The 57,671-nt window shown below is 67.9% G+C and carries 42 protein-coding genes (2 of these 42 running past the window's edge); 25 read left to right on the top strand and 17 right to left on the bottom strand.

Annotation, left to right across the window (positions count from 1 at the left end; translation table 11 throughout):
* The 3 genes from NVU01S_RS01430 to NVU01S_RS43070 form a co-directional block, all read left to right on the top strand.
* A protein-coding gene (locus NVU01S_RS01430; RefSeq protein ID WP_063048033.1) for an IQM protein middle domain-containing protein crosses the window boundary here: on the top strand, positions 1–12,766 show its 3' portion. It extends 34,298 nt beyond the left edge of the window; the window shows 12,766 of its 47,064 coding nt (coding positions 34,299–47,064); its start codon lies beyond the left edge, outside the window; the stop codon is at positions 12,764–12,766.
* Between the two features lie 85 nt (positions 12,767–12,851).
* Positions 12,852–13,643, top strand: coding sequence for a hypothetical protein (locus NVU01S_RS01425; protein ID WP_052280714.1), 792 nt, complete (start codon positions 12,852–12,854; stop codon positions 13,641–13,643).
* Positions 13,640–13,804: a hypothetical protein gene (locus NVU01S_RS43070; protein ID WP_156522218.1), complete on the top strand. Its 165-nt coding sequence runs from the start codon at positions 13,640–13,642 to the stop codon at positions 13,802–13,804. Before NVU01S_RS01425 ends, NVU01S_RS43070 begins: the two co-directional genes overlap by 4 nt.
* A gap of 13 nt (positions 13,805–13,817) precedes the next feature.
* Here the strand turns inward: NVU01S_RS43070 and NVU01S_RS01420 are convergent, their stop codons facing one another.
* Positions 13,818–14,726, bottom strand: coding sequence for a helix-turn-helix transcriptional regulator (locus NVU01S_RS01420; protein ID WP_043672307.1), 909 nt, complete (start codon positions 14,724–14,726; stop codon positions 13,818–13,820).
* A 293-nt stretch (positions 14,727–15,019) separates the two neighbouring features.
* On the opposite strand from NVU01S_RS01420, the gene NVU01S_RS01415 reads away from it, so the two are divergent.
* Entirely contained in the window at positions 15,020–16,186 is a 1,167-nt protein-coding gene (locus NVU01S_RS01415) for a glycosyltransferase 87 family protein (protein WP_043672310.1), read from the top strand.
* Positions 16,187–16,217: 31 nt separating this feature from the next.
* Here the strand turns inward: NVU01S_RS01415 and car are convergent, their stop codons facing one another.
* Positions 16,218–19,718, bottom strand: a complete 3,501-nt coding sequence (car, locus tag NVU01S_RS01410) for a carboxylic acid reductase (protein ID WP_043672312.1) — start codon at positions 19,716–19,718, stop codon at positions 16,218–16,220.
* A 238-nt stretch (positions 19,719–19,956) separates the two neighbouring features.
* On the opposite strand from car, the gene NVU01S_RS01405 reads away from it, so the two are divergent.
* From NVU01S_RS01405 to cyp51, 4 genes are all read left to right on the top strand, one after another.
* Positions 19,957–21,408 carry an MFS transporter gene (locus NVU01S_RS01405; protein WP_244467295.1) on the top strand — a complete coding sequence of 484 codons (1,452 nt, stop codon included), beginning with the start codon at positions 19,957–19,959 and terminating at the stop codon, positions 21,406–21,408.
* Between the two features lie 185 nt (positions 21,409–21,593).
* The gene (locus NVU01S_RS01400) at positions 21,594–22,643 is read left to right on the top strand and encodes an LLM class flavin-dependent oxidoreductase (protein WP_043672314.1); all 1,050 of its coding nucleotides are present in this window, start codon (positions 21,594–21,596) and stop codon (positions 22,641–22,643) included.
* 15 nt (positions 22,644–22,658) lie between these two features.
* Positions 22,659–24,023, top strand: a complete 1,365-nt coding sequence (locus NVU01S_RS01395; protein WP_043672317.1) for an NtaA/DmoA family FMN-dependent monooxygenase — start codon at positions 22,659–22,661, stop codon at positions 24,021–24,023.
* A gap of 88 nt (positions 24,024–24,111) precedes the next feature.
* Positions 24,112–25,464: a lanosterol 14-alpha demethylase gene (gene cyp51, locus NVU01S_RS01390; protein ID WP_043672320.1), complete on the top strand. Its 1,353-nt coding sequence runs from the start codon at positions 24,112–24,114 to the stop codon at positions 25,462–25,464.
* A 70-nt stretch (positions 25,465–25,534) separates the two neighbouring features.
* Here the strand turns inward: cyp51 and NVU01S_RS01385 are convergent, their stop codons facing one another.
* From NVU01S_RS01385 to NVU01S_RS01345, 9 genes are all read right to left on the bottom strand, one after another.
* Complete coding sequence (locus NVU01S_RS01385; RefSeq protein WP_043672322.1) at positions 25,535–26,020, bottom strand: glutathione peroxidase; 486 nt, start codon at positions 26,018–26,020, stop codon at positions 25,535–25,537.
* Entirely contained in the window at positions 26,017–27,243 is a 1,227-nt protein-coding gene (locus NVU01S_RS01380) for a cytochrome P450 (protein WP_043672325.1), read from the bottom strand. The genes NVU01S_RS01385 and NVU01S_RS01380 overlap by 4 nt, the downstream gene beginning before the upstream one ends.
* 84 nt (positions 27,244–27,327) lie before the next feature.
* The gene (locus NVU01S_RS01375; protein WP_052280715.1) at positions 27,328–28,920 is read right to left on the bottom strand and encodes a succinic semialdehyde dehydrogenase; all 1,593 of its coding nucleotides are present in this window, start codon (positions 28,918–28,920) and stop codon (positions 27,328–27,330) included.
* Between the two features lie 110 nt (positions 28,921–29,030).
* Positions 29,031–30,635: an acyl-CoA synthetase gene (locus NVU01S_RS01370; RefSeq protein ID WP_043672327.1), complete on the bottom strand. Its 1,605-nt coding sequence runs from the start codon at positions 30,633–30,635 to the stop codon at positions 29,031–29,033.
* A 6-nt stretch (positions 30,636–30,641) separates the two neighbouring features.
* Positions 30,642–31,904, bottom strand: a complete 1,263-nt coding sequence (locus tag NVU01S_RS01365) for a hypothetical protein (protein WP_043672463.1) — start codon at positions 31,902–31,904, stop codon at positions 30,642–30,644.
* A 5-nt stretch (positions 31,905–31,909) separates the two neighbouring features.
* Positions 31,910–32,458, bottom strand: a complete 549-nt coding sequence (locus tag NVU01S_RS01360; protein WP_043672329.1) for a Cif family virulence factor — start codon at positions 32,456–32,458, stop codon at positions 31,910–31,912.
* Complete coding sequence (locus NVU01S_RS01355; protein WP_043672331.1) at positions 32,458–32,664, bottom strand: ferredoxin; 207 nt, start codon at positions 32,662–32,664, stop codon at positions 32,458–32,460. Before NVU01S_RS01355 ends, NVU01S_RS01360 begins: the two co-directional genes overlap by 1 nt.
* The gene (locus NVU01S_RS01350) at positions 32,661–33,455 is read right to left on the bottom strand and encodes an SDR family oxidoreductase (protein ID WP_043672334.1); all 795 of its coding nucleotides are present in this window, start codon (positions 33,453–33,455) and stop codon (positions 32,661–32,663) included. The genes NVU01S_RS01355 and NVU01S_RS01350 overlap by 4 nt, the downstream gene beginning before the upstream one ends.
* Positions 33,455–34,657, bottom strand: a complete 1,203-nt coding sequence (locus tag NVU01S_RS01345) for a cytochrome P450 (protein WP_043672336.1) — start codon at positions 34,655–34,657, stop codon at positions 33,455–33,457. The genes NVU01S_RS01350 and NVU01S_RS01345 overlap by 1 nt, the downstream gene beginning before the upstream one ends.
* 300 nt (positions 34,658–34,957) lie before the next feature.
* On the opposite strand from NVU01S_RS01345, the gene NVU01S_RS01340 reads away from it, so the two are divergent.
* From NVU01S_RS01340 to NVU01S_RS01310, 7 genes are all read left to right on the top strand, one after another.
* The gene (locus NVU01S_RS01340) at positions 34,958–36,427 is read left to right on the top strand and encodes an aldehyde dehydrogenase (protein WP_043672339.1); all 1,470 of its coding nucleotides are present in this window, start codon (positions 34,958–34,960) and stop codon (positions 36,425–36,427) included.
* Positions 36,428–36,439: 12 nt separating this feature from the next.
* The gene (locus NVU01S_RS01335; protein ID WP_042255678.1) at positions 36,440–37,189 is read left to right on the top strand and encodes an SDR family oxidoreductase; all 750 of its coding nucleotides are present in this window, start codon (positions 36,440–36,442) and stop codon (positions 37,187–37,189) included.
* Positions 37,186–38,061: an NAD(P)-dependent oxidoreductase gene (locus NVU01S_RS01330; protein WP_043672342.1), complete on the top strand. Its 876-nt coding sequence runs from the start codon at positions 37,186–37,188 to the stop codon at positions 38,059–38,061. Before NVU01S_RS01335 ends, NVU01S_RS01330 begins: the two co-directional genes overlap by 4 nt.
* On the top strand, positions 38,058–38,462 hold the full coding sequence (locus NVU01S_RS01325; protein WP_043672345.1) for a carboxymuconolactone decarboxylase family protein: 405 nt from the start codon (positions 38,058–38,060) through the stop codon (positions 38,460–38,462). The genes NVU01S_RS01330 and NVU01S_RS01325 overlap by 4 nt, the downstream gene beginning before the upstream one ends.
* An 11-nt stretch (positions 38,463–38,473) precedes the next feature.
* Positions 38,474–39,943 carry an FAD-dependent oxidoreductase gene (locus tag NVU01S_RS01320; RefSeq protein ID WP_043672466.1) on the top strand — a complete coding sequence of 490 codons (1,470 nt, stop codon included), beginning with the start codon at positions 38,474–38,476 and terminating at the stop codon, positions 39,941–39,943.
* Between the two features lie 24 nt (positions 39,944–39,967).
* Complete coding sequence (locus tag NVU01S_RS01315) at positions 39,968–40,546, top strand: TetR/AcrR family transcriptional regulator (RefSeq protein ID WP_042255675.1); 579 nt, start codon at positions 39,968–39,970, stop codon at positions 40,544–40,546.
* A gap of 128 nt (positions 40,547–40,674) precedes the next feature.
* The gene (locus NVU01S_RS01310) at positions 40,675–42,261 is read left to right on the top strand and encodes a GMC family oxidoreductase (protein ID WP_043672348.1); all 1,587 of its coding nucleotides are present in this window, start codon (positions 40,675–40,677) and stop codon (positions 42,259–42,261) included.
* An 8-nt stretch (positions 42,262–42,269) separates the two neighbouring features.
* On the opposite strand, the gene NVU01S_RS01305 is transcribed toward NVU01S_RS01310, so the two are convergent.
* Positions 42,270–42,617 (bottom strand): DoxX family protein, encoded by a 348-nt coding sequence (locus NVU01S_RS01305; protein ID WP_043672350.1) that lies wholly within the window; start codon positions 42,615–42,617, stop codon positions 42,270–42,272.
* Between the two features lie 89 nt (positions 42,618–42,706).
* Here NVU01S_RS01305 and NVU01S_RS01300 point away from each other — a divergent pair, with 89 nt between their 5' ends.
* Together NVU01S_RS01300 and NVU01S_RS01295 are read left to right on the top strand one after the other, a co-directional pair.
* On the top strand, positions 42,707–43,621 hold the full coding sequence (locus NVU01S_RS01300) for a sigma-70 family RNA polymerase sigma factor (RefSeq protein ID WP_043672353.1): 915 nt from the start codon (positions 42,707–42,709) through the stop codon (positions 43,619–43,621).
* A 95-nt stretch (positions 43,622–43,716) separates the two neighbouring features.
* The gene (locus NVU01S_RS01295) at positions 43,717–44,937 is read left to right on the top strand and encodes a PucR family transcriptional regulator (protein WP_041562733.1); all 1,221 of its coding nucleotides are present in this window, start codon (positions 43,717–43,719) and stop codon (positions 44,935–44,937) included.
* Positions 44,938–44,946: 9 nt separating this feature from the next.
* Here the strand turns inward: NVU01S_RS01295 and NVU01S_RS01290 are convergent, their stop codons facing one another.
* Complete coding sequence (locus NVU01S_RS01290) at positions 44,947–45,480, bottom strand: hypothetical protein (RefSeq protein WP_052280716.1); 534 nt, start codon at positions 45,478–45,480, stop codon at positions 44,947–44,949.
* Positions 45,481–46,025: 545 nt separating this feature from the next.
* On the opposite strand from NVU01S_RS01290, the gene NVU01S_RS01285 reads away from it, so the two are divergent.
* The 6 genes from NVU01S_RS01285 to NVU01S_RS01260 all read left to right on the top strand — a co-directional run bounded on the left by NVU01S_RS01285 (position 46,026) and on the right by NVU01S_RS01260 (position 52,747).
* Positions 46,026–50,144: an FtsK/SpoIIIE domain-containing protein gene (locus NVU01S_RS01285; RefSeq protein ID WP_043672356.1), complete on the top strand. Its 4,119-nt coding sequence runs from the start codon at positions 46,026–46,028 to the stop codon at positions 50,142–50,144.
* Complete coding sequence (locus tag NVU01S_RS01280) at positions 50,137–51,042, top strand: ParB N-terminal domain-containing protein (RefSeq protein ID WP_043672360.1); 906 nt, start codon at positions 50,137–50,139, stop codon at positions 51,040–51,042. The genes NVU01S_RS01285 and NVU01S_RS01280 overlap by 8 nt, the downstream gene beginning before the upstream one ends.
* Positions 51,039–51,260 (top strand): hypothetical protein, encoded by a 222-nt coding sequence (locus NVU01S_RS01275; protein WP_042255668.1) that lies wholly within the window; start codon positions 51,039–51,041, stop codon positions 51,258–51,260. The genes NVU01S_RS01280 and NVU01S_RS01275 overlap by 4 nt, the downstream gene beginning before the upstream one ends.
* A 20-nt stretch (positions 51,261–51,280) precedes the next feature.
* The gene (locus NVU01S_RS01270) at positions 51,281–51,544 is read left to right on the top strand and encodes a BAR domain-containing protein (RefSeq protein ID WP_014984831.1); all 264 of its coding nucleotides are present in this window, start codon (positions 51,281–51,283) and stop codon (positions 51,542–51,544) included.
* A 3-nt stretch (positions 51,545–51,547) separates the two neighbouring features.
* On the top strand, positions 51,548–52,093 hold the full coding sequence (locus NVU01S_RS01265; RefSeq protein WP_043672364.1) for a hypothetical protein: 546 nt from the start codon (positions 51,548–51,550) through the stop codon (positions 52,091–52,093).
* Positions 52,094–52,309: 216 nt separating this feature from the next.
* The gene (locus NVU01S_RS01260) at positions 52,310–52,747 is read left to right on the top strand and encodes a hypothetical protein (protein ID WP_156161619.1); all 438 of its coding nucleotides are present in this window, start codon (positions 52,310–52,312) and stop codon (positions 52,745–52,747) included.
* A 12-nt stretch (positions 52,748–52,759) separates the two neighbouring features.
* Here the strand turns inward: NVU01S_RS01260 and NVU01S_RS01255 are convergent, their stop codons facing one another.
* A complete protein-coding gene (locus NVU01S_RS01255) occupies positions 52,760–53,038 on the bottom strand; it encodes a LuxR C-terminal-related transcriptional regulator (RefSeq protein WP_043672368.1) in 279 nt (92 codons plus the stop codon).
* A gap of 285 nt (positions 53,039–53,323) precedes the next feature.
* On the opposite strand from NVU01S_RS01255, the gene NVU01S_RS01250 reads away from it, so the two are divergent.
* Positions 53,324–54,532 (top strand): TetR/AcrR family transcriptional regulator, encoded by a 1,209-nt coding sequence (locus NVU01S_RS01250; RefSeq protein ID WP_244467296.1) that lies wholly within the window; start codon positions 53,324–53,326, stop codon positions 54,530–54,532.
* On the opposite strand, the gene NVU01S_RS01245 is transcribed toward NVU01S_RS01250, so the two are convergent.
* Positions 54,495–55,865 carry an alpha/beta hydrolase family protein gene (locus NVU01S_RS01245; protein WP_052280717.1) on the bottom strand — a complete coding sequence of 457 codons (1,371 nt, stop codon included), beginning with the start codon at positions 55,863–55,865 and terminating at the stop codon, positions 54,495–54,497. The two genes, NVU01S_RS01250 and NVU01S_RS01245, sit on opposite strands and share 38 nt — an antisense overlap.
* A 74-nt stretch (positions 55,866–55,939) precedes the next feature.
* On the opposite strand from NVU01S_RS01245, the gene NVU01S_RS01240 reads away from it, so the two are divergent.
* A complete protein-coding gene (locus NVU01S_RS01240; protein WP_043672372.1) occupies positions 55,940–56,401 on the top strand; it encodes a nuclear transport factor 2 family protein in 462 nt (153 codons plus the stop codon).
* Between the two features lie 20 nt (positions 56,402–56,421).
* Here the strand turns inward: NVU01S_RS01240 and NVU01S_RS01235 are convergent, their stop codons facing one another.
* Positions 56,422–57,504 (bottom strand): ThiF family adenylyltransferase, encoded by a 1,083-nt coding sequence (locus tag NVU01S_RS01235; RefSeq protein ID WP_043672374.1) that lies wholly within the window; start codon positions 57,502–57,504, stop codon positions 56,422–56,424.
* Positions 57,501–57,671, bottom strand: partial view of a phenylacetate--CoA ligase family protein gene (locus NVU01S_RS01230; protein ID WP_052280718.1) — the final stretch only. Its footprint extends 1,266 nt past the window's final position; 171 of the gene's 1,437 nt are visible here — the last part of the coding sequence; its start codon lies beyond the right edge, outside the window; it ends in the stop codon at positions 57,501–57,503. Before NVU01S_RS01230 ends, NVU01S_RS01235 begins: the two co-directional genes overlap by 4 nt.

The following is a 57,671-nucleotide window of genomic DNA, read 5'->3' as shown; positions in this document are numbered from 1 at the left end:
GCAAGAGACCGAGCACCGACTGATTTTGACCGTGCACCCCGGGGTCGACGGCTTGGTGTTCGGCGACGCCGCGCAGCCACGGCTCCTGTTGAAGCCCGATACGCCGTTGCGCATCACCGGCGTACGGCCGCACGGCGACGGATACCGGATCGAAGCCGAAGTAGGCTCCAGCGCAACCGGTTCCGCGCCCGAACGCCGGTCGACGGACACCGACGACACAGACCACATCGAGGACGGCACCCGCGAGTTCGACACCGACAGTATCGTTTCGGCAGATTCCGACGCCTCGGCAGCGTGGCCCGGCCCGATCCGCGAAACGCGAACTTTCGACGGCGATACCGCCGACGAAGGCCGTATCGATGACGACGGGGTGCGCGTATTCGATACGGACACAGCGGGTGACCGGTTCGGAACGAACCATCTCCGGGCCCTTTCGTGGGACGAACATGCCGAATCCGCGCGCAAAGCGCTTGTCGCCCATGGCCAGAACTCGGTGCTCAACAACATTGTGCGGAGCATGTCGGATATCGACCTCGACCAGCTCTGCGCGCGAATCGAACACAATCTCGCCCTCTATCGCGCGATCGTCGCGGAGTACGGCACCGAATTCGCCTTCGGAGCGCTGCGCACCACCCGCGACGAACTGGCGGGCCGAGCCGGCCTCGACGAACGTCAAACGAAGCTGCTGGGCGCTCTCACCGAGATCCTGGGCAGTGAAAACCCGTTCCGCCGTTGGCAAGACATCACCGCCGATGCCTACATCCGCCAGGACGCCTCCGGTCTCTATCGCCGTACCTACGGTGCCGAGTTCGGCCCCGAGGTCGTTCGAGAGCACAGAGATTCGCTCGACCGGGCGACCGGCCGCCCGCTGCCCTCGACCGAACCGTTCCGCGTCCTGCGCACGCTCGAAAGCGTCGATTTCCTGCTTGCCCAGGACGGCGCACCGCTGAACGGGCGCAATGTCGCCCTCGCGGTCGGTGTTTCGCACCGAGACCCCGGTTACCTGTCGACGTCACTGACCGCCAACCCGATCCAGGTGTCGCGGTTCAACAGCAATTTCGTCCTCGAACTCGAGGTGCCGCCAGGGGCTCGCGGCATCTATGTCGGCAGCGACGGCGGTCTCCGGCAGAACGAACTGCTGTTCGCCCGCAATACCCGCTACCGGATCACCGGGATCGGCCCGACCATCCACGGCGTCACCATCCTGCGCGGTCGCATCGAGCCCGACGAAACAGCCGCCCGCCACCCGGACTGCGCGCCGCTGGCTTTGCGCTACGTCGCCGACCAGAACCCCCGTGCGCCGATCACCGCGCCGGCGCAGCACTCCGTCGGGCTCGACGGGATGAGCGCCGAACAGTTCAACCGCCATGCCGGAGGCGAACTGCGCACCTTCACCAGCCATGCCGAGATCGAGGACGAACTCCGGCAACTCGGCGCGGGAGCGTTAGCCCTCGTCGTCGACGCCTATCACGGTCCGGTGGACGAGCACGGAATCGGCGCGCACACAGTGGTTTTCGAGAACGACCAGATGATTGTCCACGGGTACGACCCGATCACCGAGGACTACTACCCGATCGACCGCCACCCGACCGCCAACGTTCGCGCGATCACCGCCATCGTCTACCGCCCGGACGGAACCGTGTACACCGCCGATCGGGAAGCCGACGGCGCGGCAGTCCTCGGCGAGACCCGCATCGGCGCGCCGGACCGAGGTGCGGTGGCTGCCGACAATCGTGCGACGGAGCCGATGGCTCCCACAGAGAAGCGCAACCACTTCGACATAGCAGCCTTCCTCGGAAGTTTCGGCGGCGCGGCTTATTCACCCGGCACGAAGCTGAGTTTCCACGCCACCAACCGCACCATGCACGCCGAGTTCGGTGCCACCGGAGTCACCGTGTCCTGGACGGGCACCCGCGCGACGCCTGCACCATCCGAGCATCCCCTCGGCGAATTCTGGCATCTGCTCCGGACCGGTTACGAGCCGCTGGGATTCACTGCGGTGTGGGTGGCTCAGCCGCCGTTCCACGCCGCCGCCACCGCTCGGATACTCAGCACCCCCGAATTGCGAAATGTGCTGACCGCCAACGGTTTCGACACCGAGACCGAGATATATTTCCAGGACGGTGCCGACCATCGTGTCGCGGTGGTGCGGCGAGACGGGAACCTCGCGGTACGTGATCCGCACACCGCGGGCGATCTGCCACCCGACCCGCGGGCGATCATCAGCCGAGCGGAATTCCTGCGCCGACTCGGCGAGCGCGGAACACCGCATGTCCGGGTCGCTGTTTCGACGCCACTGGAGTGGCATCGCGTACCGTCCATCGGGCCCGACAACCTTTATCCGACACTGGCGCGGATTCTCACAGTAGATGCCGAAGTGATACGGCAAAAGACCGAGCGGAGGATGGCAGCGGCGAACATCGGCTCCGCACTCGAGGCGGCAGCCCAGGAATACGCCCTCAATATCGTCTTCGAACGTCCGGGCGAACCTCGCATCACCCTCGTGAACAGTCCGCAGCTGCCGAAATTCTTCCTGCGCCAGACCCTTACCAGCTACGAAATCGGCATCACCGCCACCGGCCATTACGCCACCGTCGTCACACCGGACCTCGCCGCCGCACAGGTCGGCGTGCCGCGCGAGCAGATCCCGGCACCGCGGACCACGATGCTGGCCGGCGGGCCGGAACCACCGCTGGAAGGCGCGGCGGTGCGCCGGAACTACATCCCGGAACGGGGGCCGGTCTCCGCGCGAGCCCCGGAGCCCGCAGTAGTCAAGAAATCCCGGCGGAAGCGGACGACCTGGATCCGGCACCGCACCGTCCCCGCCGCCAAACTCGCAGGACGCAACGTTCAGTCCGCGCATCTGCCTCGGCCGACCTTCACCGACCCCACACCGGTGCACTACATGGACGAGGTGGAGCGCGAAGCCCACCGGCTCTACGTGGACAAAACCGGCCGACTCCGGCACGCCCGCGACGGGTCGCTGTTCCAAGCGGAACGGAACGAGGATTACCTCGGCGATCGCAAGTACATCTTCGTCATGGACGAATTCGGCAATCTGTATGCGGGCGAGAAGATCAAAGGCCTGATCCAGCATTCGTCGTTTCTCGGCGGCCGGATCGTCACCGCGGCCGGGGCCATCTCGGCCAAGGACGGCATTGTCACCAGGATCGTGGACAGCAGTGGGCATTACGCGCCCGACGAGCAGACCAACGACTACGCACTGGCGTTCCTGGAAGCACAGGGTCTGCGCTTCTCCGATGATTTCCAGCGAGTCTATTATTCGAACAACGATCAGTTCCTGCTGCGAGCGCCGGTGGTCCAAGAACGCGTCCGCGCGGCCGCACTCGCGCGGGTACAGCGCATCCTGAACGAGGGGCCGACTTTCACCGCACCCTTCAAGGTCTATCGCGCGGAAACAACGCAGAGGTACCTCTCCTGGCGTGATTTCCCACCCGGAACGACAATCGCTTTCCAGGACGCGCTTTTCGACACCACGGCCACGGTCACCGAGGACCTGACCTTCCGAGTGTTCGCCCGCAGTATCGATGGTTCGCAACCCGACCGTGCGCACGAACTGGACGGCGAGGCGTTGCGGGAGCTGGTGTTCCGGCTCGACGTGGGGTCCGTCCGGGTCGAGCGACCGGAAGTTCCGGTCTACACCTATTACGGCGAGGACCTGCTGCACCGAATGGCGCAGGGCGAAGCAGACTTCCACGCCGACAACACCATCCCGACGCCTGGTGATCAGCGAGCGCCACCGTCCCACCATGACCGACCAGTGGTGGACCGGACGATGCCGTCCCGCTGGGAGCCGGTACAGGTCCCCGGTGATCCAGGATTCGCCGCGATCGCGCAACTATTCGGGATATCCGAGGTCGCTCGAGTCCGCAGGCGCATCCTCGATCACCTCCGCGAAGAAGCGACGATCGAGCACGAACGCCGCGAGGAGGTCGACGACAGCCGGGTGGCCGGCGACATCGACGACACGGAGTGGGGGGACGAGCTGCGGGACCGGCACGAATTCGACCGCTGGCGTTCGACCGCGTACTGGGACCTGGTCGATCCCACCGCGGTGTGGCAGACACCGGATTTCGATGCCGGAGATCGCCTGCTCCGGCTGGTGGCGGCCGCCTACGAGGTGAACGTCGTCAGCGTGCACCCGGACGGTCAGGTGCGCGAAATCATCCATTCCGCCGACCGGTTGACGGTGTTCCTGCGTCGCACCGCGGCGGGGCATTTCGAGATCGGTGCCACCGCGACCGGCACACCGTTGGTGGAATGGCCGCAGCAGCGAGTGTGGGACGCACTCGCCACGCCCGACGGACGGGTGCCCAGGAACCAGATCCCCGAACCCCTGCGGCTCGAATTGACCAAGCCGCACATTCCACTGCTCTCCGCCGCCGTGCCCAGCAAATTCTCCGAGGAGGGGTCCGCGCGACCCGTCCATTACATGGATGCCGACGAATTGGAGTCGCATCGGCTGTTCCTCGGCCCGGACGGCCGACTGCACCGGGCCTCCGACGGGTCGCGGTTCGACACGACCAAGCTCCTCGATTGGCCGGGCTCCAGCCGCATCATGCTGTTCGTGATGGACGAGTTCGGCAACCTCTACGCCGCCGCCACCGAACCGAGCGGCCGAATCCAGCACGCTTCGTTCTTGGGCGAGGGTGCGGTGACCGCCGCAGGCGAAATCGGGGCGGTCGACGGCATGCTCGAGGAGTGGTCCGACAGCGAACGCCAAGGCCCGCCGCACCCTGAGCACAATGATTTCGCGCTGGATTGGCTGCGCCGCCGCGGTCTCGCGTTGGACTCCGGCTTCCGCAGGACGGACGCCGATGCCGGTTCCCGTGATCGGGTCGGCGAGCCTATGCGCCAACGCACCCAACTCACGTACCGCCGGATACTCGCCGACGCCACCGACAAAGCGTTGCACCGCATCGAAAACGCGCCGGCGCAGAGCCCGGCGGCGCGCGCGGTGGCGCAGGTCGCCCGCGAGCAGCTCGCCACCGAACAGCGACAGCTGCGCCGCTGGCAGCAACTGTTCCACGTGCGCCGAATCTCCAAGACCGAGCAGATCAACTCGTTCGCCCATCCCCTACCCGTGGGCGCGAACGATCGTCTCGTGCCGCCCGGGTCGATCGATGCCCTGCGAAACGCCGAAGGGGCCGCCGGCGCACGCGCGGCCTGGTGGGTACAGCACGGACGCGCGTGGTGGGCGGCGCTACAGTTCGCGGACCTGGCACCGGACTATCAGGAGCGCCTGCTCGCCGATTTCCCCGGTCTGCGCAATGGTGACGGAATTCCCGCCGAGGTACGAAACACCCTGAACCGCAGGTACATTCTGCTCGAGAGTGCCCGCCTGAAGCAGGCTGCTGAAGCCGACGTTCAGATGCCCTCCCAGCAACGTCGATCGCACAACCTCGAGACCACACTGGTCGCCTTGCACGGCGCGGAACTCGAAGCCGCCATAGCGGCACAACGATCCGGGGGCGCGGTGGCCGAGGTGCGGTTGCTGTCGTTCCACCAGGACCTGCAAGGCCGCGCCGCCAAGGTGGCCATCGCGTTCGGTCCGGTGGACACCGCGGCGACCATCGACCGGCAGCAAACCGACGATGCCTCCTTCAGGTCACTGCTTCCGGCCGTACCCCGCGTTGTGCGAGTCCACCAGCAAAACGCCGGTACCAGAACGGATCACGCGACAGTTCTCACCCTCGGCCAAGACGAAGGCGGCACCACCGGTCCCCGAACACGCCGCGGCACAACAGCTGTCGCCACCGACGGGTCCGCCACCCTGCCGACGCGTGCTCCGAGCACCGCCACGCACGCGTCCGCCGCCGGAGAGTTCGGCGCTGCACGGTCCGCTGCACTGCGTCACCTGTTCGGCAAGTCCGCGCGGCCCACAACGGGATTCGAGCCCCAAGGTGACGAGACCTACTTCGGCGCACTGCTCGAATCGTTCCGATACGAACTCGACGGGCCCGCTCAGCATCCACAGACCAGCCCCGCGGATGAGCCCAGACCACACGCTGGAACCAGGCCGGTCGGTGGCACCATCCGCACCACGTGGTCGTTCGAGCCCGAGGGGGACGACACCTACTTCGGCGCCGATTTGCTGGCCTCGCTGCAGTCGGACCCGTACGAACGCTACGGCCTGACGCCGCGCACGCGACTCGACACCGGCGATCTGCGACCGCCGACCCTTGCGGAACACCGGGAATACCTCAAAACGCATGAATTTCCGACGATCCCGCTTCCGATCGCTACCAAGCGCATTGTCGATTCCGATGGCAAAGCCGCTCTCGTCCTGGTGAACGGTGACGGCGAGGTCGTCACGCTGTCGGCTTCCGGTCGTGCGGAAGCGGATCTGGTCGTCGCCGCGGATGGGGCTGCTCCTTACTACGACTTGACCATGCCGGACGGCAAGCACGTCACGGTTCCCGAGGCGCTGGCTCATGGTTTCGAATACCAGCCCGGCACTGCTACGACCCGCGGCACGGTGGCCTGGGATACCACCGGCGAAATCCGCATACTCGGTAATGACGGCCACGGCGACGAGGGGGTCATCACAGTGGCCGGCGGAAACGACCTCATCGTTTTTCCGACGTCGGATGGTTCGCGGGTTATCGGAAATCCGGAAAAGCTCATGTGGTGGCTGGCCGAAGTGCCGCACAACGTACTGCCCGAGACGCCGGAACTCGCCGACCGCAGCGCGGAGAAGTTGTTCGGACCATATGGACCGCAACCCCAAGACGCGCAGCAAGGAGAGGCCGGCTATTGCTCATTGATCGCGCCCTTACAGCGGATCGCCCAGCGTGACCCGCAGTTGATCGAAGAGATGCTGCACGACAACGATGACGGCACTGTCTATGTGCGGCTCCGCATAAACGGCCGCATCCATTGGGAACTGGTCAGCAAGGACATCGACGTCACGCCCGGCACCGACATCGGGCACTACGTCTATCATGTGCCCGGACAACCGTTGTGGCCCGCCATCATCGGAAAAGCGTTCGCACAATGCTTCGGCGGGATTCTCGGTTACTACGCGAGTCGCACCTCGGTCATGAGCGCGATGGACGTTCACACCTACCTGGACAAGCGGTACTACCGTTCCGGCGACGGCGCGTTGGCGCAACCCTCGCGCGTTGTGACGGATGCCTTCTACCCGGTCCATCTCGACTCGGAGACGCTCGGGAGCATCATCGGTGGCGACCCTGACTTCACCGCCCTCGCCGCCGAGGTCCTCGATGACCTCGAATCCGCTTGGCGGACAGTGCACGATGAGGCGCGGAATACGATCATGGCGGCTCATCCCGACAACCCAGCCGACGATCCGGACGTCCGTGCCCGCAGTGACGCCGCACGCGCGGCGGCGTGGGACCAGTTCGAACGCACCGAGGATCTGCGGTCGCCCGCGGGTTTCCGCCGTTATCTCGATAGTCGGTTCCCCGGTCGGTGGGAAACCGAGAAAACGGCTCTGGCAAGCTATTTCACCGCGATATATGGCGGACCGGCCGAACGCAGGCTGCTTCCCGCCCGCTACAGATTCGTCGCTGAAACCATCGCCGCCCGCATCGCCTGGGCGCTGCGGCGCGGTGTGGTCACCATCGGCACCTCCCATTTCGGGCAGGGCCGCGAAAACGCGACGGCTGTACCGGGTCTGGAGGGCGGTCACGCATACGGGGTCCTGGACGTCCTGCGCGACGAGCACGGCATACCGACCGGGCTCTTGCTCAGCAATCCCTGGGGATACAACGGTGACTACCCCACCCCTGTGTCGGGTGTCGAGTACCGTTTGCCCCCGACCGGATCCCGCTACACCACCCGCTCCGACGGCACCCGCGTCCGCGAGGATCAGGACGGCGGCCAGGAGCGGTTCTCCAAAGACTCCGGCAGATACTGGCGCGACGCGGACGGCGAGCAGCGCTGGACTTCCAAGGCCGGCATCAAGATGCGCAAACCCGCGGGCAGCACCAGTTGGCAGTATGACTGGAACCGCAAGGATCCGCCCGATGGCACGATTCCCGACTACGGCATCATCGCAGTCGATCTCATACACATACCGAAATTCGACACTCTCGCAATAGGCGGCCCCGCCGCCTACGGCCTCTTCGGGGCCGAAAAACCCACCAGCACAAAGGATGCCGCCCCGGCCCCGACGGACGGGCACGCTGCGTCACCCCCGGCGGGGAGACCCACACGGTTCGGTCCTGGCGGTGTGCCATCGGAATACACCTCGGCACCCGGGCACTTCATATCAGCACCCGTGCCAGGCGATGGATCTTCGCAGCCGTACCGCGAATCGAATCCCGGTGATCGCGGCCGGGATCCGCAGCAGCCACCGAACAGTGACGTCGGAAGGCGTCACGTCGCTGCCGACAAGGAATACTGGATCATTCATGGTATCGCCAAAGGCTATACAGATTGGGATATTCTGGAACATCTCAATCGCAACGGATTTCCCGATCTGAACATCGCGGAAGTCAGCTTCCTCGTTAATTCTTCCTACGCTTCGGCGGGAATCGAGCGCACGGCAAGTGTTGCCCGTGATCCGGGAACGGTACTCGAAGCGCTCATGGCGAGTTTCGGGGGGCAGATCGATCAAGAAACGCTCGACGCGCTTCCGCTGCGGTTGAGTCCACTGGAAAAGGCCGTATTCAAATACATTTACGACCATTCGGACGACGATGCATCCAGCGTGGATTTCTTTGATGAGGTCGGCACAGCTGTCGAGGGTCAACGCATAGACGGTAAAACGCTCGCCCGGGTATCCAAAGACACGGCGAAGACCGCGGGCAGGTCGATACTGACCAGGGCTGGGATTTTCCGGAGTGAGTGGAAGCGCGACAGTCGTGGGCGGCATAACCTGAGGGAGACTGTCGTGGCGCTCGCGCACAGTCTCGGGGGGCGGATCGATGCCGAGACGGTCGCCGCGTTCCGCAGGGCCGGTGGGGCTCGGCAATGGCGGGCACCGCCTGGGCCGCGTCCGGCGCGCGTGGTTGGCGGACGGAATATCGACGGCAGTAGCGTTCATCCCGGTGGTATTGCGGGCTCGCGGCCGGTCGGTCCGGTGGTCTCTGGTTCGGGTTCCGGTGTCGGTGGTCCGATCCGGCCGTCGCCAGGGGGTTGCGGAGTGCGGGCCCTCGAGTATGCCGCCGGGTTGAATCCCGCTGCTGGGATTCGGTCACCGGGGGTGTCGGTCGGGTTGTCCGGTATGACTGGCCCCCAGTTCGAGTTCGGTGCCGGTGCGCGACTGCAACCGTTCAGTACTCTCGTTCCGGCCGTCGGCCGGCTTCGTATGCTCGGTCCTGGTTCGTTGAGTCTTGTGGTGGGTGCGCATTTCGGTGTCGATGCGCGGGGATTCGGTGCCCATGTCATCGTGATGCACAATCGCGGCGGGGCTCTGTGGGTTTACGATCCAGAAACTCGGATCGATCAACCTTTGGAACAGCATGTCTTCGCCGAGGCTCGGGCATGGCTCGTGATCGTGTACGGCCCGGGCAGCGGCCCGCAGCCCATCGCGGGTCATCCCGACGACGGTGCCCTCGTTCTCGGTGACGCTCTAATCGGCGCGCCATTCGGTGCCGCAGCACCCCAACCAGGGATCGGTGCTCCAGATCTCCACACCACCTCGGCCCCCGCTGCGGGCAGCCCCCGCGGACCGATGGATTTCGCGATGGTGCCTCACCAGCCTATCGGCAGCCAGTTGCGTGAATGGGAGGAACTACCGGTCGAGCAGCAGGATGCGGTGCGTACGCACGTTGCGGAATATGATGTGGTGCAACGGGTTCTGGCCGAGCGAGGCGTGGCGGCGGAACAGCTGGAAGATCTGAACGCCGAGGGCCTTCGCGCCGAACTGGACGCGCACTTCCACGACCGGTTCGGGCGGCCATTCGATCTCGACGCGTTCCGGCGACGTGCCCAGATGGTGAGTGCGTTGATAGACAAACCACTATCGATCACGAAGCAGTTGTACATAGTGCACGATCTGGATACTCTCGATCTCCTGCCGTCGGATCCACTTCTTCATTCCGCAGCGATCGGTACCACGGTCCGGCGGCCGGCCCTCACCGTCGGCGCTCTCGCGGATTCGGCGCCCCCACAACAGACTCGGCACCGGCTCGAGCTGACCGTGCGCCCCGGGGCCCGCGGCCTGCTTTTCTCCGATTCCGATGATGCACAGACATTGTTCTCCGCCGTCGCCGGGCAGCCGCAGATCATGCTGTTCGGCGACGCCACCCATCCGAAGATGCTGCTGCCGCACGACTCGCCGCTGCACATCACCGGCATTTACCCGGACGGTGCCGGCTTCCGGGTGCAGGCCGAGGTGGGGCCGGATACGGAGAACCAAGGCCGTATCGACGAAAACGGCGTACGCATATTCGACACCGACGAGGCCGGCGCCAACTTCGGCTCCCACCAACTGCGCCGCTGGGACGACCTGCCGCGCGAGCAGCAGGTCGCGCGCTTGACCGCGGCGCAGGCGCGGCCGGTCGAGCGGCCGTCGGGCGGGGAGCCGGACGTCGAGTTGCTCACTGACACACCGGCGTTGCTGCGTATCGAGGACCCGTCGGAAGTCGGTGCCTACGCCGCGGCGGTGTGGGACGCTCCGTCCCCACAGGCCGCGCTGGCTATGGTCGCACGGTTGGACCCGCGCACGGTGGCGGCGGTGCGCGCCGCGTATCCGGGCAAGGACTTGGTCGCGGACCTTCATACCGGGCTGCCGGACGAAGCCGACAACATCGACCACGTATTCGCCGCTGCGCCGGACGAATCCGCGGCACCGCCGATGGAGCGGGAGCGTGGTGCCTCTGTTGCGGACGGGTCTGCAGCGTATGTCTCGGAGTCCGGCACGTCGGATGTTCGCGGAAACTGTGGGCCATCGGCTCTCCGGTACGCCGCGAACAAGAATCCCGACACACAGATTCGGCCGTCAGAGGTGAGTGTCGGGTTGTCCGGTATGCGTGGTGAGGATTTTGTAGACGCCGCTGCCGCACCGTTGCAACCGGTCGGCTCGCTGGCGCGCGTGGTCGCCGAACTTCGTGTTCTCGGACCTCGCGCTTTGAGTCTTGTCGTCGATGTCTATGGCGATCCGGCTGCTCGCCGCATCGGTGCGCATGCCGTGGTGCTCTACAAGCAGGACGAAGAGCTGTGGGTGCATGATCCGAAGACCGGCGACCACGCTTTGGCGGACCATCCCATCGCGCGTAGTCGTTCGCTGCTTGCGATCGTGTACAACGATGACGGGCTTGTGCGAACTCTGGCGCGTTTCTCGGACGACGGTGTGCGCGTCCTCAACGAGGCGCTGATCGGTGCGCCACCTACCGAGGACGGTATGGTTTACTCGGCGGGCTTCGAATCGGGCAGTTATCCGGAGGCGGACGGGCAAAGCGGGCCGCACGTCGAAGTATTCCACGGCAGCCCTGCGGAGTTTCCGAATAATTTCCGATTCGACGCTGAATTCGGTATATATTCGCCCGGCACTCTCGTTCATATCACCGACGATGCCGGAACTCTGCTGCTCACTGTTACTGGGAACGGCTTGGTCACCGCGAATTATGGAGACGGCGGTAATTCGGGGCAATGGGTGCAAACGTTCGAGGGCGACATTCAAAACGCTGCGGAATATTTGATCGGGTACCTGTCGGAGGTTCCGCCCACGCGAATCGAGATCCATCACCCGACCCCGCTGCCCGCAGCCGCAACAGGGGCGTCCGCCGAGGAGTACGACACGGCTGGGTCCTTTGCCCACAGCGGGGCGCCACCCGGTGGGGACCACACCGAGGTGCCGCCTGCCGGCACTCGCGCCGATCTGGAAAGCTGGGTAGCCCACTGCATCGTCCGGGGTTACACGAATCAGGACATACTGGATCACCTCAAGGAAAACGGATTTCCCGATCTGAGAAAGACACAGGTGGACGCCTGCGTGCAGGCCGCGTACGCATCAGCGCGAGTCGAGTTTCGGCTCGTAAGGGGTACAAGCAAAGGAATGCAGATAGAAATTTTCGCCAGGAATTATCCGGGTTACATCGACCAAGGCAGGCTGGATATCCTACCTCTGCGTGCGAGGCGCCTGGAGCGGGCAGTGTTCGCACATTTTCGGGACCACCCGAACATTGCGACGCCGAATAAAGAATATTATAAAGAAGTTGCCATCGCCCTGACTGGCGCAGAAGTGGACGGCGAAGTCCTCGGGAGCATATCCTCGGATATGGTCGCCATAGCTGTCTTCGAGCTACTGGCGAGAGCTGGGATCCCCAGGTCCCACTGGGTCAAGGATCCTGTACGCGATAATCCGGACCCGAGGGCTACACTCGCCGCGTTGGCGTATCGGCTGCGGGGTCAGGGGCGGCTCGACCGGGTCGCTATCGCCGAGTTCATGACGTCTGGTGGTCCCGCACAGTGGTCGAATCGGATGGGGCGGGCCCGCCCGAATCTCGCGAAGGATATTTTCGAGTACCTTTACGAGAATCGCAATAATCACTTTAATGTCGGATATGAGAATATCAGCGCCCATCTAGCGAACAAGGGCCTCGGGAGCCTGTCCAGGTCGGCGGTGCACAACGCCATTTTCGACATACTGAACAAGATCGACGTGCCTTCCGGAGCCACGGAGTTCGTCGCCGCCGGGTGGCCGGCCGACAGGTTCTTGGAAATCGCTGCCCGGTGGCCTGCTGCCGTCGAGGCGTACCGAGCGTCGCGTGGACAGCCGTCGACTACCGGACGTTTCGACGGCAGTAGCGCGCATCGTGGTGGCAGCGCGTAGCCAGCCCGACCCGACTATGTCCTGCCTCGTATCCCGGAGGCCCTGCGCCGACAAAGGAATCCGCTATCGCTACATCGGAGCAAGCATGACCGGAACCCCGTCCGCCTACAGTCGCTGGACCCGCCGCGCCGTCACCTACGTGCCCGTGCATCGGCAGGGCAGGCTGATCGGCTATCTGTGGGCCTCGGTCGACCATTACGCCGCAGGCTTCGAACGCCATCTCGCCACGGCCGCTGACGATCTGGACTGTCTGCTCGTCTGGGAGCGGCGGCTCGACGACGCGGCCCGGCGCGACCGCACACCGCAGGAGGCGGTCCAGGAGTGGGTCGGTGCACCCGAAGACGCGGTCGCCGGTGCGATTCCCCCCGGCGTCAAACACGACGGCGCATCGGATCTGGCCGAACTGTGGGACCGGCTCAACCCCGACGGGCCACCCCTTGGTGACGGACCGCTCGTCCAGGACGGCGCCTATCCCGACGGCACCCCGGCGGACCGGCGGGACGGCTGGGGACCGTTGCACAGCGTTCCGTTGCGAACGTATGTCGACGACACCGATGCCCGCATCCGCTATCTCCCGGTCCGGATCGACGCCGCCGTGGTCGGCTATCTGTGGGCCGCCGCCACCGGAGAGGCCGGCGGCTACCTGCCACGAGCCGACGCGGGGCGGACCGGACAGATCGCTGCCGGACTGTGGCAATCGCGTTTCAGCGACGCCTATCTCGCCGGGCAACCCGCCACGACCGCACTGGCCCGCTGCCGCGATTTCCCCGCCGATCGGCTCTCCGGGGTCGTCGAGGCCGGCGACACCGAGCGGCAGGCACACGCCCTCGCCGAACTGCAACGCCTGGCCGCGGGAGCCGTCGACGACTCGCTTTGACGGGTTGGTACGACATCCGCAGCACCGGCGTGTATCCGGACGGCGAGAATGTCCGGTTCACCGCCGAAACACGGCCGGTCAGCACCGATTCCGAGCCCGACCGCGCTCAGCTCCGCATCTCGGACGAGCCGCGGGACGGCGATACGGGCGGATCACCGTAGTATCGGCCGGAACTCAGCCGGCCGCGGCGGGGGCATGGTAACGCTCGCGGTGCTCGATCCACGGCCGCTGCTGTTCCTCTTTGCTCATCGCGAGCAGCGCGTGCAGTTGCGCCCACTGGGTTTCGTCGGTCGGTGTGTAGATCTGCACCCACGCGCCCTGCACGGCGGGCAACGACATGCTGGTGATGAACATTTCCAGGTCGCCCACCGCGAGATGCCGGATCTGTTTGATCCGCTTGTTCGGCACCGCGACGTCGTTGCGCGCCCACAGGGTCGCGAAATCGGCGCTCTCGGTGCACATTTCTTCGATGAACTGCTGCCAGCTCGGATCGTCGAGGTTCTTCGCGTACGCCCCGCGCAGGTAGGCGACCATGCGGCGCAGGTCGTCCCAGCTGTGCCGGTAGGTATTGCAGCATTGCGGCGTCATGAACACCCGGCGGGCCACGTTGCGCTCCCCCACCAGGAATCCGGGACACAGTGATTCGTAGGCGGCGTTGTAGGCCAGCAGGTCGTATCGCGCGCTGAGCAGCGCTGCGGGCAGCGGCACCAGATGGTCGAGGATGGTCTGCATCTCTTCGGGCAGTGCGCTGTTCGCGTGTGCGCTCGGCACCGTCGGCACCTCGGCCAGCCGGTACAGGTGGGCCCGCTCGGCGTCGTCGAGGGCCAGCGTGCGCGCGACCGCGTCCAGCACCTGCACACTGACGTTGATCTGCCTGCCCTGTTCGAGCCAGGTGTACCAGGTGACCCCGATGCCGGACAGTTGCGCCACTTCCTCGCGGCGCAGGCCGGGTGTGCGGCGCCGCGGCCCCGGGGGCAGCCCGACCTCGTCCGGCGAGATCTTGGCCCGGCGCGATTTCAGGAACGTTCCCAGCTCCGCGCGACGCGCTTTGCGCACCGCCCGAACATCCAGCACATCGGTCATCGTTCGATCGTGCCCTATGCGGCTAACCGTATCCAGGTGCTGCTGGTACCCGTTTCAGCGGGCCGCGCGCGAGGATTCGAGCCCGCTCGACGACCGATCCACGCCCCGGCATGTCGCCCGAAAAATTGCGGCTACCAGCGGCGATTCACACTGACACCGGCCCCCGACAGTTCGGGTCATGCTCTGCGCGGACTTATTCTGTAAGTTACTCGCTTGTGCGCAAATCCCGGCAGCTGGACTTTCCACGCTCGGGCCCAACGCTTTTCATACTGACCGCAAGCGCGGTCCTAGCGGTGATCCTGCTGTTCACCACGGTCGATCCGTGGCTCGATCGGGCGGGCATCCTGGCCGGTGGGCTCGATGTACATGTGTATAGGGATGGCGCGTGGCGCATCCTGCACGGTCTTCCGCTCTACACGGAACCGACGGTGGCAGGGCTGCTCTATACCTACACGCCCTTCTCCACCCTCGCCTTCATTCCCATCGTGCTGGTGCCGTGGGCGGCGGTCAACTACACCGGCATGGTCTTCAACCTGCTGGTGCTGTTCGGCTGCGTGCTGTTGAGCCTCCGGCTGCTCGGGTACCGCAGCACAGCACGGTCGGCCCTGATCAGCGCACTGCTGGCATTGACCTGCGCGTTCCTCGAACCGGTGCGGACCACGCTGTTCTACGGGCAGATCAATCTGCTGTTGATGCTGCTCGTCCTGTGGGATTTCGCGCGGGCCGATCGCAGCCGGCTGCGCGGTATCGGCGTCGGCCTGGCCGCGGGCATCAAGCTGGTCCCGATCTATTTCATCGCGCAGTTCGTGGTGCTGCGACAGTGGCGCGCGGCCGTGACGGCGGGCGCGGCGTTCGCCGCCACCATCGCCGTTGCCTGGATCGTGCTGCCGACCGATTCGCGCGAGTACTGGACCTCCACCTTCTTCCAGTCCAATCGCATCGCCGACGATATGCATCCGTCCAATCAGTCCGTGCGGGGTGTGATCGCGCATCTGACCCACCATCCGGCACCCATGTGGCTGTGGCTGCTCATCGCCGTCCCACTCGCCCTGGTGAGCCTCGTGCTCGTCGCCGGACTGTACGAGCACGGTGAGCACCTGCTCGCCGTCACGCTCGCCGGGCTCACGGCCTGCGCGGTGTCGCCGTTCTCCTGGGACCATCACTGGGTCTGGTACGTCCCGCTGCTCGTCTATCTGGTGCATCGTGCGCAGACGCGACCGGTCTGGTGGCTGGCCGCGGCCGCGCTCTTCGTCTCGGTGGGCGCGTGGACCTGGGAGTACGACCCGAATTACGTTGTGGTCGGCCTGTTCCTGTTTCCGCCGTGGTGGCCACTGGCCCAGGTGCTGATCAATAGCTTCGTCGTGGTGTACGCCGTCGTGCTGCTCGGCACCGGCCTGCTGCTGCTCCGCCTGCGCCGCACCGGATCCCGGCACACCGACCCGGAGCCCGCCGTCCGGTGAGCGCCGCGCGGCGACCTCCTCGGCCGAGGTCTCAGATCAGGCCGAGGTGGCGCAGGTCGGTGACGTACTTGTCGATCAACTGCGGGGAAAGATGCGGGATGTCCTGATCGGGGCCGATCCGCGCGGACTGCACCGCCGCCTGGAAGTTCTTGGCGGGCAACAGCGAACCGCGCACCGCGCGCAGTGGCCGCCGGTGTGCGTCCAGCAGCGGTAGCAGCGAAGCGTCGCGCTGCTTTTCGGGCAGCGCGCGGATCGCGGTCTCGAAACGCCGGAACCATTCGTCGTAGTCGTCGATCCGCTGCATCGGCACGCCGAAATCGCTGAGCCAGTCGACGAATTCGTCCAGCGAGATGCCGTCGTCGTACGGGTTCCACACGTCGTAGGTATGGAACCCCGAGTCGGCTCGCGCGCCGAGGGTCGTGATCGACTCGGCGACGAAATCGGCGGGCAGGCCGTCGTAGTGGGCGCGCCGGCGCTGCCCGTCGCTGTCGGTCCCATAGAACGAGTACGGTGCGATGCCGGTGAGCACCAGGCTCAGGATGAGCCGGGTGAACACATCGGGGACGTTGAGCTGACCGACGTATGTGCTGTGGGCCAGGATCATGTCCGAGCGGAACACGGCCACCGGCAGACCGCACAGATCATGCGCTTCGCGAAGTAGCACCTCGCCGGCCCATTTGCTGTTGCCGTAGCCGTTCGCGTACCCGGCGTCGATGGTCCGCACCGCGCTCATCTCCCGGATATCGCGCTCCTCGTCGAAGACGGCGGGATCGACCTGAGCGGCCACCGCGACGGTCGACAGGTACGTCACGGGCTTACGGCGCTCGGTGATGGCCAGCCGGATGATCTCGGCGGTGCCGACCACATTCGGCCCGAACAGCTGGCTGTACGGCAGCACATGGTTGACGAGGGCGGCCGGGTGCACGATCAGGTCGACCGTTGCGGCGAGCCGTTGCCAAGTCGCCTCGTCCAGACCGAGATTCGGGTCGCCGATATCGCCCGCGAGCACCTCCAGGTGGTCGGCGGCCAGCTTCCGGTAGCGGTCGAGCAGCTCGGGATCGCCGCTGTCGAACACCGCGTCCAACCGCTTACGCGCGGCGGCCGCGTCGGTGCCGCGCACGATACAGATCAGCGTGCCGCCGGTCTTGTCCAGTCGCTGCAGCCATTCCAGGCACAGGAAGCGGCCGAGATAGCCGTTCGCCCCGGTGAGCAGGACGGTCTGTGCCTGGGCCGGGGCCGCCGGAACCGCTTTCGCGGCAGCGAGAGTGCGCTCGTCGATGAACTTGTCCAGGGTCAGGTCGGCGGCACGAACCTCGGTGCCGGGACCGTGCACCGAGACCAGGCTCGGCCGGCGCGCCCCCGAATGCCGTTCGGCCTCGATGTATTTCGCCAGATCGGCGAGCGAGTTGGCGGGGCTCACGATGACACCCACCGGGACCTCGACGTCGAGCATGTCCTGCAGCAGGGTCGAAAACGACAGTGCGGACAGGGAATCACCGCCGAGATCGGTGAAATGCGCGTCCGGCCGCAACTCCGACGCGGCCAGACCGAGCATCGAACGTGCTGCCCGCGTAACGGTTTCGAGCACCGGCAGCTCGGCCGCGGTGCGCCGCAGCTCGATCAGCTCGTCGTTGCGGTTCGCCTCCATGTCGCGGTACAGCTGCTCCAGTCGCTCGCCATAATGCTCCTTGAGCTTGGGCCGCAACAGTTTCGCGATACCCGAGAGCAGCCCGTTCGCCACGGTGAACGGTTCGGTCTCGACCAGGAACTCACGCGGCAGCTCATAGGATTGCAGCCCAGCTTCTTTCGCGAGCTGCTGCAAGGACTCGGTCAGCGCCGTGTTCAGCGCGTCGGTGACACCGCCGGCCAGCGCGTCCGCGGTGGGCACGATCACCGCGAGCAGGAACGAGCGCTCGCTGTTGCCGTAGATGTAGATCTGCCGGATCAGCGGACTGGTCGCGAACACCGCTTCCAGATGGGCGACCGTGACGAACTCGCCCTGGGCCAGTTTCAGCACATTGTTGCGGCGATCCAGGTAGATCAGCCGATCCGGTTCGAGTTCGGCGACGATGTCCCCGGTCTTGTAGAAACCGTCCTCGTCGAAGATCTCCGCCGTCACCTCGGGACGCCGGTAATAGCCCGGAATCATCCCTTCGGTCTTCAACAGCAACTCACCGCGGGGATGCGGCTGATCTGTCCGGAAGTAGCCCAATTCCGGCACGTCGACGAGCTTGTAATCGATGACCGGCGGACGCTGGACGACATTGTCCTGCAGCACGCCGATACCCGCCTCGGTCGAGCCGTAGCCGTCGTGCAGTTCCAGATCCAGCAGCGACTCCATGAACTCCCGCATCTCGGCCGACAGCGGTGCGCTGCCCGCGATCGCCCCGAGTAAGCGGTCCCCGACCGCGGACAAGCGCAGTTCGGTCTTCAGTTCCTGTTCGAGTTCCGGGCTCGCGTCCGCGGCGGGCGCGCGCCGCGACAGTTCGGCCTGATAGCGCTGGAAGATCATGTCGCACACCCGCGGGACGAAGAACATCTCGGTCGGCCGCACCAGGGCCAGATCCTCGAACAGCGTCGACATATCGCTGCGTGCGGTGAAGTACGCCGTGCCGCCGCGGGCCAGCACACCGCTGAAGGTGGCCCGCCCGGCGACATGACTCATCGGCATGTAGCAGAGCGTGAGGCCGACGCCTTTCGCCCCGTTCAGCCACGTCGTGCGGTTCAACCCCTCGGTGTACATGGCACCCTTCGGCGTGCCGGTACTGCCGGAGGTGTAGATGAGCAGGGCCAGCGGATCCTCGTCCGCGGCGGGAACGAACAGCGGCGCGGCCGGCAGTTCGCCGCCGCGCGCGCGTACCGCGTCGAGCGTTTCGACGACCACCGCACTGCCCGCGTCGCTCAACCGCCTGCGCGCGGACTCCAACGCCGCCCGGTGATCATCGTCCGCGGGGCGGTAGTCGAACACCACCAGCCGTTCCGGCGAGGCGCCCCCGGTCAGCAATTCCACGGCGACGTCGAGGTGGTCGGGTGTCGCGGCCAGCACCCGCGGCGTGGTCTCGGCCAGGATCGCGGCCAGCTGCGGGGCCGCAGCGCCGGACTGCAGCGGCACGGTGACGAGGCCGAGATGGATGTTCGCGAGATCGAGGGTGCCGTAGTCGATGCTGGTGAAGCCGAGCAGAGCGACGAAATCCCCCGCCCGCAAAGGCCTTTCGGGATCTCCATGCCACGCTGCGGCCACCGCGCGGACCCGCGCCCACAGCTCGCGGTAGGTCAGGGTCTCGAATTCCGGGAGCAGCCGGAAAGTGGTGCGACCGCTCTCGGTGACCGGCTCGCTCGCCCGCTGCCCCACCGCGGGGCGGTCCGCATAACGCTCCATCACGGTCGCCATGATCTGCGCCAGGCGCAGGCCCGGCGCCCGGATCGCCTCGACCACCTCCGGGTCCGGCACCGCGGCTTTCACCTGCTCGTCTTCGGCGAACAACTGTGCAATTCGACGCCGTAGCCGATCGCTTCGCGAATCAGTCGCCATGTCGCAAGTCTCCCTCGTTCGCAAGTAGGAAAGCCCTGTATCCGCAAAACACGTTAGCCTATCTAAGTATTCCGCCGAACCCCGTCCACCACCGATAACTCCAGTGGCATTTCCCACAGCGACCGGAATAATGTAGCGAAATTCGGACTATACGGACCGATCGGTTATCCAGGTGTTGCCGATACCAGTGTCAACGGGCTCCTGTTACCCGTGCCGCCGGGACCGCAAGATCGAAACCATGACCCAGATCCTGTCGCCGGATGCGGCAGCGGCACCCGCTGTCGCTTCGCCTCCGGCCGTCCCACCTGCCGCGTACGGTGCGCGGCGCACCCTCGCCATCCTCGCCGTGATCCTGACCGGGCAGTTCATGGCAGTGCTCGACGCCTCCATCGTCAATGTCGCGATTCCGTCCATCCGCAGTTCGCTGCACACCTCCGGCGCCGCGCTGCAATTGATCGTCGCCGGGTATGTCATCGCCTACGCCGTGCTGCTGGTGACCGGGGCCCGCCTCGGCGACCGGTTCAGCCAGCGCCGCATGTTCATCGCCGGGCTGGCGGTGTTCACCCTCGCCTCGCTCGTCTGCGGGCTGGCCTGGAACGAGGTGTCGCTCATCGTCTTCCGGTTCGCGCAGGGCGTGGGCGCGGCGGCGATGGTGCCGCAGATCATGACGCTCATCCAGCGCAACTTCACCGGCAACGCCCGGGCCAAGGCGCTCAGCGTGTACTCCGCGATCATCTCCGGCGGCATGGTCGCCGGCCAGGTGCTCGGCGGGCTCATCGTGAATGCCGATGTGCTGGGCAGTAGTTGGCGCGGCGTGTTCCTGGTGAACGTGCCCATCGGTGTGGTGCTGCTGGTGGTGGCGCCGCGCATCCTGCCCACCGTGACCGAGCGTTTCGACCGCAAGCTCGACCTGGCCGGACTCGGCATGCTCACCGCCGCGGTACTCGCGCTGGTGTTGCCGCTGGTGCTCGGCCGGGAGCTGGACTGGCCGCTGTGGTCCTGGATTTCACTGGGCGCCTGCGTGTTCGGCTTCGCGGCGTTCGTCGGCATCGAGCGGGCCGTCGCGCGCCGCGGCGCGGAACCCCTGTTCTCACACCGGGTGCTCGCCGCGCCGGGTCTGCTGCTGGCCGCCGCGACCTTGTTCGTCATCATGGCGACCTTCGGCGGGTGGATGTTCGTCATGGCCATCCACCTGCAGAGCACACTCGGCTACAGCGCATTGCACGCCGGCCTGCTGTTCATTCCCATGGGCGTGACGTTCGCGATCACCGGTCTCAACTGGGAACGCATCCCGCATCGCTGGCACCCGGCGATGATTCCGGCCGGTCTCGTGCTCGCCGCCGCGAGCATGGTCACGGTGGGCGCGCTGCTGCGCGACGGCGCCGACGTCGGGGCGCTCGTGCTGGTGCTGCTCGGGGTGTGCGGCGTCGGCAACGGGCTCGCGTTCAGCCCGCTGATGACCAAGACCCTGGCGAAAGTCCCGATGCGGCTGGCCGCGGATGCCAGCGGCATCCTGGTGACCAACGTGCAGCTCGGCATCGTAGTCGGCATCGCCACGTTCGGCACCCTGTTCCTCGGGCTGGCCGGTTCCAGCACGCTGTCCGCAGCGCACGCGCTCGGTGGCACCGCGATCGCGGAGGGCGTCACGGTGCTCGTCGCCGCGGCGCTGTCGGTCCGCGCGGCCCGATAGGAGCGGGTGCGAATCCCTGGATCCGCACGGCGGACCCGGGATTCGCGGGATTCGTGCGGTCATCCTTCGAATCAGGGCGAGGCAAACCATCGCGCCCGGCGGGCGGCGGCAGCAAGCTCGAGAGGGCTGCTTCGCCCCGGCCACGGGGCGGCCGCGGAATTCTCGAAGATGGAAGTAGGTGCCGGATGGGCGTTTTCGCGCTCGGCGTGGAACTCGACGGCGAAGGTTTCCATCCCGAGGCGTGGCGGCGCGCCGCGCATACGCCGGATCGGCTGCTCGCCGGCGACACGGTCCGCGAGCGGGTCGCCGTCGCCGAGAACGCGGGCTTCACCTTGGCGACCTTCGCGGATTCCATTCTGCCGCCCACGGATGTCCCGGGCCGGATCGACGCGGTCACCCGCGCGTCGTTCGTGGCGGCGACCACCAGCACGATCGGCCTGGTGCCCACCGTCGCCACCACCTATGCCGAACCGTTCCACACCTCGTCGCAGATCGCCACGCTCGATTACGCCTCCCGCGGCCGGGCGGGCTGGATCGCCGAACGCGTCGACGACCCCCGCGCCGCACGCGCGTGGGGGCGCGCTCAGGTAACCGACGCCGCCGAACTGGCCAGGGAGCAAAAGGATTCCATCGAGGTCGTCCGACGACTCTGGGACTCCTGGGAGGACGACGCGGTGATCCGCGACTACCCGAACGGCCGCTTCCTGGACCGGAACAGGCTGCACTACATCGACTTCCGCGGCGAGACCTTCGCGGTGAAGGGTCCGGCGATCGTGCCGCGACCGCCGCAGGGACAACCGGTCGTCTTCGGCGCGGACGGCGAGGTGGACGTGCGGCTGGTCGCCGCCGATTCCGTCGCGGCCGCGATCGATGCGGCGCAGCGGTCCCGATCGGCGGGCACGCCGCTGACCTTCGCCGAGATCGACGTCACCCTGGACACCCCTACCGCGACGGCCGAGCAGCGCTTCGGCGCGGCACCGTCCAGTTCCCCTGCCCGACTGGCCTTTTCCGGTTCCGCGGCGGCGCTGGTCGATCTGCTCACCCATCTCAGCGGCCACCTGGACGGCGTGCGCCTGCATCCGGCGGTCATCGACGAAGACCTGCCGGTGCTCGCCCGGCAGGTGCTGCCCGCGCTGCTGCGCACGGGTGTCGCGCATCGGCCGGTCCCCGGCTCGACCCTGCGCGCCAATCTCGGACTGGGTCGCCCCGCCAACCGCTACGCCGCGACGAACTAGACAGGAATCAACGAGATGACAGTCCCGCCGCGCCCGGACGCCCAGGTCCACTTCGGGGTGTTCTTCCAGGGCGTCAACCACACCACCATCTGGTCCGATCCGGCAAGCGGTTCCCAGATCGATTTCGAGACCTTCCGCCGAGTCGCGCAGACCGCCGAGCGCGGGCTGTTCGACGCGTTCTTCCTCGGCGAGGGCCTGCGCCTGCGCGAACAGGACGGCCGGATCCTGGAACTCGATATCGCGGGCCGGCCGGACGCGATCGCGCAGCTGGCCGCGCTGGCGGGTGTCACCCGGCATATCGGCTTGGTCGCCACCCAGAACACCACCTACAACGAACCCGCCGATCTCGCGCGACGGCTGAGCGGACTGGACCTGATCTCCGGCGGGCGTGCCGGATGGAACGCGGTCACCACCGACAACGCCTGGACCGGTGAAAACTTCCGGCGCGGCGGCTATCTCGACCACGCACTGCGCTACGAGCGGGCGGGTGAGTTCCTCGCCACCGCCCGGGCGATCTGGGATTCCTGGCGCGACGGCGCGATCGCGACGTCACCGCAGAGTCCCGGCTGGGCGGAAGCGGACGCGGTGCGCCCGGTCGAACGGTCCACCGATCATTTCCGCGTCGCGATCACTCCTACCTTGCCGCGCAGCCCGCAGGGGCATCCCGTCATCTTCCAGGCAGGCGATTCCGCGACCGGGCGGGACTTCGCCACCGCCCACGCCGACGTCATCTTCTCCAGGCACGGCACCCATTTCGACGACGCGCTCGCCTTCGCGAACGATATCCGCGCCCGGCTGCGCGCCGCGGGCAGGCCGGCGGACGACATCAAGATCCTGCCCGGCACCCAGATCGTGCTGGCGGAGAAGGAATCCGAGGTCGAGGAGAAGGTCCGCTGGGTCAAGGCCGGCCAGTACACCGGGCAGACCGCACTGTCGCTGGCCGGTCAGGTGTGGGGCCGGGACCTGTCGCACCTGGACCCGGACGGCCCACTGCCGGAGGAAGATCCGGAGCCACGCCCCATCTCGGAGACCCGCGGCGCGCCCCGGCACGGCCAGGACCCGCAGAGCATCGCGCGCGAATGGCGTGCTCGCGCGGAAGCCGAAAACCTTTCGCTGCGAGCGGTGGTCATCGCGTCCACGGAGCGTTCGGGTTTCGCGGGCACGCCCACCCAGGTGGCCGACGAACTGGCGCACTGGGTCCGGCAGGGCGCCGTCGACGGCTTCAACATCTCGCCCTACCTGGTCCCGGGCGGGCTCGACGAGATCATCGACTGGCTGGTGCCGGAACTGCAGGAACGGGGCGTCTATCGCACCGAATACACGGGTACCACGCTGCGCCACCACCTCGGCCTGCGCGCTCCCCTCACCCGTCGCGGTTGACGCACGGCCTTGTCGACACCCGTCGGGCGTAGTACTGTCCAGACAGGTGTCCATATGATCTGCGGGCCGTGCGCTTCGGAGGGTTCCCATGAGTCTCATTACTCCGCAACGGGTCTCGGGTGGACTGGGCGAACACGGTCATCTCGACGAATTCCGGACCGATCCGATCGGTTTGATGCGGCGGGTGCGCGCCGAGTGCGGCGACGTCGGGGTGTTCGACCTGGCCGGGCGCCGGGTGATCCTGCTGTCGGGGGCACAGGCCAACGAGTTCTTCTTCCGGGCCGGCGACGACGAACTCGACCAGGCCGCGGCCTATCCGTTCATGAAGCCGATCTTCGGCGAAGGCGTCGTGTTCGACGCGCCGCCGGAACGCCGCAAGGAAATGCTGCACAATCAGGCCCTGCGGGGCGAGCAGATGCGCGGGCACGCCGCCACCATCGCACGGGAAGTGTCCCGAATGCTCACGGGCTGGGGCGAATCCGGCGAGATCGACCTGCTCGACTTCTTCGCCGAACTGACCATCTACACCTCCTCGGCGTGCCTGATCGGCCCCAAGTTCCGCGACGAACTCGACGAGCGATTCGCCCGGCTCTACCACGATCTCGAACGCGGCACCGACGCGCTGGCCTACGTGGATCCGTACGCGCCGATCGAGAGTTTCCGGCGGCGCGATGCGGCGCGCGTCGAACTGGTGGCGCTGGTGCAGCAGATCATGGACCGCCGCAACGCGAATCCGCCTGCGGGCAAGGATGATCGCGACATGCTCGACGTGCTGATCTCGATCAGGGACGAACACGGCGCGCCCCGCTTCGGCGCCGGGGAGATCACCGGCATGTTCATCTCGATGATGTTCGCGGGCCACCACACCACCTCGGGCACCGCCGCGTGGACGGTGATCGAGCTGCTGCGTCACCCCGACTGGCTGCGCCGGGTGGTCACCGAACTCGACGAGCTGTACGCCGACGGCGCCGATATCAGTTTCGGTGCGCTGCGCCGTATTCCGCAGCTCGAGGCCGTCGTCAAGGAGGCGTTGCGCCTGCACCCGCCGCTCATCGTGCTGATGCGGGTGGCCCGCGCGGACTTCGACGTGTGCGGGCATCGCATCGCCCCCGGCGATCTGGTGGCCGCCACACCCGCGGTGTCCAACCGCATCGCGGCCGACTTCCCGCAGCCGGACCTGTTCGATCCGGCCCGCTATCTGGATCCCAAGCAGGAGGACATCGTCAATAGGTGGACCTGGATTCCGTTCGGAGCCGGGCGGCATCGCTGTGTCGGCGCGGCGTTCGCGCTCATGCAGCTGAAGGCCATCTTCTCGATCCTGCTGCGGGACTGGGAGTTCGAGATGGCGCAGCCCGCGCACAGCTATCGCAACGACCACAGCAAGATGGTCGTGCAGCTGCTGCAACCTTGCACCGTGCGCTATCGGCGCCGCTCGCGCTGAAACCACCGCCCCCGAACATGATTCGAGGCCCGGTCGCGCGGCGTGCGCAGCCGGGCCTCGAACAATGCACTCAGAGCAAGGATTCGATGCCCGCGACGAGCGCGGGCGCATCCGGGGTGACGGTCGGCCGGAACCGGCCCGCCACCTTGCCGTCCCGATCGATCAGGAACTTCTCGAAGTTCCACTGCACCTCGCCCGCCGCGCCCTCGGCGTCGGCGGTCTGCACCAGCGTCTCGTAGAGCGGGTGCTGCTGCTCGCCTTTCACGTCGGCCTTGGCCAGCAGCGGGAAGTCGACCCCATAGGTGGTCGAGCAGAATTCCTGGATTTCCGCGGCCGTACCGGGCTCCTGACCCATGAACTGATTACACGGCACGCCGACCACGGTGAAACCGCGCGGCGCATAGGTCTGCTGCAACTCGACCAGCCCGGAATACTGCGGGGTCAGCCCGCATTTGGATGCCACGTTGACCAGCAGCACCACCTTGTCCCCGGCCAGTTCGGCCAGTGTGGTCGCCTCGCCGTTCAGCGTCTGCAACGGTACGTCTCGAAGAGTCATTCGTATCGGACCTGCCAATTCTTGATTCCGTTGATCCACCCCGACCGCAACCGTACCGGATCGGCGACCTGGGTGATCTCGGGCATCGCGTCGGCGATGGCGTTGAACATCAGGTCGATTTCCAGCCGGGCCAGGTTGGCGCCCACGCAATAGTGCGCGCCGGTGCCGCCGAAGCCGACATGCGGATTCGGATCCCGCAGCACGTCGAAGGTGAACGGGTCGGTGAACGCCGCCTCGTCGAAGTTGGCCGAGCCGTAGAACAGCCCGAGTCGTTCACCGCGCCGGATCGCCTGGCCACCGATCTCGGTGTCCGCCGTCGCGGTGCGCTGGAACGAGCTGACGGGGGTGGCCCAGCGCACGATCTCGTCGGGTGCGGTACGCGGCCGCTGCTGCCGATACAGCTCCCATTGCTCCGGATTGTCCACAAAAGCTTTCATCCCGTGCGTAATCGCATTACGTGTCGTTTCATTGCCTGCCACCGACAGCAGGATGACGAAGAAGCCGAATTCGTCGGAGCCCAGTCCGGCGCCGTCGACATCGGCGTGCACGAGTTCGGACACGATATCCCCCGCCGGATTCGCCCGCCGCTGCTCGGCCAGGTGCCATGCGTACCCCAGAATTTCGGCGGAGGCGAGCGCGGGATCACCGTAATCGGGGTCGTCGTAGCTGAGCATCTGATTGGACCAGTCGAAGAGTTTGCGCCGGTCGGCCTGCGGCACTCCGAGCAATTCGGCGATGGCCTGCAACGGCAGTTCGCAGGCGACCTGTTCGACGAAGTCGCCGCCGCCGGTTTTCCGCGCCTCGTGCACGATGGCATGCGCGCGTTCGGTCAGCGCCGCGCGCAGGCCCTCGACCGCGCGCGGGGTGAAGCCCTTCGTGATGATCTTGCGGAATTTCGAATGCTTCGGCGGATCCATGTTGATCAGCAGCACACCATTGGCGGCCTGCTGTTCCGAGGTGATGTCGTCGCGTAGCCGGATGATCGAGCCGTTGCGTTCGGAGGAGAACAGCTCCGAATTGCGGGAGATCTCTTTGACGTCGGGCAGGGTGCTCACCACCCAGTAGCCGCCGTCACGGAACCCGCCGGACTGTTCGTCCGGTTGCGAATTCCACCACACCGGCGCCGTCCGGCGCAGCAGCGCGAATTCCTCGACGGGTCTTCGCCGCTCCCACAGCCCGGGATCGGTGAAGTCGAATCCGGCGGGCAACGAAGGCGTCACCATGGGTACCTCCTCAACGGCCGACCGCGCCGCGGCCGAATCCGGGCCCGGCCGAACGCATCTGCCCTCGACCGCGCCGGATCCGGCTCAGCGCAGCCTGGTTCGGCGCATCAGCCGCAGCGACATCAGCGTCGTCTTCACTTGCTTCTCGTAGGGCTGCCCCGCACGCGCGGCGAGCACCTGACGTTTGAGCACCCCGACATTCACCGTGTCGGTGTATTTGAGCAGCCCCTGATCACCGTGCCGGGTGCCGACACCGGACTGCTTGAGCCCGCCCGACGGCGTCGCCTTGGCCGCGTAGGTCGCCACGAAACCGTCGTTGATGTTGATATTGCCCGCTTGCAGTTGCGCGGCGATCCGGTTGGCGCGGGCCAGGTCCCGGCTCCACACGCTGGCGTTCAAGCCGTAGTCGGTGGCATTGGCGAGCCGGATGGCGTCGCGTTCGTCGTCGAACGGGTAGACGCTGACGACCGGACCGAATGTCTCCTGCGTCGCGTGCGCCATCTCGGGCGTGACGCCGGTGAGCACGGTCGCCTCGTAGAACGCCGGGCCGACGTCCGGGCGCGCCTTGCCGCCGACCAGGACGGTCGCGCCCTTCGCGCGGGCTTCCTCGACGTGCGCGGCCACCCGGTCGCGATGCTGGGGCGATACCAGCGAGCCGAATTCGGGTGTGTAGTCGTAGGCGGCGCCGATCTTCGTGTTCAACGCCGCGGCGGCGGCGACCAGGCCGCGCACGAAATCGTCGTACCGGCTGCGGTGCACGTAGATCCGCTCGATATGCATGCAGGCCTGGCCGGAGTTGGCGAACACCGCGAAGGTCGCGCCGGCGATCGCCTCGTCCAGGTTCGCGTCCTCGAGCACCAGCATCGGATTCTTGCCGCCCAGTTCCAGACTGCACCCGATGAGGTTGCGTCCGGCGCGCTCGCCCACCACCCGGCCGGTCGCGGTCGAACCGGTGAACATCACGAAATCCACGGCATCGATCAGGCTCGGCCCGATATCCGGCCCCTCCCCGCAGACCACCTGGACCAGCCCACGCGGCAGTCCCGCCCGCTGCAGCAGCTCCACGCCGAACAGCACGCAGAGCGCGGTCTTGTTGTCCGGCTTGAGGATGACGCCGTTGCCCGCGATCAGCGCGGGCATCGCGTCGGAGAGCGCGATGGCGAAGGGAAAGTTCCACGGCGCGATGACCGCCACCAACCCCTTGGGGCGATGCTCCTCGGTCGAGGTCGTGAGCAGCGGCAGGGCGCCACCGCGCCGCTTCGGCCGCAGCACCCGGCGCGCGGTCTTCAGGTAGTGGCTGATGACCATCGGCACGTCACAGGATTCCTCGACCGCCATCCGGCGGGTCTTGCCGCAGCCGATCTGGATCAGATCGGCGATGGTCTCGACCTCGCTCAGGATCAGTTCGTGCGCCCGCTCGAACACCCGCAGCCGATCCCGCAGCGGCAGCGCGGCCCATTCCCGTTGCGCGGCACGGGCACTCACCCCGGCGACGCGGACATCGTCGGGCGTGGACTGCGGCAGCTCGCCCAGCGCCGCACCGGTGTAGACCTCCGTCATCGGATACGGCGCGGCGGTGCCGTCGGCGGCGATCGCGCCGGTGAGGCGCTCGATCAACGCGGCGGTGATCCGGGCGGGCAACGCCGCCGCCGGGGTATGGGTGGTCTCAGTGGTCATCGGGGCTTCTTCTCCATGACGTGCGTAAGCGCCGCAGTAGTCCGGCCGGGTGCGATCCTCGAATTAGAACACGTTCTTGTCTGGTGCCGTGGCGGTTCGGGGCACACGATTCAGTCCGCCCGATGGTCGGGCGCATGGTCCTCGGTGTGGCGCAACGCCCAGCGGTAGTCGGGTTTGCCGCTCGGCGTCCGGCCGACCATATCGACCAACCAGAGCTGCTTGGGCACCTTGTAGCCCGCCAGATGGCGGCGCACATGCGCGTCCAGCGCCGCGAAATCCAGCGGTCCCGTCACCGACAGCACGGCCGCGACCTGCCGCCCCCAGCGCTGGTGCGGTACACCGACGACCACCGCGTCATAGATCCCGTCGTAGGCTTTCAGCACACCTTCGACCTCTTCGACGAACACCTTCTCCCCACCGGTGTTGACCACCATGTTGCCGCGCCCGAGCAGCGTGACCGTCCCGTCGGGCTCGACCCGCGCCCGGTCGTCGGTGACCACGATCCGCGCGCCGTCGACCGTCTTGAACAGCTTCGCGGACTTCACCGGATCCTTGTAGTAGCCCAGCGGCACCGAGCCGGATTTCGCCAGCCACCCCTGCTCGCCCGGCCGCACCGGTCGCCCGTCGTCGTCGACCACGAGTGAGCCGCGCCCGGTACGCACCCGCGGCCCCTGACCCGGGTTGTCGTCCTTCTGCGCGAAACCGATACCGCCGAAACCGGTTTCGGAGGAGCCGATCGAATCCGTCACAACCAGCGACGGAAACAGCTCCAGCATGGCGTTTTTCACCGGTTGCGAGAGCAACGCCGCGCCGGAACCGACCGCGAGCAGGCTCGACGCGTCGACCGGAGCCGCCCGATACGCGTCGAGCAAGGGCCGAGCCATCGCGTCGCCGGTGATCACCATGACCTGCGGACGGTCCCGGACCACTGTCTGCCACACCCGATTCGGATCGAAACGCGGTTCGAATACCACCGCGTTGCCCGACCACAGCGCCGTGAACGTCGGCATCATGGCAGCCGCGTGGATCAGCGGCGGCAGTACGAGCCACCGGCTCTGCTCCCCCTGCGCCCCGGCCCTGGACTGTGCGTACTCGTCGGCGACCGGGACGCCGGTATAGAAATCGATGCCGCCGCCGAGCACCCGCCACATGTCCTCTTGGCGCCACATCACGCCTTTCGGCAAGCCGGTGGTGCCGCCGGTGTACATCATGAACAGGTCGTCGGCGCTGCGCTCCAAGTCGACCCGGGCGGGTGCGCCCGCGGCCACCGCGTCCGCGTAGTGCACGGCGTCCACGGGCGGGTCGGCGTCCGCGCTACCGTCCGGGACCACGATCCGATGGCGCAGCAAGGGAATCCGGGCCGCCGCGTGCTGCACGGCCTGCGCGTAGCCCGCGTGATAGACCAAGGCCTGCAGGTCCGCGTTCCGGTAGACATAGCGCAGCTCCTCGACGCCGTAGCGGTAGTTGATGTTGATCGGCACGGCCCGGATCTTGAAGCAGGCCAGCAGCGTTTCCATGGTCTCGATACCGTTGTGCATCTGGAAACCGACGTGGGTGCCCCGCCCGATATCCACGGACGTCAGGAATGCGGCCAGCTGATTCGCGCGGGCGTCCAGCTCGGCGAAGGTGCGGCTGCGCCCGCCTTCGAGCAGGGCCACGCGCTCGGGCATCGCGTCGACGGCGTGCTCGAACAGGTCGGCGAAGTTACGGGCCACGGCAATTCACTCTCTCGATACGGGTGACACCACCGTCAGCGGCAGGGGTGTGCCGCGCTCGGCGAAGACGAAAGCCGCGCCGGTGCTGATCCGGGTCACCGCGACCTCGGTCGACTCCCGGAACGGGTGCTCGGCGCGGGAGAACTCGACGACCAGCGCGTCCGCCGTCGAATCGGCCGCGCGCGCGACATATCGAGGGTTCACCCCGCGCGCGATTGCCTCGACGGCCGCGAGGTGCTCGGCGTCGATCAGGGCGGGCCACGCGCCGTCGGACACCGCGGCGCTGGAGCGGGGAAGCACAAGACGCACACCGGATTCGGTGTGCGCGACGCGCACACCGGTGTAGGCCAACGGATTCCAGGCCGGGTGCAGGCGCAACACGGCGGCGAGCGCGGCGTCGTCGTCGCCCAGATCGAGCGCTAGGCGTAGTCGTTCGGCGGTGAGCCCGGCGATCCCCGCGAACTGCTTGCAGCACAGTGCCGTCGCCGCGGCCGGATCGAGCCGGGAGCGCACGGCGATCATGAATCCGAGGGTCAGCAGGTGATGTTGCAGGCACACTTCCTCGGCCAGCCGCACCAGGGCGGACTTCGAGAAGTCGGCGAAGCGCAGATCGCTCAGCAGCGGTCCCGCGTAGTCCGAGCGTCCCTGCTCGTCCGGGTCGATCTCGGCCAGCGCGAGCCGAGCGGCGGCCGAGCCCGCCACCAGCTCCGCGTGCGGCGGTATCGGCGGCGGGGTGTGCGCGGTGTCGATGGTGACCGTCCACGCACACATCGGTTTCCGGTCCGCGGGCCGGCGCGGCGGGCGATGGATCGGTCGCACCCGGGCGTGCGGGTTGGTGGCCAGCGCGGTCGCGTCGAAGGTCGGGTCCTCGATGTCGTGACACATCGCGACCACGAAATCGGGGCCCAGCGGCTCGACGTCCATCAGTGCACCGCAGTGGTCGAGCCAGAACTCCCCGTGCGCGCCGTCCGCGACGCGGAACCGGAAGTCCATGAATTGCGGCGGCGCGCCGATATCCAGTTGCAGCCCTTTGAAGATCGTCGGCACATCGTCGCCGACGAAGCCCAGTGCGCGTTGCATCCGTCGCGTGTAGACGGGGCTGGCCAACTGCCATTCTTCGATGGCGACGGCGGTCATCCCGTCCTTGCCGAAGGCCGCGATGGTGTGTGCCATGCCCGATCGATCGATGAGGTGCCCGCACAGCAGTAACTCGGGCACCAGCACGGCGAGCTGCGCCCGGGTCAGCTGCGCGAAGTTGCTCGCTGTCATCGCATTCACCACAGGGACGCGGGCGCTTCGCCGATGCGATACCAGCCGGGCAGCGGTCCCGCGACCGACCGCTGGATCCGCTGCTGCATGCCCTCGGTGAGCGCGTTGTCGCCGATCATCGCCAGGAACATCTGCGAGACGTTGCCGTAGTCGAAGAAGTCACGCTGCCAAGACCATTGGAAGTCCCCGCCGTAGCGAAACCAGCTGCCGCCGATGCCTTCGGGTGAATAAGGCCGTCCATCGGGCCGTTTCGCCTCCGACACCTGCTTCCAGAAGCCGATGACGGTCCCGCTACGGTCGTCGATGACGAATTCCTGGTACGGATAGGTCCAGCCGTCGAGGCCCTGCATCTCCTGCCCCAGGGCGAGTTCGCGGATCTCGGCCCGGCCGACCGCCATGAATTCCTGTGCGGGGCCGTAGTTCCAACCGTAGGTCGCGTCCTCGGTGTACATCTCGGCCAGCGGCCGCCAATCGCCCAGTTCCTCGCAGCGCCGGTTCTCCAGCAGCCAGCGGCGGACCATCTCGTCCAGCTCCGCCCGATCGAATCCGGCCATCACCGCTCCCCTTTCGTCGATTCGATGGACAGCGCCCGGGTCGGGCAATATCGCACAGCGCGCTCCACCTCGGCGCGATCGGCCGCGGCCAGGTGGTCCGTCAGGATCTCCACCTTGCCGCGTTTGGGCACCCGGAACGCTTCCGGCGCTTCGTCCTGACACACCGCGTGGCCCTGGCACAGATCCAGGTCGGCGACGACTCTCACTGTCGTTCCTCGTCTCTCGGGCGCACCGGAGCTTCCGGCTGCACCTCGACGAGCACCAGGTGCGCGCCGCGCGGCGCCGAGACCACCGCCGTCACTGCCGCGGCGAGATGCTGGGGACGCAGCATGTTCGCGTGCCGGGCGAAACCCCAGTCCTTCCAGGACTCCAGCAACGGGCCGACCACCTCCGGTGTCGAATCCATCCCCATGCCGGTGAGGGTCGGTCCCGGACGCACCAGGGACGCGCGAACCCCCGTGCCTTCCAATTCCATTCGCAGCTGGGTGACCATCGCCTCCAGGCCCGCCTTGGCCGCGCTGTACGCGCCGGTGCGCGGGCGCGGTTCGGGAGCGCAATCCGAGCTGATCACGACGATGTCGCCACGGCGACGCGCCAGCATCCCCGGCAGCATCCGATGTGCCAGCCGGTGCGCACCACCCAGATGCACCTGTACCTGCCGCAGGAACCGCTCCGGATCCATCTCGTGCACCGGCGAGAACTCGATATCGCCCGCACTGGAGACCAGGATCTCGATGGGGCCCAGGGCCTTTTCCGCGGCCTGCACGAATTCGTCGACCGAGGCGGCGTCGGTGACGTCGAGCGGGTGCGCGAACGCCTCCCCGCCCTCGGCCCGGATCTTGTCCGCCAGTTCCGCGCACCGATCGGCGCGACGCGCACCGAGCGCCACCGGATGCCCGAGCTCGGCCAGCGCGACGGCGGTGGCCGCACCGATCCCCGAGGATGCTCCGGCCACGAGCGCCGGGCGCCGGGCCGGATGTGCTTCGAAACGAGCCACTACTGCACCTCCACCGCGATCGGCAGCTGGGCGAACCCGCGCACGTTCGACGAGTGCACCCGCACCGCATTGCCCTCGTCCACCGTGTACGACCGCACCCGGGACGCGAACTCGCGCAACGCGACTGCCGCCTCAAGCCGGGCCAGGTGCGCGCCGAGGCAGTAGTGCACGCCCGCACCGAAACTCGCCAGCCCGCCCTTGTCCGTGCGATCGATGCGGTAGCTGTCGCCCTCGGCGAACACCGCGGGATCGCGGTTGGCCGAGCCGATCAGCAGCAGCACTTTGGCACCGGCGGGTACGGTCGCGCCGTGATAGTCGAGGTCGGCGGTGGCGGTACGAGCGATCACCTGACTGGAGGTGTCGTAGCGCAGGGTCTCCTCCACCCAGTCCGTGACATGGGCCGGTTCCGCCGCGACCTTCGCGTACTCCCCCGGGTTTCGCGCGCCCCAATACAGCGCGTTGCCGAGCAGTTTCGTCGTCGTCTCGTTGCCCGCCACCACCATCAGGAACAGGAAGCCGATGATCTCGGCGTCCGACAGTGTGTCGCCGTCGATTTCGGCATCCAACAGCGCCGAGGTGAGATCGGCGGTGGGCTTGCGCCTGCGCTCGGCGACCATCTCGGTGTAATAGGTGAGCAGCTTGATCGAGGCCTCGATCGAGGCTTGCGGGATGTCGAGCACGCCGTCTTCGCGATGCACCACCAGATCGGCGAGTCCGCGGATATCGGCGCGGTCGATCTCCGGCACGCCCATCAGTTCGGAGATCACGTCCATCGGCAGCTTGCCCGCGACCTCGTCGATCCAGTCGAACGCACCCTCGGCCAGCGCCGGCTCTAGATAGGAAAGCGTCAATTCCTCGATGCGGCCCTGCATTTCGGCCACCCGCTTCGGCGTGAAGCCTTTGTACACCAGCCTGCGCATGCGCAGGTGCCGCGGATCGTCCATGGCCAGGAACGACATCACCCGGTGCGCGTGCGGACCCCAGGCGGCCGGGTCGAGAGAGACCCCGTTGGCACTGGAAAGCCTTGCGCTGTCCCGGAATCCGGCGGTGACGTCGGCGTGCCGGGACAGTGCCCAGAAGTCCAGGTCGGCGTTGTAGTAGAGCGGCGCTTCGGTCCGCAGCCGCCGATAGGTCGGGTACGGGTCCTCGTGGAAGCGGTAATCGTACGGGTCGAACGTCAAGGGTTCCAGGGCGGCTGTCATCGCGACCGCCGCAGATTCGAGAACAAGTTCCCCCGGCTGGAACAGCCCGATACAGCCGCAGGCAACACATAACTGGACATGTGTCTGGACAGTACCATCGGCACCTACCTCCGACAACGGTTCCGCTGGATTACCACCACCATTGCGCACCGGGACGCCGACGCGCCCGAGAACGGCGCAGATTTCGCGACACGGCCGTACCGCAGCGCGCAGAATGGTCGAAATAGAACGGGTTCTTGCCCATGATCGACGGTTCAGCTTATATTCCGTACACCTGTCCAGACAGCATCGGAGCAATGCATGAACAGCCTTATGCCCGGGGCCGGGACACGGCAGCTGATCGGCGGCAAGCTGGTCCCGGGCGGTAACGGGGTCTTCAGCACGGTGAACCCGGCGACCGAACAGGTCCTCGGGCAGGCCGCCAACGCGAACGCCGCCGACCTGGACGCCGCCGTCGCCGCGGCCCGCACCGCCTTCGACGAGACCGACTGGTCCCGCGAGCACGGATTTCGCGCGCACTGCCTCGAACAGCTGCGCACCGCACTGCAATCCAGAATCGAAGACCTGCGCGAACTCACCATCGCCGAGGCCGGAGCGCCCGCGATGTTCACCCGGGGACCACAGTTGGAAGGGCCGATCGCGGACCTGACCTACTCGGCGACCATGGCCGAAACCTATTCGTGGGAAACCGATCTCGGCGTCGCCGCGCCGATGGGCATCAAGACCCGCAGGGTCCTGCGACGTGAGCCGGTCGGCGTGGTCGGCGCGATCACCCCCTGGAACTTCCCGCACCAGATCGTCTTCGCCAAACTCGGCCCGGCCCTCGCCGCCGGAAACACGGTGGTGCTCAAGCCCGCTCCCGATACCCCGTGGTGCGCCGCGGCGGTCGGCGCGATCATCGCGGAGCAGACCGATATCCCGGCCGGCGTGGTGAACATCGTGACGTCGGCGGATCATGGTCTCGGCGCGCGACTCACCGAACACCCGCTGGTGGACCTGATCAGCTTCACCGGCTCCACCCAGACCGGCCGGGCCGTCGTGCACGGCGCCGCGGCGACGCTGAAGAAGACCTTTCTGGAGCTGGGCGGCAAGTCGGCGTTCATCGTGCTCGACGACGCGGATATCGCGGCAGCCTGTGCGGTGGCGGCGTTCTCGGTGTGCGTGCACGCCGGACAAGGCTGCGCCCTCACCACCCGGTTGCTGGTGCCGCGCGCGGCCTACGCCGACGCGGTGGACGCCGCCGCCGCGACGCTCGCCGGAATCAAGCCCGGTGATCCGGCCGATCCGCGCACCGTCTGCGGTCCGCTCATTTCCGACCGACAGCGGGCGCGCGTGAAGCACTACCTGGAGATCGCGCGCGCCGAGGGCGGCCGCGTGGTGGTCGGCGGCGGCAGGCCGGAAGACCGCGGACGCGGCTTCTATTTCGAGCCGACGCTCGTTGCGGACGTGCCGAATTCGGCCACCGTCGCGCAGGAGGAGATCTTCGGCCCGGTCCTGGTGGTGCTGCCCTACGACGGCGACGAGGACGCCGTCCGGATCGCGAACGACTCCCCCTACGGCTTGTCCGGCTCGGTGTGGGGCACCGACCCCGAGCGGATCCGCCGCGTCACCGAGGGGGTGCGGACCGGGACCCTGAGCGTGAACGGCGGCGTCTGGTATTCCGCCGACGCACCGTTCGGTGGCTACAAGCAGTCCGGCATCGGCCGCGAGATGGGCGTGGCCGGGTTCGAGGAGTACCTGGAGACCAAGCTCATCGCGACCGCCGGATAAAGGAGCACAGTCATGACCCGATTCACGGGAAGGTCCGTCATCGTCACCGGCGCGGCCCAGGGCATCGGCGCGGCCTACGCCGCGGCGCTCGCCGCCGAGGGGGCGAAAGTCGTTGTCGCCGACAAGAATGCCGAGGCGGGCCGGGCCACGGCGGAAAAGATCGCGGCCGACGGCGGCACCGCGGTCTTCGGTCAGGTCGATGTCGCCGATCCCGAATCCGCCGCGGCGCTGGCGGAATTCACCGTCGCCGAGTTCGGCGGCATCGACCACCTGGTCAACAACGCGGCGATCTACGGCGAGATGAAGGTCAACCTCCTGCTGACCGTGCCGTGGGACTACTACAAGACCTTCATGAGCGTGAACATGGACGGGGCGCTGACCATGACCAGAGCCGTCTGGCCGCATATGCGCAAGAAGGGCGGCTCGATCGTCAACCAATCGTCTACCGCCGCATGGATGTACTCGAGCTTCTACGGGCTGGCCAAGGTCGGCGTCAACGGTCTCACCCAGCAGCTCGCGTTCGAGCTCGGCGGTTCGAAGATCCGGATCAACGCCATCGCGCCCGGACCGATCGACACCGCGGCGACGAAGGCCGTCACGCCGGAGCCGATCGTGTCGGAGATGGTCAAGCGGTTGCCGATCCAGCGCATGGGCACACCCGCCGATCTGGTCGGCGCGTGCCTGTTCCTGCTCTCCGACGAGGCGGGCTGGATCACCGGGCAGATCTTCAATGTCGATGGCGGGCAGGTGTTCCGGTCATGAACCACCATCGGATCGGCTTCATCGGGCTCGGCGCCATGGGCGGGCCGATGGCGCGGCGACTGCTCGCCTGGCCGGGTGGATTGACGGTCTGCGACGTGCGTCCGGCGGCGGTACAGCAGTACGTCGAGGCCGGTGCCGCCGTGGCCGGGACCGCGGCCGAACTCGCCGAACAGGCCGCCGTGATCTCGGTGGCAGTCCTGGACGACGACCAGGTACGCGAGGTGCTCACCGGCACCGACGGGGTGCTGCGCACCGCCGCGCCGGGCACCGTGGTGGCTGTGCACTCCACGATCAGCGATCGGACGGCCGAGCAGCTCGCCGCCGAATGCGCCACGCACGGTGTCGAATTCGTCGACGCGCCGGTCAGCGGCGGCGCGCCCGGCGCGGCGAAGGGCAGGCTCGCGGTGCTCGTCGGCGGCAGCGAGACGGCCTTCGCCGCGGTGCGAGAGCCGTTCGGCTGCTTCGCCGATCTGATCGTGCATGCCGGGACGGCGGGCGCCGGAACGCGAATGAAGCTGGCGCGCAACATCCTCCATTTCGTCGCCTTCACCGCCGCCACCGAGGCACAGCGGCTCGCCGAGGCAGCGGGCCTCGACCTCACCACGCTGAGCAAGGTGGTGCGTCACTCCGACGCCGTCACCGGCGGACCCGGCGCCATCATGCTCCGCGACCGCACCGCCCCGATCGCCGAGGGCGACTTCTGGTTACCCATCCTGCGGCACGTGCGCGATCTCGGCGAGAAGGACCTCGGGCTCGCGCTCGACCTCGGTGCCCGCCTCGATGTGGCGCTGCCGCTGACCGAACTCGCCCGCGCCCACCTGGGGACCGGCCTCGGCGTCGGCGCTTCGACCTCCGAAAGGGAATCCGCATGACCGACAACGGTTCCGCCGAGACCACCCGCCGGCGCGGCCTGGCCAAGATGGCCGAGGTCTACGGCACCGAATTCCAGGACTACGCCGGCAGTCACTTCGCCGTCACCGCCGACCATCTCTTCGCCGACATCTGGTCGCGCACCGCGCTGTCGATCCGGGACCGCAGGCTGTTGCTGCTCGGCGCGCTCACCGCGCAGGGCGCCATCGACACGGCGGGCATCCAGATCGGCGCCGCGCTGCGCAACGACGAACTCACCGAGGAGCAACTGCACGAGATCGCGGTGTTCCTCTGCCACTACGTCGGGTGGCCGAACGGCACCAAACTCGACCTGCTGGTGGGCAAGATTGTGGCGCAGCAGCAGAAGGCCGCCCGCGCCGAGCACGACGACCGCACCGAGTGAAGGAACGAAACATGACCGATGCCAATGCCCTTCGCCCCCTGCGCGCGAGCGCGGTCACCGAGTGGGACCTGCGGGCCGACGTCGTCGTCGCCGGATACGGCATCGCCGGGGTCTGCGCGGCGATCGAGGCGGCACGCGCGGGCGCCGAGGTGCTGATCCTGGAGCGGACCGGCGGCTGGGGCGGCGCGGCGGCGATGGCGGGCGGGTTCATCTACCTCGGCGGCGGCACGCCCCTACAGCAGGCGCTCGGCTTCGAGGACACGCCGGAGAACATGGAGACCTTCCTGCTCGCGGCGCTGGGCCCCGGCGTGGACCAGGCCAAAATCGCCGACTACTGCCGGGGCAGCGTCGAGCACTACAACTGGCTGGTGGCCAACGGAGTGCCGTTCCGCGAAGCCTTCTGGGGCGAGCCGGGCTGGGAACCGCCGCACGACGAGGGGCTGATGTATTCCGGCGGCGAGAACGCCGCGCCGTTCAATGCCCTCGCCAAACCCGCACCGCGCGGCCATGTTCCGCAGATGGCGGACAAGAAGATCGGCCGCAAGAGCGGTGGCTACATGCTGATGAAGCCGCTCGCGGAAACCGCCGAATCCCTCGGTGTCCGAGTCGAATACGACCTGCGCATCGGCCGGTTGGTGGTGGACGACGACGATCGGGTGGTCGGGGTGATCGCCCGGCGTTACGGCAAGGAGGTGGCGATCCGCGCCGAGCGCGGACTCGTCCTCGCCACCGGTAGTTTCGCCTATCACCAGCAGATGATCGAGGGCTACGCGCCGCGGCTGATCGGCCGGCCGGCCGCCGCCATCGAGGAGCACGACGGCATCGGTATCCGGGTCGCCCAGGCGCTCGGCGCGGAGCTGGCGCACATGGACGCGACCGAGGTGGCGTTCTTCGGCGACCCGCAGTTGCTCGCGCGCGGCATCCTGGTCAACGGCCGTGGGCAGCGGTTCATCGCCGAGGACACCTATCCCGGCCGGATCGGGCAGGCGACGCTGATCCAGCAGGAGAACCAGGCGTTCCTCGTCATCGACGAGACCGCCTACGAGGCCGGGCTCGCGACCGAGACCTCGACCCCGTTCTTCCGGCAACCACCGACCTGGGCGGCGGAGACGGTCGCGGAGCTCGAGGCCGACATGGGTCTGCCCGAACTCGCCTTGCAGGCGACCGTCGACTGCTACAACCTGCACGCCGCCGCGGGCAAGGACCCGCTGCTCGGGAAGAAGCCGGAATGGGTACGGCCGCTGCGCGGTTCGCTGGCGGCATTCGACATGCGGGGGTTCACCGCGGGTTTCACGCTCGGCGGGCTGCGCACCGACCTGGATTCGCGGGTGCTGCACGTCTCCGGCGCGCCGATCCCCGGGCTCTACGCCGCGGGGCGGTGCACCTCGGGGCTCTGCGCGGGCGGGTACGTGAGCGGCGCGTCGCTGGGTGACGGCAGTTTCTACGGCCGCAGGGCGGGTCTCGCCGCGGCCAAGAACTGACCGGCCGTAGTAGGATCCGGTCACATGTCCGAACCCGAGTCCATCACGCTCGAGGCGACCCGGCGCAGGTTGTCCGGAAAGCAGGCCGACACCGTCGACAAGCTCACCAGGTCGGCGGTGGAAGTGCTTGCCCGCGAAGGATTTGCGGGCATGACCATCCGGATGGTCGCGGCCGCCGCAGGAGTCGGCGCCGCGACCGCCTACACCTACTTCTCCTCCAAAGAGCACCTCGTCGCCGAGATCTTCTGGCGGCGTTTGATGTCCGCGCCCTCACCCGCGAGCGAGGACCCGGACGCGACCGTCCGGGTCGTGGCCGAACTGCGCAACATCGCCATGCTGGTCGCCGACGAGCAGGAGCTGTCCGGGGCGGTCACCAGCGCGTTGCTCGGCCGGGACCCCGATGTCGAGCACCTGCGCGGCCGCATCGGCGCCGAGATCCGCACCCGGATCATCCGCGCACTCGGCCCGGACCCGGACCCCGATGTCGTGGAATCCCTGGAACTGCTGTACGCGGGCGCGCTGGTGCGTGCGGGCATGGGGTACGGCTCCTACTCCGAGATCGCCGACCGGATCGAGAAATCGGCGCTGCTCATCCTGCGATAGGACCGGCACGGTTCGACGCATACCGGCGGCCGCACCGGTGTGACTTGGCTCCGGTTATAGCGAAATCGAACCCCATATCCCGTGTTGCTCGTATCTTGCTCATAGGCAGCGCGGATCGGAGTGGGACAGTGCAACCAGGTGGGCTTACTGCGGATTACGTGATCGTCGGTTCCGGATCCGCGGGGGCGGTGCTGGCGAACCGGCTCAGCGCCGACCCGGGCGTCTCGGTGGTGCTGCTGGAAGCGGGTCCGCGGGACAAGAACAAATTCGCGCACATCCCGGCCGGATTCGCGAAGCTGTTTCGATCCGAGGTGGATTGGGACTACCTCACCGAGCCGCAGCCGGAGCTGAAGAACCGGCAGATCTACTGGCCGCGCGGCAAGATGTTCGGCGGCTCGTCGTCGATGAACGCGATGATGTGGGTGCGGGGATTCCGCGCCGACTACGACGAGTGGGCCTTGCTGGCCGGCGAGGAGTGGGGCTTCGCGGCCGCGGTCGATCAGTTCCGGCGGATCGAAAAGGTCGAGGACGCACAGTATCCCGACGAGGGCGCCGACGGTTTGATCCACGTGTCACGCCAGCGCAGCCCGCGCGCTTCCACCGCGGCGTATCTGGCCGCGGTGCAGGAGGCCGGATTCGGGGTCGAACCGGCGAATCGGCCGGAGCCGGAAGGCTTCACCCAGACCATGGTCACCCAGCGCGGCGGCCGGCGCTGGAGCACCGCCGACGGTTACCTGCGGCCCGCGCTGCGCAGGCCCAACCTCACCGTGCGCTCCGAAGCGCTCGCCACCCGGGTGCTGTTCGACGGAACCCGCGCGATCGGCGTCGAATATCACCAGGGCGGCGGGCCGCACACGGTGACCGCGCGCCGCGAAGTGGTGCTCTGCGGGGGCGCGATCAACAGCCCGCAGCTGCTCATGCTTTCGGGCATCGGCGACCGGGACGAGTTGGCGCGCCAGGGTATTCGCACGCTGCACCACGCTCCGGAGGTCGGCGCCAACCTGCAGGACCATCTCGTCGCGGGCATCGGTTACGGTGCCGCGGACGATACCTTGTTCGGGGCGGAGAAGCCGCGTCAGCTGCTCGACTACTTCCTGCGGCACCGCGGCATGCTCACCTCGAATGTCGCCGAGGCGTACGGCTTCGTCCGCAGCACACCGGATCTCGACATCCCCGACCTGGAGCTGCTCTACGCGCCCGCGCCCTTCTATCACGAAGGTCTCGTCGACCCGACCGAGCACGGCGTCATCCTGGCGACCGTGCTGCTGCGCCCGCACAGCCGGGGCCGCATCACCCTCTCGGCGCCGGATCCGGCCGCCAAACCGGTGATCGACCCGCGCTATCTCTCCGACAGCGCGGGCGCCGACCGCGCCGCGATCATGGCGGGGCTGCGCATCTGCGCCGATATCGCCGCAACCCCGGCGATGCGGGCGGTGCTCGGCCCGCTGATCTATCCGCCCCAGGCGCCGAGCGACCTCGAGGCCACCCTCGAACTGACGCTGAACGGCTACTCGCACACCCTGTATCACCCGGTCGGCACCTGCCGGATGGGCACCGACGCCGCCAGCGTCGTCACGCCGCACCTGGAAGTGCGTGGCGTGCAAGGACTTCGCGTGGCGGACGCCTCGGTCATGCCGATGCTGATCCGCGGGCACACGCACGCGCCCGCCGTTTTCATCGGCGAGCAAGCGGCGCGGTTCATCCGCAACGGCTGAGCGGCAGGTCAGGTCAGCGCGTACAACGCGACCGAACCGGCGGCCAGCGCGAGATAAGGCAGCGGGTAGCCGAGGTCGGCGTACGCGCGGGCGCGCAGCACGGTCGCGAATGCGGCGAGGAAGTAGAGCACGAGGCAGATCCCCGCGGCCAAGCCCAGCGGCCGGAACACGAACCCGGCCAGCAGGCCCAGCGCACCGGCCACCTTGATCGCGGCCAAGGGGTAGAGCGTCCACTCCTGCAGGCCGTAGCTCTTCATGTTCGCGCGCACCCACTCCGCGCGGAACACGTCGATCCCGCCGGCGAGCAGCATGGCGGCCGCGGCGGCCACGGTGACGAGGACGTAGGCAGTGGACATGGTCGGACCCTCCTGTTTTCGGTGCGGGATCGGTCTGCGATCGTGGATCCCTCGACCATGTGACGAGTGCCGGAACGGAAAGGTGACCGATGCCGAACCAGGACGTGCTGGCCCGGCGCTTCGAGTCGCACCGCGCCCGGCTCGGCGCGATCGCCTATCGCATGCTCGGCTCGGCCGCCGAAGCCGAGGACGCGGTGCAGGAGACCTGGCTGCGCCTGACCAAGGACGACGCGGTCCAGCCCGACAATCTGATCGGCTGGCTTACCACGGTGCTGTCCCGGATCTGCCTGGACATGCTGCGCGCCCGCACCACCCGCCGCGAGGACCCGCTGGAATCGCGCGCCGAGCTGAGCGACACCGCCTACGACGCCGATCCCGAACAGGAAGCCCTGCTGATCGATGCGGTGGGCCGGGCCCTGCTGGTGGTGCTGGATACGCTGCACCCGGACGAGCGGGTGGCGTTCGTGCTGCACGATCTGTTCGCCGTGCCGTTCGAGCAGATCGCGCCGATCGTGGGCCGCACGCCCGCGACGACGAAGAAGCTGGCCAGCCGGGCCCGGCAACGCACCCGCGGGGAGAACCGGCCGACGACAACCGAACTCGCCGAGCAGCGCCGGGTGGTCGAGGCCTTCCTCGCCGCCGCGCGCGAGGGTGACCTGGCCGCGCTGCTCGCCGTGCTCGCCCCGGACGTGGTGCGCGTGGCCGACCCCGCCGCGTTGCCCGCGGGCATGGCGGCGATCGTGCGCGGCGCGCAAGCGGTGGCGCGGGAAACCGTACTGCTGCAACGCCGTTCCCGGGTGGCGGCGCTCGCGCTGGTGGACGGCGCCGTGGGCCTCGTGGTCGCGCCGCGCGGCAAGCTGCTGCTCGCGCTCGTCGTGACGGTGCGCGCCGAACGGGTCGCGGGTTTCGAGGTGATCGCCGATCCGGCGCGCCTGCGCGCGCTCGACTTGGGCGTATTGCCCGCTTGTGACCCGTCACAACCACCGACCGACCAGTCTCTGTGAGACGTAGAGAAGACCGCGATTCGTTCCGCTACCAGCATCGAACGATTAGTGTGAATGCGCCGCACAGCTATATCCGGGGGCGGAAGGAGTCGTCAATGTCGATCGACAGTTCGGCCCGGCAGAGCCTTACGCTCGCCGGGAAGCCGATGTCGTCCCCACTCAAGGACGTTCGCGCGTTATCCCGTCAAATGGTCGGCCACTTCGTGGCCAACGTCATCCCCTGTGGCACGTTACCCTCCGACGCCATCTCCGGCGACGTCACGACCATCACCCGGGTCTGCCTGGAATTCGCGGTCAGCATGCTCGACGGCCAGGACATCCCGGAGAAACTGCAGCGCATCCAGGACGCCGCGGCGGGCTGGGCGCGCGAGGGCGTGCCGATCGACACAATCCACCACTCCATCCACGAGGGCTTCAAGATGGGCCTGGACCTGGTGGTCTCCGACGCCTCGATCAAGGACTACGACAGCCTGGTCGACGGCGCCAAGATGGTCCTGGAAATCCTCGACATGATCAGCTCGGCGATCTCGGTCGCCTACATCAGGGAACTGCGTTCGGTGGTCAGCGAGCACCACACCGCGGTGCACACCCTGACCTCCGCGCTGCTCGGCGGGCACAGCACCTCCACCATGGCGCGCGAATGCGGAATCGCCATCGCGCCCTCGTACGCCGTACTCGCCGTGGCGATTCCGCCGCACCGCGAGGAACAGAACCCGATGATCGACAACCAGGTGGTGGCCCGCCGCAAACTGCGCCGGGTGCAGGCCGAACTCGCGACCCGCTGTGGCGAGAGCGCGCTGTCGCTGCTCAGCGTCGACGGCGGCACCGTGCTGATCCCCTCGGCCACCTTCGACAACGAAGGCTACGACACCCTGGTCAACCAGCTGACCCACGCGGCGCAGGTCGGCATCACCGCCACCATGGTCGAGGCCACGCCCGAGCAGATCCCGAACGCCGCCGACCAGGCCCACGAACTGCTCGACATGGTGCAGCGGCTCGAAGCGGTGGCCGGGCTGTACCGGTTCGACGAACTCGCGCTCGAATACCAGCTCACCCGCCCCGGGCCCGGTCGTGAATACCTCGGGCAACTGCTCGACCCGCTCGACGAACATCCCGAACTGCTGGAGACGCTGCAGCGCCACATCGGCAACAACCTCAACCGGCAACGCACGGCGCGGGTGCTGCACGTGCACACCAACACCGTCGACTACCGGCTCAAACGGATCGGACAGCTCACCGGCTTCGACCCGTCCCAACCCTCCGGCCTGTGGTACCTGCGCTCGGCGCTGGTGGCGCGCAGTTACCGGACGACCTGAGGCAGTGCCTCACTGATATCCGGTACTCCCCTCTACCGGATGGGTGGTGCTGATCAGCTTGGCGTAGCAGTGGTCGCGGTCGAATCCGTGGCCGGCACACCAGCTGATCGCACCACCCGCAGTCGGGAAGCCGATGCCGATGACGGTGATCCAGAAGTCCGGGTAGCTGAAGGTCGACCAGCCGCCCGACCACAGCAGCCGTGCCATCGGATAGCGGGCGCGCAATTCCTCGTGCTCGCGCAGGATTTCGGCGTGCCGCCAGGTAATGCCTTCGGCCACCAGCCCGTATCGCTTCGAGCTCACCTGCGGCACCCACCGCTCGCCGAGTTCGCGGGCAACAACCGGCTGGTCCGCCGCCGCCCGCGCCTGTAATCCGTTCAGCCCCGCCGTTTCCGGATCGACGTTGCCCGTGGTGGTCGTCCCCGCCCGCACCCCCGCCACCACCGACGGGGCGGCTACCTCGGAGCCCGCCGTCCTGTCCCCCCGCCCCTGATCCCGCAACAACAACACCACCGGCACCGCCAACATGAGCGCCGCAACCATCAACCCGACCAGCAGCCCAGAAGGTCTGCGCCGCAAATCCGTTCGAGGAGCGAACGTCAACCGCGGCCCCGTCGGCACCACCACAGGCGCATCGATACGCCCACCCTCCGGAAACGCCCCACGGGGCGGGGACGTAGCCGCATAGTCGACACCACGCTGCGGAAACGCTCCAGACGACTCACGTGGCGCGGGGGTGGTGGCACTCGCGCGTGCGGGGAATGGTGCCGATTCAGGGGCGGGCGGGGTTTTGTGCAGGGTGACGGGTGGGCGGGGTGGGGTCGACGGGTCGCTGGAATGGTGCATGCGTTCCCCTCGGGTGCGCGCACGGGCCGGGTGTTCGGCGGCCGCGCTTTCATGTCTCGATGCTATGGGGTGCGCGCGGGCGCCGGTGTCGGTCGATCGCCGGACAGAGTGGTGCCGAAATGCCCTGGTCGGCAGCGTTGTCCGCTGTTCAGCGGACAGCCAGCGGGGGTGCCGCCACCCGATAATCGGCAAGAACAACTAGGTGGTGTCCGCGGATCCGGACGCGCGCAGAAGGAGTCACGATGCAGCTGGCGAAGGGACAGAACACGCCGCTGCACGGCACGGCCGTCGATCTGCGGCTCAGCAGCGAGTCCGGCACGCCCGCACTGTATGTCGCGATGCTCGGTGCCGACGACCGCGTCGCCACCCCCACCGACTTCCGCCACCGAGGTTCCCCCGGCCCCGGGCCGGTGTCTTTCGCCGAATCGGCCGTGCACCTCGACCTCCTCGCGGTGTCGAACACGGTGCAGCGCATCGTGGTTCTGGCAACAGTCGCCGACACCCCCTTGCCCGCCCTCGAACTCACCGTGACCGGCCCCGCCGGCGCCACCGCCGCAACCTTCACCATGCCCCCCGCCACCGCGGAAACCGCGACCATCGTCTGCGAGGTCTACCGCCGCAACGGACAGTGGAAACTCCGCGCCGTCGGCCAGGGCTACGAATCCGGATTACCCGGCGCAGCAGCCGATTTCGGCTTCGACGCGACCGTCTCCCCGCCCACCACAGCAGCAGACCGAACACAGGCAGTCGACGGCACGCCACAGACCCGCCCCGCACCCACAGCCACCGCTCCCCCGTCTCCATCCGGGGTGCCACCGACCGCGCCACCGGCAGCCCGCGCAATGCCCACCACGAAAGACCGTCGCGATCGCAGTAGCCGCGGGCTGCGCGCGCCCGAGCGCCACGCCGCCACTGAGGTTTCCGCGGCGGGCGCGGCAACACCCCAGGTGCATGCCTCAGCCTCCGCTGCTGCGTCGTCGCCGTCCGACGCGCCCCCGCGAACGCCGTCACCGCGCACAGGGGTGTATGTCTCGGGGTCGGCGTGGCAGGGGAACACCTCGGTGGGTGAAACCTTTGATGGGGCAAGGGTTCCCGTGCTGGCTCGGCGCACCGAGCTTGCGCCGGTGGCGGATCGGGTCAAGGGGGAGGCTACGGCTTCGATCGCGCGGTTGCTGCGCACCGTTGTCACGAATGCGGTGTCGAGTATGCCGTCGACGAGCGACGGGGTGCAGCGGATTCAGCACGAGCTGGCGCAGGATCGCGAATTGCTGTGGAATGCCTACGAAACCGTGCGAGGCGACGTGCTGCACAAGTATCGCACGCAGGCGTTCACCAATCTGCTTCCGGCGAACTGGTATGAGCGCGAGCCGGCGCCGCGGCCCGGCTATTCCGGCAGCAACCCGGAGGTCAAGGCCGAGCACTGGCTGATCGATGCGGCCGCGGCGACCGAGGCGGTGCGCGGCGCGGGGATCCGGGTGACCTCGAACGGCCGTGCGCAGCAACGCCGGGAGCTGATCGACACCGCCGCGACCGTGCTCGGCCGCTACGACGCCGCGGTCCGCGACGCCGAACTGACCGCGCAGCACAAGACCGCCAAGCTGTTCACCGACGTCTTCGCCCAGTTCCGCAGGCAGATGAGCGTCGCGATCACGCGCATGACCGATCAGTATGTCGCCGTCGAGCTCGGCGCGATCACCCCGTGCCCCGCCGAGGCCACGCCCGTCTGGCAGGCGGTCGCGGACGCGACCACCATCGCGCCGTCCCCGCCGACCCGAATGGTCTTCCCGCTCGGCCTGATTCGGCTGACTCAGGCGCGTATCCACACCGAGCTGACGGTCCCGGCACCGCCGGGCGGCAACCACGAGCACACGTTCACCCTTCCGCTGGAGGACTCGACTCCCCCGATCCCGGTGCTGCTCGATCTGGACGACACCGGCGGGATCGTCACGGATTCGACCGCGGTCGTGGAGAACCTGACCTTGGACATGCTCGCGACACTGCCCGCGGGCCGGTTGAAGATCGATGTGGTCGACCCGATGAAGGTCGGCGCGTCGATGAACTTCCTCTACGGTGTCGGCGAGGCGGGCGAAAAGATCTACGGCCAAAAGGTTTGGGGCTCACACAATGTCAACGAGTTGCTCACCGAGCTGGAGAACCACGTCGCGTTCGTCACGCAGAAGTACCTGCAGGGCACGCACGAAACCCTGACCGCCTACAACCGGGCCGCGGGCGAGGTCGCCGAGCCTTACCGGTTGCTGCTGCTGTTCGATCATCCGCACGCGTTCACCCGCGACGGGCGGATGTACGACGACGAGTCACTCAAACGCCTCGAACGCCTGGCGACCGTCGGCCGCCGCGCGGGGGTCTTGATCGCCGCCACCACGGATTCCGCCACCACCTCGCTCGATTCGCTCGCGACCGCGTTCACCGGACGCCAGGACACCGGGCTGGTGGCGCGGCTGCAACTGCCCACGGGGGTGCGACCGGCCCAGTACGTCACCCGCGGCGAACTCGACTGGCGACTGCGCCCGTATCCGCTGCCGTCGGATCAGGTCCGGGCCGAGGTGCTGGCGCATATCGAACGCAGCCTCGCGACCTCGGGTGACACCCAGGTCGCGCCGAAACGCGTGCACGAACTCGCCGTGCAGGCGATGGAACGCGCGGTGGCCAGGGGCACCCAGGCACCGGAGATCATCGCCGATCCGCACGACCCGGCGACCTGGTGGCAGTCGAGCGTCGACGATCGGGTCGTCGCGCGCTTCGGCCGGATGGGCGCCACGGACGTCGCCGAGCTACGCCTGGACTCCGGCGCACTGTCGAGCGCGTTGATCGGCGGGCGGACCGGCTCGGGCAAATCGGTGCTGCTGCACTCGATCATCCTCGGGATCGCGCTGCAGTACTCGCCGGCCGAGGTCGAGTTCTACCTGATCGATTTCAAGGAGGGCGTCGAGTTCAAGCCGTATGCGACGCCGGGTCTGCCGCACGCCAAAGTCGTTGCGATCGAGACGAACCGGGATTTCGGCATCAGCGTGCTGGAGAGCCTGGACAGCGAGATCGCCCGGCGCGCCGCGTTGTTCAAGAACGCCGGGCAGGGACAGATGGAGATCGGGCGCTACCGGCAGAGCACCGGCGAGCGGATGCCGCGCATTGTGCTGATCATCGACGAGTTCCACATGCTGCTCGAGCAGGACGACGCCACCGCCACCCGGGGCGCGGGGCTGCTCGATCGAATCATCCGGCAGGGCCGCGCCTTCGGGGTGCACACGCTGCTGGCGTCGCAGTCGGTGTCCGGTGGCGGGCAGAAGATCCGCACGGCGCTCAACCAGATTCCGAACCGGCTGGTGCTGGCCAGTTCCGTCCAGGATTCCGAACAGCTGCTCGCGGAGGGTAATGCCGACGCGCAACTGCTGTCCAAACCGGGCGAAGGCATCATCAACGATCACGCGGGTCAGGCCGAGGCGAACAACCGCTTCCAATGCGCGTACTGGCCCGCCGAGCTGCGCGCGACCCTGATCGCGCAGTTGCGCGAGCAAGCCGACGTACACGGTTTCACCGCTCGCCCCGCGGTTTTCGAGGGCGATATCGCGGTCGCGCCGCAGGATTACCCGCTGGAGATCTTCACCCGATCCGACCGCCGCGCCGCGCTGGTGCTGCCGATGGGCGCGCCCATGTCGCTGGATCCGCCGCTGGCCCTGCGGCTCGGCCGCGAACCCGGCAACAACCTGCTCGTGGTCGATCCGAACGCACTGCCGACCCTCGCATTGCAGATCGCGGTGCTGCGCGCGGCCGACATCCGGGTGGAGTACGTCGATTTCGCCGCGATCGAGCAGCACAGCGAAGCGCTGTTCGCCCGGCTCACCACCGCGGGCGCGGTGGCCTGCCACCGGCGCAAACTCGGCGATGTGCTCGACTCACTGCTCAGCGAGCTTGCCGAGCGCACCGAACTCGACGAATACCACGGGCCCGCGCGCGTCCTGTTCCTCGTCGGGCTGCACCGCGCCCGGGAGCTGAACCCGGACGCCTTCGACGAGGACAGCGAGAGCGCCAAACTCGCCCGCCTGCTCCGGCACGGACCGGAGGTCGGGCTGCACGTGGTCGGCTGGGCCGACCGGTACGCCTCGCTGCAGCGCCGTATCGATCCGGATGGTTTGCGCCAGTTCGGGTTCAAGGTGCTCGGACCGGCCAGCGAGGACGACTCCCGGGTGCTGATCGACTCCGAGGTGGCGGCGAACCTGACCGCGAACCAGTTCGCGGTGGACGATTACGACAACGCCCGCACCGATATCGTCCGGCGCTTCGCCGATCCCGGACCCGAATGGCTCGACCTGCTGCTGCGAACCGAGTGCGGCCACGATGGCTGATACCGCCCGCAACGATCCGCAGGTCGTGCGGCAGCTCGCTCGCGACCTCGACAAGTATCTGCGCGATGTCGAATCCAGCGAGCGCACCGCCGGTTACGCACAGCGCCGGGTCGAACAGGAACTCGCGCAGGAGAACCGCGCACGCGAGCGCAAGCTGCGCGAGGCGCAGGCCGCCTACGACGCCTGCTGCCGGAGCGAAGACGCGGACTGCTCCGCACCCCGCAGGGCGCTCGAGCGCGCCGAGCGCGCCCTGGCCGCGGCGCACCGGGCAGAGCGCATGTACACGGCCGCCACCGCCGAATACTCCGCGGCCGCAGGACGATTCGCACGAGTACGGGTCGCGCTGAGCCTCGAGACGACGCAGTTGCTCGGCCTCATCGCCAAGGACCTGGACGCCTACAACCGCGCCTCGTCCGCCGTGGGCACGGTGCCCGCCGGTCACGGGCCCGCGGTCTCGGCCCCCGGCGGCGGTCCGGCCGCCCCGTCGGGGGCGACCGAACGCGTCGCGCTCGATACACCCGCGGGCTTCCCGGTCGGCTACGCGATGATCCCGCTGTCCGCGCTCGACACCGCCGAGACCGGGGGCACCGAACCACTGCCCGCCGACGTGTCGAAGTCCGATCTCGAGTGGGCGCTCAACGCCTTCCACACCGTGATCGTCCCGGCGCTGCGCCTCGGCAAGGACCTCGAATACTTCCGCGCCCGCGATCAGGACGAGCGGCGTTGCGGCGCGCGCAGCTACGGGGATACCTATACATGGTTCCTCGGCAGCGACGAAGCCCTGCAGGTCGGCCGGCGGCCCGACGGCGGCTTCACGGTACACAACGGTTTCCACCGGATCGCCATCGCGCGCGAGCTCGGCCTGGCGAGCATTCCGGCCAGGGTGGTGGACGCATGAGCCGATTACGCCGGGCCAGAGATGAATTCGACGCGAACCGGCGCGCCAGGACGGCGGCCGAGCAGCGCGCGGGCCAGGTATGGCACGACACGGTGCTGCGCAGGCTGACCGAGCGCAAACTGCAACCCCTGGCCGACGAGGAACGCCGGTTCGTACAGGCGCTCACCGCCTACGACATGGCCATCGACTTCGTGCTGACCGAGCTCTCCAACTACTGAGAACCCGACAAGGAGAAACGATGAGTTCCATTCAGGCGAACCCGGATTCGCTCAAGAAGCTCAAGGGCGATATCGATCGATCGCAGCGGGAGATCAATCAGGCGATCACCCGGGTGCGCTCCTCGCTGCGTGGCGCCGAGTGGCGCGACAGCGTGAAGGACCAGTTCGAGCGTGATCTCGAACAGGTGCTGCGCTCGGTTGCCACGTTCGACAACAACGCGAATGTGTTGAAGCGCTACTTGGACAAGAAGATCCAGATCCTACAGAGCTACCAGGGGCGATGAGCGATGGCACTGTTCGGACACCGGCCGCGGACCGCACACCCGAGCACCGGACCGGGGCGGGTCGCGCTGCTCGATCCCCGCGACGAGGGCAATCCCAAGCAGGCCACCTTCATCGGGCTCGATCAGGCCGGGCTCAGCCTGCTGATCTATGGCCCCGGTGATATCCGCCGCTGCTTCACCGCACTGGCCGACGCGGCCCCGGCCTTCCACACCACCCGGCTCGCCTCGGAATCGCCGTATGTCGGCTGCTTTCCGGGCCGCAGTGCGATCATGTGGATGGCCTTGGACGGGCCCGACGGATCAGCGGTCGCCGTCCACTGCTTCCCGCACTGCGACACCGATTTCACCACCACGCAGATCGCGAAGCGGGTGAGCGGGCCGCAAGGCGCCCTGCGACCGCCGTGGCAGTTCGGTATCGGCACGGTCGGCGCGCGGGTGCCGGTGGGTTTCGCCGATGTCTTCGTTGCCGCCCAAGCGATCCCGCTCGGCACGCTGCCCGGCCTGGAGCGGTTGCCGACGCCGGTCGCCGAGGGGCGCGGTCCCCGATAACCCGAGCGGCGGTGTCGGACATTCGACCGACAGACAACGTTGCCGAATCGTGACAACGTCAAGTGTTAGCGGACGAAACGGAACGGGCATCCGGCGAGGACCGCACCGTCGTTGCAGACCAACGGCGCCCAAGGAATTCCCAGGGCATTGTTTATTCTGAACTCGGTCGCCGGGCCACTATCAACGCGACCGCAGGCGGAAGGTTTGGGCACCGAGGTGAACCGTCGACAAACGTATGAGGTGGCAGTTGCCGCCGCGGCGCTGAGCGAGCTCATCCTCGCGGTGCACGCCGCCGCCGGCCAGGCGGGCGGGCAGGCGGGGCGCCGATGGCACTACGGCAACGTCGTCGGGATCAGTACGCCGCGGGTCCGGGATCTCACCTTGGCGAAGGTGCACGCCAAACATGTGATCGGCCGCCGGGCGATCGCCGCGATCACGGTCGCCGCGCAGCGCGAGGTGGCCGTCGACGTGGTCTTCGGACTGGACGACAAGGTGGCCTCGGCTCAGTTCTTCTGTGCGACAACGCAGTCCGAGGCCTTCGTGGAGCAGGAGAGCTCCTGGGCCGAATATCTCGCCGCGTGCACGTCGGCGACACTCACCGCGACCGATATCGCCGCGACGATGTCGGCGCAGTGCGCGACGATCACCGAGTGAAAGACGAGGTGCTCACAGATCATCGATAGCGATGAGGCCGTCCTGCAGCGCGCGGGCCACCAGCGCCGCTTTGGTCGGCGCGGGCCGGCCTGCCGCCGCGTACTTGTCCCTGATCCGGGACAGGTGCGTGTTCACCGTGCCGAGCGCGATGAACAGCTGCGTCGCAACGACATTCTTGGAGTCCGCGTGGAACCACGCGAGCAGTACCTGGGTTTCGCGACTACTCAGCAACGGAGTGGTCTCGGCCGCGGCACGCTGCGGTTCGTTCTCGTTTCCGGCCACGGTACGCATCGCTCGTTCCTTCGCTTCACTATCCGAAATCCCCCGGTACACAACGAATCCAAGGGGGCACCGCCTATGTAACCGCGCAATGATCCGCACGTCACTGCCAGCGCGCGGACCGATCGCCGTCACTCGAGAGCGATCACTCTCAGATGCGGCGTAACGGCTCGCCGGTGTGTCCGGATCAACCCTCTGACATCTCCGCGTCTCGCGACCGCGGGACAGCCAGTCAGGAGCAAACTCATTCCCGTCGATGACCGTGCGGCCACCGAACTCGTCCGGGCCGGCTTGCAGGTGCTGCTCGAGCAGCCCGCCAAGCTAGTGGACGGCGGCCTGCGCATCGAGGAGGTGATCGACCGGGCGAACTCCTCGAACGCCACCTTCTACCGCAAGTTCGCCACCAAATCCCGGTTCCTGGTCCGGGTGCTCGACCAACTGATCGACGACGCCAGGGTGCGCACGGCCGATGTCTGCGAGTGTGCGCGACAGGCGCTCGACGCCGCGGACGGCGACCGCATCCGCGCGGTCCGCGCACTGGTGGTCACCCACTTCGACGCCGCCTGTTCGGACCAGGGTGCGACGACCAGGCTGCTCGCCCACACGCTCGCGCCGACCGCACCGCGCGGCGGTGTGCAGGCGACCTACCGGCACACCGATCAGCTGATCCTGGCGATCTTCGAGGTGCTGTTCGCCAAATCCGGTGCGACACTGCGCAAACCGCTCACCAAGGAGAGCTTCTGCGTGGTGTTGTCCGCGCTGCTGGAGGGCTTTCTCCTCCGGCATCGGGTCGAGCCGGCGGCGGTACCCGCCGAACTCGTCGCCGCGGCGGTGCTCGGCGTGCTGAACGTCGCGGTGGACACCGAGCAGCGGCACGAGCACATCGAGGACGCGCTCACCGCGCTGGCCGCCGCACCCGCCCTGCCGACCGCCCTGCCGAGCGAACCGCGCGCGGCATTGCTGAGCGCCGCCCGGACCGAATTCACCAAGCGCGGCTATTTCCTGACCGGGATCGAGGCGATCGCGACCGAGGCGCGGGTCCCGCTGGACAAGGCCAAACGGATCTTCCCGACCAAGACGCAGCTCATCCTGGACGCGCTGAAACCCGCGTACGCCTCGCTGCGACTCGATATCGCCGACGATGCGGCGATCGGCTACGACGCGGTCGCTATCGTGCGCCGCCACTTCGTCCGCTGCGCCCGCCTGGTCGCCACCGAGCGTGCGTTCATGGACGCGCTGATGGCGGCGGTCGCGCACGACACCTACGCCGAGGAGGACGGGTTGATCTCGATCCGGCGCGAGCTCGATTTTCCCGGCCTCCTCGTCCCGATCCTCACCGAGGCCCAGGGCGCGGGCGTGTTCGCCGACGATCAGTCCCCGCAGGACCTCGCCGCGCTGCTCACCAACACCCTGCTGCTGCGCTGTTTCACCCGCCGGTCGGTGGACCCCGACGAGAACGCCGAATTCGTCAGCACGCTGGTGCTGGACGGACTGCGGCGCCGATAGCGGGCTGTCCCGCCCCGAGGTGGGCGGTCAGCCAGCGCAGGGCCGTATCCAACCACTCCACGAAATGCGCTGGGGCACAGTGGTCGTCCCCCGGATACAGACGCAAGGTCGCGCTCGGCACCGCGGCCGCGAGTTCCCGCGCGTCCCGAACGTCGACCACCTGGTCGCGGTCACCGCCGAGGACCAGCAGCGGTATCCCGATGTCGGCATACCATCGGCGCAGCGACAGCGTGGCGAGTTCGGCCCCGATCCGGCGCAGGGTCCGCGCGCCGAGCGCGCCGCCCATGGCGCGCAACACGGGCTCCGGCACGCCGAGCGCGCCGGCCGGGCCGAACGCGCGGTGTGCGGGTGCGCCGCAGCACACCGCACACCGCACCCTGGCGTCGACTGCGGCCGTCCGCACGGCCCAGTAACCACCGAAACTCATGCCGAACATCGCGATTCGGTCGGCGGCCACGCGACGGTGCGCGCTGAGATAGTCGAGCACCGCGCGGTAGACCTCGGGCGCCGCTACCGGATCCGGCCGCGCACCGCCATAACTGCCCGGCAGCTCCATGAGCAACAGGCCCAGCCCGGTGTGCCGGTATTTCAGCAGCGGGAATGCCAGCTCCGCCGCGGTACCGTCCAGCCCGTTCGTCACGAGCGCCACCGGGCAGCGCTGCGTGCCGCGCGGGAAAATCGTGACGGCACGGACGATTTCGCTCCCGGCCGCTATCTCGACCACGGCGATATCCAGCCCGAGCGCGGGCCCCAGAGCCGTGAGCACCAGTTCGGCGAGCAACCGTGCCCGCCGATACGCCCGCAGCCGCGCCGGTGTCCCGCCGGGCCAGGCGGCGACGATCTGATAGGCGATGGCCTGTAACAGGCTGTCCAGCACAGCAATTCGCGCCGCATCCAGCGGCGTGGCCGCGCGCAGTGCCCGGTCGATCTCGTCGCGCCGTGGCACCGGCCCGCGATCGCCGGCGACTTCCGCGACCGGCCCCAGCAGCCTGCCGAGTTGCTCCGCGCTGCGCGCGGCCCCGTGCCCGAACAGCAAGTGCGCATCCGGCAGCCGCTCCCCCTGCCCGGCCGCCACCGTCGCCAGACCTCGGTACGCCGCCGCGAGCCGCTCGTCCGCGAGTCGCTGCCAGTACGCGGTCCACTGCTCGTCGTCGAAGGACCGGACCGCCGTGAGCTGCGCGGTGAACACCGCGGCGTCGAAACCGCCCAGCGCCGCGAACCGCGGGATCAGCACCTCGGGCAGGAACCAGCGCGCACCCGTGTGCCCGACCAGCAGCTCCGTGGTCCGGGTGAGCGCGCAGGCGGAGATCACCGCGCGTCGCAGCGCGTTCATCCCCGCACCCCGCGCTGCGACCGTTGCGGACAATTGCCTCGACGCGACCGCCCGGACTGCACTAGTTTGTCGACATGACGTCGAATGCCCGGCGTACCGAGGACCTGCTCGACCGCGCGGAACTGCACGATCTCGTCACGGCGGTCACGCAGTGCCTGGATACCAGGAACTTCGACGGCCTGGCCGAGGTGTACACCGCCGACGCGACGCTCGAGACGCCCGCGGGCCGGTCGAGCGGCGCCGCCGCGATCATCGAGCTCGCCCGCGGTAACCACGAGATATACGCGGCCACCCAGCATTTCGTCTCCGGACTGGTGATCGCCGCGGACGGCGCCGCGGCGACGGTCACCGCCGACGTGCTCGCGGTGTTCGTGCCCGTGGGCGAGCGGCCCGACGAGCACCGAATGCTGGGCAGCCGATACATCTTTCGAGCCGAGCGCGGCGAGCACGGGTGGCGGTTCAGCCGACACACCATCACGCCCATCTGGATTCACGGGCACGCCGGCACGATGCCGCCGGTCGATGCCGAAGGCTGAACGCGCACAACGCCACTCGGTCACGGCCGCGCACCTCCGCGCGCCATCGCGGCCCGGAACGCGGGCTCGCTCAGTTCGTTCCAGCTCCCGGCCGCCTCGGCGGCGCTGCCGAGCAGCGCCCGGTCGAGGTCGATCCGGTAGCGCCCCGACGGTAGCGGGTGCCCCGTGGCCACCAGCCGCGCCGCGTACGCGGCCGCCGCACCCGCGACCGCCGCGGCCGTGCCGAGCTGCGGCCAGGAGTGCAGCGACCGGCCCACCTCGGTGAGCGAGAAGCGGGTGCGCGGCGTGAGTTCGGTGCCCACGATGCGCTGCGCCACCCGCGCCCGGGTGGCCGGGTCCGTGAGTTCGGCAGCGGTGAGATCGTCGAGGTCGCCGACCCGGCCGTGGAAGATCGGGTACCGCGGTTCCAGATCGAATCGCTCGACGTCGAGGATCGCGTTGTCCCCGTTGTCGGTGGCCATGACGACCGGGATGCCCGCGGCCCTGGCGCGCCGGCGGATATCGATCTTCGCCGGGAGATCGTCCATTTCCTCCACCAGCACGGTGAGCGGTTCCGCGCCCGGCGCGGTACCGAGGAATTGCGCGGCCGCCGCCGGGGTGTAACCGTCCGGAAAAGCGGAAACCTCACTGTACGGGTCGATTTCGAGCACCCGCCGGTGCGCGATGGTCAGCTTCGGCACCCCGAGATCGCACACCGACGCGGGCAGCCGGTTCAGGTTGGTGAGCGACAGCCGATCGTGCTCGGCCAGCCGGAATCGCCGGGCACCGGTCAGCGCGCAGACCGACAGGGCCGACCAGCCGACGCTCAGGCCCGCGACGCCGACCAGCGCGGCCGACCAGGCGCGCTGCTCGGGTTCGTCGAGCAGATACCGATTGCGCGCGGTACGCAGCCGCCAGAACGCCTCGGATTCGGGCAGGCGCACGATCGTGCGCCGCCACGGGTAGACGACGAACCGGGTGGTGAGCGCCGCCGCGGCGGGGTCGATCGCGGCGAGCTCGGCCGCGGCCGCCGCGTGCGCGTCCACCAGGTGGTAGCGCGCGGCGGGCCGCAGCAGATGTGCGATCCGCGCGGTATCGGCGAAGGGGTCCAGGATCTCGATCATCGGTTCTGCTCCAGGTACTTGTGCTTGGCGGTGTACCGGAAGGCGGTGCCGCCGAAGGGCTCGAGGGTGAGCACGGGCTCGGCGGCCGCCCCGAGAACGGCACGCAGCCTGCGGTATTCGCTGTTGCTGCGTGCCAGTTCCGCGGTGACGAGTTGCCGGAGCCGGGC

The sequence above is a fragment of the Nocardia vulneris genome (genome assembly GCF_001613425.1).
GTDB lineage: Bacteria > Actinomycetota > Actinomycetes > Mycobacteriales > Mycobacteriaceae > Nocardia > Nocardia vulneris.
The sequence above is the reverse complement of the archived record's forward strand: the minus strand, read 5'-3'. Positions and strand labels throughout refer to the sequence as shown.

Coding starts and splice junctions, on each gene's coding strand:
- NVU01S_RS01425 (WP_052280714.1), top strand. CDS start 12,852: ATGACCGGAACCCCGTCCGCCTACAGTCGCTGGACCCGCCGCGCCGTC.
- NVU01S_RS01420 (WP_043672307.1), bottom strand. CDS start 14,726: ATGACCGATGTGCTGGATGTTCGGGCGGTGCGCAAAGCGCGTCGCGCG.
- car (WP_043672312.1), bottom strand. CDS start 19,718: ATGGCGACTGATTCGCGAAGCGATCGGCTACGGCGTCGAATTGCACAG.
- NVU01S_RS01405 (WP_244467295.1), top strand. CDS start 19,957: ATGACCCAGATCCTGTCGCCGGATGCGGCAGCGGCACCCGCTGTCGCT.
- NVU01S_RS01400 (WP_043672314.1), top strand. CDS start 21,594: ATGGGCGTTTTCGCGCTCGGCGTGGAACTCGACGGCGAAGGTTTCCAT.
- NVU01S_RS01395 (WP_043672317.1), top strand. CDS start 22,659: ATGACAGTCCCGCCGCGCCCGGACGCCCAGGTCCACTTCGGGGTGTTC.
- cyp51 (WP_043672320.1), top strand. CDS start 24,112: ATGAGTCTCATTACTCCGCAACGGGTCTCGGGTGGACTGGGCGAACAC.
- NVU01S_RS01385 (WP_043672322.1), bottom strand. CDS start 26,020: ATGACTCTTCGAGACGTACCGTTGCAGACGCTGAACGGCGAGGCGACC.
- NVU01S_RS01380 (WP_043672325.1), bottom strand. CDS start 27,243: ATGGTGACGCCTTCGTTGCCCGCCGGATTCGACTTCACCGATCCCGGG.
- NVU01S_RS01375 (WP_052280715.1), bottom strand. CDS start 28,920: ATGACCACTGAGACCACCCATACCCCGGCGGCGGCGTTGCCCGCCCGG.
- NVU01S_RS01365 (WP_043672463.1), bottom strand. CDS start 31,904: ATGACAGCGAGCAACTTCGCGCAGCTGACCCGGGCGCAGCTCGCCGTG.
- NVU01S_RS01360 (WP_043672329.1), bottom strand. CDS start 32,458: ATGGCCGGATTCGATCGGGCGGAGCTGGACGAGATGGTCCGCCGCTGG.
- NVU01S_RS01345 (WP_043672336.1), bottom strand. CDS start 34,657: ATGACAGCCGCCCTGGAACCCTTGACGTTCGACCCGTACGATTACCGC.
- NVU01S_RS01340 (WP_043672339.1), top strand. CDS start 34,958: ATGAACAGCCTTATGCCCGGGGCCGGGACACGGCAGCTGATCGGCGGC.
- NVU01S_RS01335 (WP_042255678.1), top strand. CDS start 36,440: ATGACCCGATTCACGGGAAGGTCCGTCATCGTCACCGGCGCGGCCCAG.
- NVU01S_RS01330 (WP_043672342.1), top strand. CDS start 37,186: ATGAACCACCATCGGATCGGCTTCATCGGGCTCGGCGCCATGGGCGGG.
- NVU01S_RS01325 (WP_043672345.1), top strand. CDS start 38,058: ATGACCGACAACGGTTCCGCCGAGACCACCCGCCGGCGCGGCCTGGCC.
- NVU01S_RS01320 (WP_043672466.1), top strand. CDS start 38,474: ATGACCGATGCCAATGCCCTTCGCCCCCTGCGCGCGAGCGCGGTCACC.
- NVU01S_RS01315 (WP_042255675.1), top strand. CDS start 39,968: ATGTCCGAACCCGAGTCCATCACGCTCGAGGCGACCCGGCGCAGGTTG.
- NVU01S_RS01305 (WP_043672350.1), bottom strand. CDS start 42,617: ATGTCCACTGCCTACGTCCTCGTCACCGTGGCCGCCGCGGCCGCCATG.
- NVU01S_RS01300 (WP_043672353.1), top strand. CDS start 42,707: ATGCCGAACCAGGACGTGCTGGCCCGGCGCTTCGAGTCGCACCGCGCC.
- NVU01S_RS01295 (WP_041562733.1), top strand. CDS start 43,717: ATGTCGATCGACAGTTCGGCCCGGCAGAGCCTTACGCTCGCCGGGAAG.
- NVU01S_RS01290 (WP_052280716.1), bottom strand. CDS start 45,480: ATGGTTGCGGCGCTCATGTTGGCGGTGCCGGTGGTGTTGTTGTTGCGG.
- NVU01S_RS01285 (WP_043672356.1), top strand. CDS start 46,026: ATGCAGCTGGCGAAGGGACAGAACACGCCGCTGCACGGCACGGCCGTC.
- NVU01S_RS01280 (WP_043672360.1), top strand. CDS start 50,137: ATGGCTGATACCGCCCGCAACGATCCGCAGGTCGTGCGGCAGCTCGCT.
- NVU01S_RS01275 (WP_042255668.1), top strand. CDS start 51,039: ATGAGCCGATTACGCCGGGCCAGAGATGAATTCGACGCGAACCGGCGC.
- NVU01S_RS01270 (WP_014984831.1), top strand. CDS start 51,281: ATGAGTTCCATTCAGGCGAACCCGGATTCGCTCAAGAAGCTCAAGGGC.
- NVU01S_RS01265 (WP_043672364.1), top strand. CDS start 51,548: ATGGCACTGTTCGGACACCGGCCGCGGACCGCACACCCGAGCACCGGA.
- NVU01S_RS01255 (WP_043672368.1), bottom strand. CDS start 53,038: ATGCGTACCGTGGCCGGAAACGAGAACGAACCGCAGCGTGCCGCGGCC.
- NVU01S_RS01245 (WP_052280717.1), bottom strand. CDS start 55,865: ATGAACGCGCTGCGACGCGCGGTGATCTCCGCCTGCGCGCTCACCCGG.
- NVU01S_RS01240 (WP_043672372.1), top strand. CDS start 55,940: ATGACGTCGAATGCCCGGCGTACCGAGGACCTGCTCGACCGCGCGGAA.
- NVU01S_RS01235 (WP_043672374.1), bottom strand. CDS start 57,504: ATGATCGAGATCCTGGACCCCTTCGCCGATACCGCGCGGATCGCACAT.